Origin of the sequence: Pantoea sp. JGM49 (assembly GCF_018257655.1) — a bacterium.
Classification (GTDB): Bacteria; Pseudomonadota; Gammaproteobacteria; order Enterobacterales; family Enterobacteriaceae; genus Pantoea; species Pantoea communis.
On sequence record NZ_JAERJM010000012.1, the window covers coordinates 1 to 57671 of the forward strand.

General features: G+C 53.3%; 55 protein-coding genes, 5 tRNA genes, 1 pseudogene and 1 other annotated feature (1 of these 62 running past the window's edge). Of the genes and pseudogenes, 13 read left to right on the forward strand and 48 right to left on the reverse strand.

Annotated features, from left to right (window positions below; all coding sequences use genetic code 11):
- Positions 1–303: 303 nt before the first annotated feature.
- The 3 genes from clpB to rluD all read right to left on the reverse strand — a co-directional run bounded on the left by clpB (position 304) and on the right by rluD (position 4704).
- Positions 304–2877, reverse strand: coding sequence for an ATP-dependent chaperone ClpB (gene clpB, locus JK231_RS19005; protein WP_211729253.1), 2574 nt, complete (start codon positions 2875–2877; stop codon positions 304–306).
- Between the two features lie 124 nt (positions 2878–3001).
- Complete coding sequence (gene yfiH, locus JK231_RS19010; protein ID WP_034822250.1) at positions 3002–3727, reverse strand: purine nucleoside phosphorylase YfiH; 726 nt, start codon at positions 3725–3727, stop codon at positions 3002–3004.
- Complete coding sequence (gene rluD, locus JK231_RS19015) at positions 3724–4704, reverse strand: 23S rRNA pseudouridine(1911/1915/1917) synthase RluD (RefSeq protein ID WP_034822248.1); 981 nt, start codon at positions 4702–4704, stop codon at positions 3724–3726. Before rluD ends, yfiH begins: the two co-directional genes overlap by 4 nt.
- A gap of 130 nt (positions 4705–4834) precedes the next feature.
- On the opposite strand from rluD, the gene bamD reads away from it, so the two are divergent.
- The 4 genes from bamD to pheA all read left to right on the forward strand — a co-directional run bounded on the left by bamD (position 4835) and on the right by pheA (position 7576).
- Entirely contained in the window at positions 4835–5575 is a 741-nt protein-coding gene (gene bamD, locus JK231_RS19020; protein WP_034822246.1) for an outer membrane protein assembly factor BamD, read from the forward strand.
- Between the two features lie 266 nt (positions 5576–5841).
- Positions 5842–6168 (forward strand): ribosome-associated translation inhibitor RaiA, encoded by a 327-nt coding sequence (gene raiA, locus JK231_RS19025; RefSeq protein ID WP_034822244.1) that lies wholly within the window; start codon positions 5842–5844, stop codon positions 6166–6168.
- A gap of 97 nt (positions 6169–6265) precedes the next feature.
- Positions 6266–6390, forward strand: a sequence feature (Phe leader region).
- Positions 6267–6314 (forward strand): pheA operon leader peptide PheL, encoded by a 48-nt coding sequence (gene pheL / locus JK231_RS19030; protein ID WP_100703679.1) that lies wholly within the window; start codon positions 6267–6269, stop codon positions 6312–6314. (Overlaps the previous feature by 48 nt.)
- 22 nt (positions 6391–6412) lie before the next feature.
- Positions 6413–7576: a bifunctional chorismate mutase/prephenate dehydratase gene (gene pheA / locus JK231_RS19035; RefSeq protein ID WP_038645247.1), complete on the forward strand. Its 1164-nt coding sequence runs from the start codon at positions 6413–6415 to the stop codon at positions 7574–7576.
- A gap of 33 nt (positions 7577–7609) precedes the next feature.
- On the opposite strand, the gene tyrA is transcribed toward pheA, so the two are convergent.
- Both tyrA and JK231_RS19045 read right to left on the reverse strand, forming a co-directional pair.
- Positions 7610–8731, reverse strand: a complete 1122-nt coding sequence (gene tyrA / locus JK231_RS19040; protein WP_058962335.1) for a bifunctional chorismate mutase/prephenate dehydrogenase — start codon at positions 8729–8731, stop codon at positions 7610–7612.
- 6 nt (positions 8732–8737) lie between these two features.
- Entirely contained in the window at positions 8738–9817 is a 1080-nt protein-coding gene (locus tag JK231_RS19045; protein WP_034822238.1) for a 3-deoxy-7-phosphoheptulonate synthase, read from the reverse strand.
- A gap of 298 nt (positions 9818–10115) precedes the next feature.
- Here JK231_RS19045 and JK231_RS19050 point away from each other — a divergent pair.
- Positions 10116–10637 (forward strand): annotated as a pseudogene (locus JK231_RS19050) (GNAT family N-acetyltransferase).
- Positions 10638–10694: 57 nt separating this feature from the next.
- Here the strand turns inward: JK231_RS19050 and rplS are convergent.
- The 5 genes from rplS to ffh all read right to left on the reverse strand — a co-directional run bounded on the left by rplS (position 10695) and on the right by ffh (position 14208).
- A complete protein-coding gene (gene rplS / locus JK231_RS19055; RefSeq protein ID WP_007893316.1) occupies positions 10695–11045 on the reverse strand; it encodes a 50S ribosomal protein L19 in 351 nt (116 codons plus the stop codon).
- Between the two features lie 43 nt (positions 11046–11088).
- Positions 11089–11853: a tRNA (guanosine(37)-N1)-methyltransferase TrmD gene (trmD, locus tag JK231_RS19060; RefSeq protein WP_200578826.1), complete on the reverse strand. Its 765-nt coding sequence runs from the start codon at positions 11851–11853 to the stop codon at positions 11089–11091.
- A gap of 35 nt (positions 11854–11888) precedes the next feature.
- Entirely contained in the window at positions 11889–12437 is a 549-nt protein-coding gene (gene rimM, locus JK231_RS19065; protein WP_034822227.1) for a ribosome maturation factor RimM, read from the reverse strand.
- 18 nt (positions 12438–12455) lie between these two features.
- Positions 12456–12704 carry a 30S ribosomal protein S16 gene (rpsP, locus tag JK231_RS19070; protein ID WP_007893313.1) on the reverse strand — a complete coding sequence of 83 codons (249 nt, stop codon included), beginning with the start codon at positions 12702–12704 and terminating at the stop codon, positions 12456–12458.
- Between the two features lie 142 nt (positions 12705–12846).
- Complete coding sequence (gene ffh, locus JK231_RS19075; protein WP_034822223.1) at positions 12847–14208, reverse strand: signal recognition particle protein; 1362 nt, start codon at positions 14206–14208, stop codon at positions 12847–12849.
- Between the two features lie 166 nt (positions 14209–14374).
- On the opposite strand from ffh, the gene JK231_RS19080 reads away from it, so the two are divergent.
- Positions 14375–15169 (forward strand): inner membrane protein YpjD, encoded by a 795-nt coding sequence (locus JK231_RS19080; protein WP_038645240.1) that lies wholly within the window; start codon positions 14375–14377, stop codon positions 15167–15169.
- A gap of 13 nt (positions 15170–15182) precedes the next feature.
- On the forward strand, positions 15183–16469 hold the full coding sequence (locus JK231_RS19085; protein WP_045816444.1) for an HlyC/CorC family transporter: 1287 nt from the start codon (positions 15183–15185) through the stop codon (positions 16467–16469).
- A gap of 55 nt (positions 16470–16524) precedes the next feature.
- Here JK231_RS19085 and luxS read toward each other — a convergent pair whose 3' ends face one another.
- The 15 genes from luxS to tam all read right to left on the reverse strand — a co-directional run bounded on the left by luxS (position 16525) and on the right by tam (position 27327).
- Entirely contained in the window at positions 16525–17040 is a 516-nt protein-coding gene (gene luxS, locus JK231_RS19090) for an S-ribosylhomocysteine lyase (protein ID WP_034822217.1), read from the reverse strand.
- A gap of 150 nt (positions 17041–17190) precedes the next feature.
- The gene (gene gshA / locus JK231_RS19095) at positions 17191–18795 is read right to left on the reverse strand and encodes a glutamate--cysteine ligase (RefSeq protein ID WP_097117949.1); all 1605 of its coding nucleotides are present in this window, start codon (positions 18793–18795) and stop codon (positions 17191–17193) included.
- Positions 18796–18826: 31 nt separating this feature from the next.
- Positions 18827–19255, reverse strand: coding sequence for a YqaA family protein (locus tag JK231_RS19100; protein WP_058962330.1), 429 nt, complete (start codon positions 19253–19255; stop codon positions 18827–18829).
- The gene (yqaB, locus tag JK231_RS19105) at positions 19252–19818 is read right to left on the reverse strand and encodes a fructose-1-phosphate/6-phosphogluconate phosphatase (protein WP_097117950.1); all 567 of its coding nucleotides are present in this window, start codon (positions 19816–19818) and stop codon (positions 19252–19254) included. The genes JK231_RS19100 and yqaB overlap by 4 nt, the downstream gene beginning before the upstream one ends.
- 233 nt (positions 19819–20051) lie before the next feature.
- A tRNA-Arg gene (locus JK231_RS19110) sits at positions 20052–20128 on the reverse strand.
- A gap of 60 nt (positions 20129–20188) precedes the next feature.
- Positions 20189–20265: transfer RNA gene (locus JK231_RS19115), tRNA-Arg, on the reverse strand.
- Positions 20266–20323: 58 nt separating this feature from the next.
- Positions 20324–20400, reverse strand: a tRNA-Arg gene (locus JK231_RS19120).
- A gap of 85 nt (positions 20401–20485) precedes the next feature.
- Positions 20486–20562 (reverse strand) — tRNA-Arg (locus tag JK231_RS19125).
- 8 nt (positions 20563–20570) lie between these two features.
- Positions 20571–20663, reverse strand: a tRNA-Ser gene (locus JK231_RS19130).
- 303 nt (positions 20664–20966) lie between these two features.
- Positions 20967–21152: a carbon storage regulator CsrA gene (gene csrA / locus JK231_RS19135; protein ID WP_004155916.1), complete on the reverse strand. Its 186-nt coding sequence runs from the start codon at positions 21150–21152 to the stop codon at positions 20967–20969.
- 249 nt (positions 21153–21401) lie between these two features.
- Positions 21402–24029, reverse strand: a complete 2628-nt coding sequence (gene alaS, locus JK231_RS19140) for an alanine--tRNA ligase (RefSeq protein ID WP_211729254.1) — start codon at positions 24027–24029, stop codon at positions 21402–21404.
- Between the two features lie 134 nt (positions 24030–24163).
- The gene (locus JK231_RS19145; protein ID WP_211729255.1) at positions 24164–24679 is read right to left on the reverse strand and encodes a regulatory protein RecX; all 516 of its coding nucleotides are present in this window, start codon (positions 24677–24679) and stop codon (positions 24164–24166) included.
- A gap of 109 nt (positions 24680–24788) precedes the next feature.
- Positions 24789–25859, reverse strand: coding sequence for a recombinase RecA (gene recA, locus JK231_RS19150; protein ID WP_034822205.1), 1071 nt, complete (start codon positions 25857–25859; stop codon positions 24789–24791).
- Between the two features lie 94 nt (positions 25860–25953).
- The gene (gene pncC, locus JK231_RS19155) at positions 25954–26448 is read right to left on the reverse strand and encodes a nicotinamide-nucleotide amidase (protein ID WP_211729256.1); all 495 of its coding nucleotides are present in this window, start codon (positions 26446–26448) and stop codon (positions 25954–25956) included.
- 102 nt (positions 26449–26550) lie between these two features.
- The gene (gene tam / locus JK231_RS19160; protein ID WP_211729257.1) at positions 26551–27327 is read right to left on the reverse strand and encodes a trans-aconitate 2-methyltransferase; all 777 of its coding nucleotides are present in this window, start codon (positions 27325–27327) and stop codon (positions 26551–26553) included.
- Positions 27328–27494: 167 nt separating this feature from the next.
- On the opposite strand from tam, the gene JK231_RS19165 reads away from it, so the two are divergent.
- Positions 27495–28382: a dihydrodipicolinate synthase family protein gene (locus tag JK231_RS19165; RefSeq protein WP_211729258.1), complete on the forward strand. Its 888-nt coding sequence runs from the start codon at positions 27495–27497 to the stop codon at positions 28380–28382.
- A 35-nt stretch (positions 28383–28417) separates the two neighbouring features.
- On the opposite strand, the gene JK231_RS19170 is transcribed toward JK231_RS19165, so the two are convergent.
- Positions 28418–28753 (reverse strand): zinc ribbon domain-containing protein YjdM, encoded by a 336-nt coding sequence (locus tag JK231_RS19170; protein WP_034822198.1) that lies wholly within the window; start codon positions 28751–28753, stop codon positions 28418–28420.
- An 86-nt stretch (positions 28754–28839) separates the two neighbouring features.
- Complete coding sequence (gene mltB, locus JK231_RS19175; RefSeq protein WP_034822196.1) at positions 28840–29922, reverse strand: lytic murein transglycosylase B; 1083 nt, start codon at positions 29920–29922, stop codon at positions 28840–28842.
- A gap of 366 nt (positions 29923–30288) precedes the next feature.
- Between mltB and mutS the strand changes: the two genes are divergently transcribed.
- Entirely contained in the window at positions 30289–32832 is a 2544-nt protein-coding gene (mutS, locus tag JK231_RS19180) for a DNA mismatch repair protein MutS (RefSeq protein ID WP_211729259.1), read from the forward strand.
- 112 nt (positions 32833–32944) lie between these two features.
- Here the strand turns inward: mutS and rpoS are convergent, their stop codons facing one another.
- The 13 genes from rpoS to cysG form a co-directional block, all read right to left on the reverse strand.
- Entirely contained in the window at positions 32945–33937 is a 993-nt protein-coding gene (rpoS, locus tag JK231_RS19185) for an RNA polymerase sigma factor RpoS (protein ID WP_034822992.1), read from the reverse strand.
- A 51-nt stretch (positions 33938–33988) separates the two neighbouring features.
- Positions 33989–35128: a murein hydrolase activator NlpD gene (nlpD, locus tag JK231_RS19190; RefSeq protein WP_097117956.1), complete on the reverse strand. Its 1140-nt coding sequence runs from the start codon at positions 35126–35128 to the stop codon at positions 33989–33991.
- Between the two features lie 166 nt (positions 35129–35294).
- Complete coding sequence (locus tag JK231_RS19195; protein ID WP_097117957.1) at positions 35295–35921, reverse strand: protein-L-isoaspartate(D-aspartate) O-methyltransferase; 627 nt, start codon at positions 35919–35921, stop codon at positions 35295–35297.
- Positions 35915–36676 carry a 5'/3'-nucleotidase SurE gene (gene surE / locus JK231_RS19200; protein WP_160833128.1) on the reverse strand — a complete coding sequence of 254 codons (762 nt, stop codon included), beginning with the start codon at positions 36674–36676 and terminating at the stop codon, positions 35915–35917. The genes JK231_RS19195 and surE overlap by 7 nt, the downstream gene beginning before the upstream one ends.
- A 217-nt stretch (positions 36677–36893) precedes the next feature.
- Entirely contained in the window at positions 36894–37937 is a 1044-nt protein-coding gene (gene truD / locus JK231_RS19205) for a tRNA pseudouridine(13) synthase TruD (protein ID WP_211729260.1), read from the reverse strand.
- A gap of 2 nt (positions 37938–37939) precedes the next feature.
- On the reverse strand, positions 37940–38416 hold the full coding sequence (ispF, locus tag JK231_RS19210; RefSeq protein WP_045816453.1) for a 2-C-methyl-D-erythritol 2,4-cyclodiphosphate synthase: 477 nt from the start codon (positions 38414–38416) through the stop codon (positions 37940–37942).
- Entirely contained in the window at positions 38416–39132 is a 717-nt protein-coding gene (gene ispD, locus JK231_RS19215; RefSeq protein ID WP_211729261.1) for a 2-C-methyl-D-erythritol 4-phosphate cytidylyltransferase, read from the reverse strand. The genes ispF and ispD overlap by 1 nt, the downstream gene beginning before the upstream one ends.
- 3 nt (positions 39133–39135) lie before the next feature.
- Positions 39136–39453, reverse strand: a complete 318-nt coding sequence (gene ftsB, locus JK231_RS19220) for a cell division protein FtsB (protein ID WP_007893240.1) — start codon at positions 39451–39453, stop codon at positions 39136–39138.
- Positions 39454–39624: 171 nt separating this feature from the next.
- Positions 39625–39945 (reverse strand): DUF3561 family protein, encoded by a 321-nt coding sequence (locus JK231_RS19225; RefSeq protein WP_058961495.1) that lies wholly within the window; start codon positions 39943–39945, stop codon positions 39625–39627.
- Between the two features lie 56 nt (positions 39946–40001).
- Positions 40002–40607, reverse strand: coding sequence for an adenylyl-sulfate kinase (cysC, locus tag JK231_RS19230; protein ID WP_211729262.1), 606 nt, complete (start codon positions 40605–40607; stop codon positions 40002–40004).
- Entirely contained in the window at positions 40607–42034 is a 1428-nt protein-coding gene (cysN, locus tag JK231_RS19235) for a sulfate adenylyltransferase subunit CysN (protein WP_211729263.1), read from the reverse strand. Before cysN ends, cysC begins: the two co-directional genes overlap by 1 nt.
- A gap of 10 nt (positions 42035–42044) precedes the next feature.
- Positions 42045–42953, reverse strand: a complete 909-nt coding sequence (gene cysD, locus JK231_RS19240; RefSeq protein WP_034823008.1) for a sulfate adenylyltransferase subunit CysD — start codon at positions 42951–42953, stop codon at positions 42045–42047.
- A 9-nt stretch (positions 42954–42962) separates the two neighbouring features.
- On the reverse strand, positions 42963–44378 hold the full coding sequence (cysG, locus tag JK231_RS19245; RefSeq protein ID WP_097117961.1) for a siroheme synthase CysG: 1416 nt from the start codon (positions 44376–44378) through the stop codon (positions 42963–42965).
- Positions 44379–44626: 248 nt separating this feature from the next.
- Here cysG and JK231_RS19250 point away from each other — a divergent pair, with 248 nt between their 5' ends.
- Positions 44627–45646, forward strand: a complete 1020-nt coding sequence (locus tag JK231_RS19250; RefSeq protein ID WP_097117962.1) for an aminopeptidase — start codon at positions 44627–44629, stop codon at positions 45644–45646.
- 9 nt (positions 45647–45655) lie between these two features.
- Entirely contained in the window at positions 45656–45940 is a 285-nt protein-coding gene (locus JK231_RS19255) for a YciI family protein (protein ID WP_038645154.1), read from the forward strand.
- A gap of 100 nt (positions 45941–46040) precedes the next feature.
- Here JK231_RS19255 and JK231_RS19260 read toward each other — a convergent pair whose 3' ends face one another.
- The 3 genes from JK231_RS19260 to cysJ are packed head-to-tail and all read right to left on the reverse strand — an operon-like array spanning position 46041 to position 50301.
- Entirely contained in the window at positions 46041–46775 is a 735-nt protein-coding gene (locus JK231_RS19260; protein WP_097117963.1) for a phosphoadenylyl-sulfate reductase, read from the reverse strand.
- Positions 46772–48496, reverse strand: coding sequence for an assimilatory sulfite reductase (NADPH) hemoprotein subunit (cysI, locus tag JK231_RS19265; protein WP_034823019.1), 1725 nt, complete (start codon positions 48494–48496; stop codon positions 46772–46774). The genes JK231_RS19260 and cysI overlap by 4 nt, the downstream gene beginning before the upstream one ends.
- Positions 48496–50301 (reverse strand): NADPH-dependent assimilatory sulfite reductase flavoprotein subunit, encoded by a 1806-nt coding sequence (gene cysJ / locus JK231_RS19270; protein ID WP_211729264.1) that lies wholly within the window; start codon positions 50299–50301, stop codon positions 48496–48498. Before cysJ ends, cysI begins: the two co-directional genes overlap by 1 nt.
- A 294-nt stretch (positions 50302–50595) precedes the next feature.
- On the opposite strand from cysJ, the gene queD reads away from it, so the two are divergent.
- Positions 50596–50958, forward strand: coding sequence for a 6-carboxytetrahydropterin synthase QueD (queD, locus tag JK231_RS19275; protein WP_176505758.1), 363 nt, complete (start codon positions 50596–50598; stop codon positions 50956–50958).
- A 129-nt stretch (positions 50959–51087) separates the two neighbouring features.
- Complete coding sequence (locus JK231_RS19280; protein ID WP_211729265.1) at positions 51088–51687, forward strand: inorganic diphosphatase; 600 nt, start codon at positions 51088–51090, stop codon at positions 51685–51687.
- Positions 51688–51829: 142 nt separating this feature from the next.
- On the opposite strand, the gene queE is transcribed toward JK231_RS19280, so the two are convergent.
- The 5 genes from queE to relA all read right to left on the reverse strand — a co-directional run.
- A complete protein-coding gene (gene queE / locus JK231_RS19285; RefSeq protein ID WP_097117966.1) occupies positions 51830–52504 on the reverse strand; it encodes a 7-carboxy-7-deazaguanine synthase QueE in 675 nt (224 codons plus the stop codon).
- Between the two features lie 149 nt (positions 52505–52653).
- Positions 52654–53949 (reverse strand): phosphopyruvate hydratase, encoded by a 1296-nt coding sequence (gene eno / locus JK231_RS19290; protein WP_034823037.1) that lies wholly within the window; start codon positions 53947–53949, stop codon positions 52654–52656.
- Between the two features lie 77 nt (positions 53950–54026).
- The gene (pyrG, locus tag JK231_RS19295; RefSeq protein ID WP_034823046.1) at positions 54027–55664 is read right to left on the reverse strand and encodes a glutamine hydrolyzing CTP synthase; all 1638 of its coding nucleotides are present in this window, start codon (positions 55662–55664) and stop codon (positions 54027–54029) included.
- 249 nt (positions 55665–55913) lie between these two features.
- Entirely contained in the window at positions 55914–56705 is a 792-nt protein-coding gene (gene mazG / locus JK231_RS19300; RefSeq protein WP_160833107.1) for a nucleoside triphosphate pyrophosphohydrolase, read from the reverse strand.
- A gap of 151 nt (positions 56706–56856) precedes the next feature.
- Positions 56857–57671, reverse strand: the end of a protein-coding gene (relA, locus tag JK231_RS19305) for a GTP diphosphokinase (protein WP_034823050.1). 1420 nt of this gene lie beyond the right edge of the window; 815 of the gene's 2235 nt are visible here — the last part of the coding sequence; its start codon lies beyond the right edge, outside the window; it ends in the stop codon at positions 56857–56859.

Genomic DNA, 57671 nt, shown 5'->3' on the forward strand with positions numbered 1-57671 from the left:
ATCAGCGCCTTAAGCTGCTGTTGCGAGGTGGCGTATATTACGCTTTCCTCCTTCAGAGTCAAACACTTTTTTCAGCGTTTTTCTCCGGCGGGATGAATTTCTTCACTCCCTGCTGAGCCGTCTGCGTTGCCGCTTTGCCGTCTCAGTGGTGGCGCATTATAGGGATTTCTGATGGACTGACAAGCGTTAATTTAAAGTTTTTGCACGACCGCTCACTTTTCGGCCAATGCGCTGAAATTAGCAACGAATTGGCATCAATCGGGCAAAAAAACGGGCCCGAAGGCCCGTTTACGTCAAATCTCATCACTGATGTGCGACGATGACATCATCTTTAACATCCATTTCAATGGTTTTACCCGGAACAAAAGCACCAGAAAGAATCTTCTGCGCCAGTGGGTTTTCAATTTGCTGCTGAATAGCGCGTTTCAATGGACGTGCACCGTATACCGGATCATATCCATTTTCACCCAACAGCTTCAGCGCTGCATCCGTGATATGCAATTGGTAGCCACGTTCATCCAGACGTTTGTACAACCGCTGCAGCTGAATCTGCGCGATAGAAGCAATATGCTGCTCGCCAAGCGGATGGAACACCACCACCTCATCAATACGGTTAATGAACTCTGGGCGGAAATGCGAACCTACCACCGTCATCACCATATCTTTCATTTCCGGATAGTCCAACGCACCGAAACGTTCCTGGATCAGGTCAGACCCAAGGTTAGAGGTCATAATGACCACGGTATTACGGAAATCGACCGTACGTCCCTGCCCATCGGTCAAGCGCCCATCATCCAGTACCTGCAACAAGATGTTGAAGACATCCGGATGAGCCTTTTCGACTTCATCCAGCAGAATCACGGAATAAGGGCGACGACGTACTGCTTCTGTCAAATAACCGCCCTCTTCATAACCCACGTAGCCCGGAGGTGCACCGACTAAACGCGATACCGAGTGTTTTTCCATAAACTCTGACATATCAATACGCACTATGGCGTCATCGCTGTCGAACAAGAAGTTAGCCAGCGCTTTACTCAACTCGGTTTTACCCACACCGGTTGGCCCAAGAAACAGGAACGAGCCAATTGGACGATTAGGATCGGACAGACCCGCACGACTACGGCGAATCGCATTCGATACCGCATCAACCGCCTCGTTCTGGCCAATCACGCGCGCATGCAGCTCTTGCTCCATCCGCAACAGTTTCTCGCGCTCACCTTCCATCATTCGTGCTACTGGAATGCCGGTCCAGCGTGCCAGCACATCAGCAATTTCCACATCTGTTACGCGGTTACGTAACAATTTCATGGTTTTGCCTTCTGACTGCGTGGCAATAGTGAGCTGCTTTTCAAGCTCTGGAATTTTGCCGTATTGCAGTTCAGACATTTGCCCCAGGTCACCAGTGCGTCGCGCCTGCTCCATCGCCAGACGAGCTTGCTCCAGTTCCGCCTTAATGTTCTGCGTCCCCGTCAGAGAGGCTTTTTCCGCTTTCCACTCTTCTTCCAGCTCAGCGTATTCACGCTCTTTCTGATCGAGTTCCGTTTCCAGCATCTCCAGACGTTTGATACTGGCATCGTCCGACTCTTTCTTCAGTGCCTGTTGTTCCAGCTTTAACTGGATGATGCGGCGTTCCAGACGATCAAGCGACTCCGGTTTCGAGTCCATCTGCAAACGAATGCTCGATGCTGCCTCGTCAATCAGGTCAATTGCCTTATCTGGCAACTGGCGATCGGAGATATAGCGGTGCGACAACGTGGCCGCTGCCACAATCGCCGGGTCAGTAATCTGCACATGGTGGTGTAACTCATAGCGCTCTTTCAGGCCACGCAGAATAGCAATGGTGTCTTCCACGCTCGGTTCAGCCACAAAGACTTTCTGGAAACGACGCTCCAGCGCCGCATCTTTCTCAATGAACTGGCGATACTCATTCAGCGTGGTAGCACCCACGCAGTGCAACTCACCACGCGCTAATGCAGGTTTCAACATGTTACCGGCATCCATGGCGCCATCGGCTTTACCCGCGCCAACCATGGTATGCAACTCGTCGATAAACAGAATGACGTTGCCTTCCTGTTTTGCCAGATCGCTCAGCACACCTTTCAGGCGCTCTTCGAACTCACCACGATATTTAGCACCCGCCACCAGCGAACCCATGTCCAGGGCCAACACGCGGCGACCTTTCAATCCTTCTGGCACTTCACCATTGATAATGCGCTGCGCTAACCCTTCGGCAATCGCAGTTTTACCTACGCCGGGTTCCCCAATTAATACCGGGTTGTTTTTGGTACGGCGCTGCAATACCTGAATGGTACGACGAATCTCTTCATCACGACCAATCACCGGATCTAACTTGCCAAGCTCGGCGCGCTCGGTCAGATCGATGGTGTATTTTTTTAAAGCCTGGCGCTGATCTTCAGCCCCTTGATCGTTCACGTTCTCTCCTCCCCGCAATTGCTCGATGGCCTTAGTGAGTTTTTCGGTGGTTGCACCAGCGGACTTCAATAGGTCCGCCAGCGAACCACGAGAGTCGAGGGCCGCCAGAACAAATAATTCAGATGATATAAAGTTGTCGCCGCGCTTTTGCGCGAGTTTGTCGCACAGGTTCAGGACCCGAATGAGATCGGCTGAAGGCTGTACATCGCCATCCGTACCTTCTACCTGCGGCAGTCGGTTGATAGCTTGTTCGATGCTGGTACGCAGACCAGCCACATCGGCACCTGCTGCGCTAAGCAACGGACGCACCGATCCGCCTTCCTGATTGAGCAAAGCGCTCATCAAGTGAAGGGGTTCGATAAATTGATTGTCGTGTCCCAGAGCAAGGGACTGAGCATCGGCAAGGGCCAACTGGAATTTATTAGTAAGACGATCCAGACGCATGATTCCTCCAATACAGGTCAAAATGCTACTGGAGATTAAATGAGGTCATCCCTCAAATATTTCAAGGTTAATGACCTGTGTTGCGAACAAAAAATACGCTACTGGATCGTCTTGCGGCGTAAGATTATCTCAGCCAAATCAAAGTTGCCATACGCCCGGTGATTCCATCTCGTCGGTAGGAGAAAAAATCATTGGCTTCGGTGAAAGTGCAACGCTGTGAACCACTGATAGAATGCACTCCAGCGGCCTGAAGTCGCTGACGCGCTAGCTGCCAGATATTCGCAAAAAATTTGTCACCAACCGGGCGAAAAGCCGCATCGGCTTGTACATCGTGCGCCAAAAAGGCTTCACGCACCTCAGCACCGACTTCAAATGCCTGCGGGCCGATAGCGGGTCCAAGCCAGGCGTGGATCTCACGGGCTGGTGAGCGAAACTGTTGCAGCGTCTGTTCCAGCACGCCGTTACACAGACCACGCCAGCCAGCGTGAGCAGCGGCCACTTCACTGCCATCATCACTGCAAAACAACACCGGCAAGCAATCCGCCGTCATGATGGCGCAGACTACACCGGATTCGCGGGTGATGGCCGCATCTGCATTGGGTAATAACTCGTCCGCAGGCAAACGCACAACGTCCTGCCCATGCACCTGATTAAGCCACTGCGGCATGGCGGGCAGCAGTTTATCTTTCAAATGCTGACGATTTTGCAAGACATGCGTTTCAGCATCGCCAACGTGCGCCCCAAGATTCAGCGAATCCCAGGGCGCAGTGCTAACACCGCCATGTCGCAAGGTGGAACATGCCTGAACGCGCTGCGGTGCAGGCCAGTCAGGAATGATCCACTCACTCATAGCCAATCCATTTGATCGCGGAACTCATGGGTATCGGCTTTCAGCGCGTCAATCAGATCGACCATGTCTTGCGGCAACGGCGCATGCCATTCCATCTCAATGCCGGTGATGGGATGGTAGAGACGCAGCATGGTGGCATGCAGCGCCTGACGGTCAAAACCGCGCAGCGCGGCGATGAACGCATCTGATGCACCTTTAGGCGGACGCGGACGACCGCCGTACAGCGGATCACCCACTAATGGATGGTTGATATGCGCCATGTGCACACGAATCTGGTGAGTACGACCCGTTTCCAGACGCAGACGCAGACGCGTATGAGCACGGAAATGCTCCATGATGCGATAATGCGTGGTCGCGGGTTTACCCATAGGGTGTACCGCCATGTGGGTGCGTTTGGTGGAGTGGCGCGCCATCGGCTCATTAACCGTGCCGCCTGCCGTCATGGTGCCAATCGCAACCGCTTCATATTCACGGGTAATCTCGCGCAGCTGCAGCGTTTCCACCAGATGCGTCTGAGCGGGAACGGTCTTCGCCACCACCATCAAACCGGTTGTGTCTTTATCAAGACGATGGACGATCCCAGCACGCGGGACGTCGGCAATTGGTGGGTAATGATAAAGCAGCGCATTCAGGACCGTACCATCCGGATTACCTGCCCCAGGATGCACCACCAGGCCACGCGGTTTGTTGATGACCAGAATATCATCGTCTTCATAAACGATGTTCAGGGGAATGTTTTGCGCTTCCCAGCGCTGCGCTTCTTCGATTTCAGCATCGATAGACACCTGCTCACCGCCGAAAACTTTCTCTTTCGGTTTATCGATGATGGTGCCGTTGACGCTGACGCGACGCTCAAGGATCCATTCTTTTATGCGGGAACGTGAATAATCAGGGAACAATTCCGCCAAAGTCTGATCTAAGCGTTGTCCAAGCTGTGCTTCGGACACCGTTGCGGTGAGTTGAACTTGTTGTGCCATATACAGCTTCTTCGTTAACGTTGGGTTTTCACGGCGATGCCGTTTAATATAATGTGCTATCGTACCAGGTCATAACCGGGAGCTATACGGACAGCTTCCGCTACAACACTTTGAGGATAATCATTTCGTCATGACGCGTATGAAACATCTGGTGGCTGCTGCCACATTGAGCCTGAGCCTGGCTCTGGTGGGTTGTTCCGGCTCATCGGATCCCGTTCCGGACAGCCCGCCATCTGAAATTTACGCTACAGCCCAGCAAAAGCTGCAGGACGGTAACTTTAAAGCGGCGATTAAGCAACTGGAAGCACTGGATAACCGCTACCCGTTTGGCCCTTATTCGCAGCAAGTACAGCTGGATTTAATCTACGCGTATTACAAAAATGCCGATCTGCCACTGGCGCAAGCCGCTATCGCTCGCTTTATGCGCCTGAATCCGACTCATCCAAACATCGATTACGTCATCTACATGAAAGGCCTGACGGATATGGCGTTGGATGACTCTGCACTGCAGGGCTTCTTCGGTATCGATCGTTCAGATCGTGATCCGACGCACGCTCGTGATGCTTTCCGTGACTTCTCACAGTTGCTGCGCAGCTATCCGAACAGCCAGTATGCTGAGGATGCGCAGAAACGTTTAGCCTACCTGAAAGAGCGTCTGGCGAAGTATGAACTCTCGGTGGCGCAATTCTATACCAAGCGCGGGGCCTATGTCGCCGTTGTTAACCGTGTTGAAGGGATGATGAAAGATTTCCCGGATACCGAAGCGACGCACAAAGCGCTGCCGCTGATGGAAAATGCCTACCGCCAGCTGCAGTTAACCGCAGAAGCGGACAAGGTAGCGAAGATCATCGCGACAAATAATCAGTCCTGATTTTACTACCAATAAAAAAGCAGCCTTAATGGCTGCTTTTTTTGCCGAAAATTCAGCCAGATTGCTGATTATCCGCTGCGGTTAACTCATCAATCTTGCTCTTTTCATCCCTGCCCTTCAAGCATTTTCCGCGATTTTATGAGCCTTTATCACAATTCACTGGCATTGACAAAAAGTGACATTTCAATGTGATCTAGATCACACTTTTTCCTGATTTACGCGGTATGCTGGTTCTACCCAGACGGAAATGACAGAGAGGTTTAACTATGATTCTGAACATTACCAGCAAACAAATGGAAATCACTGCGGCTATCCGCAACCATGTCGAAGACCGTCTCGCCAAGCTGGAAAAGTGGCAAACTCACCTGATAAATCCGCACATCGTGTTATCGAAAGAGCCGAAAGAATTCGTGGCTGATGCCACCATTAACACACCGAACGGCACGCTGGTTGCCAGCGCGAAACACGAAGATATGTACACGGCTATCAACGATCTGATTGCCAAGCTGGAGCGACAACTGAATAAGGCGCAGCACAAACCTGAAGCGCGCCGCGCAACCAGCAGTATGAAAGATTTCACCCCTGCGGGATAAATAGACCTTTTCCAGTAACGCGCCTGCGGGCGCGTTTTTTATTGACAGCTTTAAATCACTGCGGTTACTCTCAATCCACTTTATTGCTGGAATCACACATGAAACATCTACCGTTCTTCTTCGCATTCTTTTTTACCTTCCCCTGATTGGGAGGTGATTCGTCGTGTGAAAATGAATGCGAAGACGAACAACAAAGCCTCCCAAACGGGAGGCTTTTTTATTGGACATTTTACAGGTGAGCCCTATGAATCCCGAAAATCCGCTGCTGGCATTACGCGATAAGATCAGCGCCGTTGATGAAAAGCTGTTAACGCTGTTATCTGAACGCCGTTCGCTGGCGGTTGAGGTGGCGCAAGCAAAGCTCGCGACCCATCGCCCGATTCGCGATGTTGAGCGTGAACGCGCACTGCTGGAAAACCTGATCTCACTCGGCAAAAAGCACCAGCTTGATGCGCACTACATTACTCGTCTGTTCCAACTGGTGATTGAAGATTCGGTACTGACTCAGCAAGCGCTGCTGCAGAAAAACTTAAACCATCCGCACGCACACGCGCCGCGCATCGCATTTCTGGGTCCTAAGGGTTCGTACTCTCACCTCGCGGCGCGTAAATACGCCACACGTCATTTTGATTCCATGGTTGAGATGGGCTGCCTAAAATTCCATGACATCATTCATCAGGTGGAGAGTGGCCAGGCCGATTACGCCGTGATGCCAATCGAAAATACCAGCTCAGGCTCGATTAACGACGTCTATGACCTGCTGCAGCAAACCACGCTCTCCATCGTTGGCGAGCTGACCATCCCAATCGAACACTGTGTGCTGGTCAACGGCAATACCGACTTACAGCAAATTGAAACGGTTTATAGCCATCCTCAGCCATTCCAGCAGTGCAGCCAGTTCATCAATCGTTTCCCACAATGGAAAATCGAATATACCGAGAGCACCGCAGCGGCAATGGAAAAGGTCGCGGCGATGAATTCACCAAAAGTGGCGGCTCTGGGCAGTGAAGCGGGCGGTGAGCTGTATGGTCTGCAGGTGTTAGAACGGAATTTAGCTAACCAGCAACAAAACCATACCCGCTTCATAGTGCTGGCACGTAAGCCAATTGAAGTTTCTGGCCAGGTACCAGCCAAAACCACATTGATTATGGCTACCGGTCAGCAAGCTGGTGCACTGGTTGAGGCTCTGCTGGTGCTGCGTAATCACAATCTGATCATGAGCAAACTAGAAAACCGCCCAATTAACGGCAACCCATGGGAAGAGATGTTTTACATTGATGTGCAGGGCAATCTGCAATCGGAGAACATGCAGCTGGCGTTGAAAGAGCTGCGTGATTTGACGCGATCTTTGAAAGTACTCGGCTGCTATCCGGGTGAAAATGTTGTTCCGGTGGAACCGCGACTGTAAATGAAAAAGGCATCCTTGCGGATGCCTTCTCTTTTATTGCCGGCTATCGTTAGCCGAACGCAACATGCTTCGGCTCTCTACCAGGAAGCGTTGAGCGTAATCGCCAAACCAGTGCGCCACACCTTCAAAGCTCTTGATGAACGCCTGTTTATCGCCCTGCTCCAGCAATTTAATCGCATCACCAAAGCGCTGGTAATAACGCTTAATCAGCGCCAGATTACTCTCCGAAGACATGATGATGTCTGCGTAAAGCTGCGGGTCCTGAGCAAACAGTCGACCAACCATCGCCAGTTCCAGGCGATAAATCGGTGAGGACAGCGCCAACAGTTGATCAAGATTGACGTTCTCTTCCGCTAAATGCAAACCATAGGCAAAAGTGGCAAAGTGACGCAGCGCCTGGATAAAGGCCATGTTCTGGTCATGCTCGACCGCGCTGATGCGATGTAAACGCGCGCCCCAAACCTGAATCTGCTCCAGGAACCACTGATAGGCTTCTGGCTGACGACCATCACACCACACCACCACCTGCTTCGCCAGGCTACCGCTATCCGGACCAAACATCGGATGCAAGCCCAGCACCGGGCCAGTATGCGCCGCCAGCATCGCCTGCAGTGGACGGTTCTTCACCGATGCCAAATCCACCAGGATGCAGTCTTCCGGCAGTGTTGGTAATTCGGCGATGATCTGCTCGGTCAGATGAATGGGCACACTAATGATGACCATGCCCGCATCTTTGAGCAGCTCTTCAGAACGATCCCAATCGCCCTTGTCCAGAATACGGACCTGGTAACCTGACAGATTGAGCATCTTTTCAAACAAGCGCCCCATCTGGCCACGCCCACCAACAATCACCACCGGGCGCAGCGTTGGGCAGAGCGTTTTGAAGCCTTTGTCGTTTTCATGCGCATAAGATTCACGCATCAGGCGACGTAAGACATCCTCAATCAGATCTGGCGAAACGCCGAGCGCCTCGGCTTCCTGACGGCGTGAAGCCAACATGCTGGCTTCACGTTCTGGCACATAAATCGGCAAACCATAACGGCTTTTGACCTCACCTACTTCAGCTACCAGCTCAAGGCGTTTGGCTAATAGCCCAAGCAGGGCTTTATCGACTTCATCAATTTGATCGCGTAGCGCGGTCAGTTCAGCCACCATGACTCTTTATTCCTCGTGTGACAGACGTGCCGACAGCACTCCCTGCAGATCCTGATGGATTTCACGCAGCAAGGTTTCCGTGGTTTCCCAGTTGATACAGGCATCCGTGACGGAAACACCGTATTTCATTTCGCTACGTGGCTGCTCAGAAGACTGATTGCCTTCGTGAATATTGCTTTCCAGCATCAGGCCAATAATGGAACGATTTCCATCTTTAATCTGCGCAATAGCCGACTCGGCTACGCCAGGCTGACGGCGATAGTCTTTATTAGAATTACCATGGCTGCAATCTATCATTAAGGCCGGACGCAGTCCCGCTTTCAGCATCTCTTTTTCACACTGCGCAACATCTTCAGGACCGTAGTTAGGCGCTTTACCACCACGCAGGATTACGTGGCCATCCGGGTTGCCCTGAGTCTGTAACAGGCAAACCTGCCCCGCCTGATTGATGCCGACAAAACGGTGTGGCATCGCTGCAGCGCGCATGGCGTTGATTGCGGTGCCCAGGCTGCCATCAGTGCCGTTTTTGAAGCCGACAGGCATTGATAAACCAGAAGCCATCTCGCGGTGTGTTTGTGACTCGGTAGTACGGGCACCAATCGCAGACCAGCTGAACAGATCGCCGAGGTATTGTGGACTATTAGGATCCAGCGCTTCAGTGGCCAGCGGCAGGCCCATTTCCACCAGGTTCACCAGCAGCTGACGCGCAATGTGCAGCCCGGCTTCCATATCAAATGAGTTGTTCATGTAAGGATCGTTGATCAGCCCCTTCCAGCCAACGGTGGTACGGGGTTTTTCAAAATAAACGCGCATAACGATATACAGCTGATCCTTCAACTGTGCAGAGAGAGTTTGCAGCTGACGAGCATATTCCAGTGCGGCTTCGGTATCGTGAATTGAACAAGGACCACAGACCACCAGCAGGCGCGGATCGCGGCCAGCAATAATATCGGCAATGGTCTGGCGAGAAGCAGCAATCTGCGCTTCCTGCGCCGCAGTGAGCGGGAACTTCGCTTTCAGCTCTTGCGGGGTGATTAAAATTTGTTCGTCGGCGATATGCACATTGTTCAGCGCGTCTTTCTGCATGATGGCGATCCTTTTTAACTCGTGTATGCGGTTTGGGATCCTCACTGAGGATGGCGCTTACTGTACCACAACATGTACATCTTGCAATCCGTGAATGTACACTTTTATTACCACCACTGATAACCATCACAAAAACAAAACTAAAAACACATTAAATACATAAATTTAACGCAATTCAGGCCACCCAACACAAAGTGATTTGTGTAAATTTTATTTTACACTCTACTTTTATTTAAAAGTGCCAACACCCTCTTTTTCCATTAACATTTTGTTATTCATCGTTTTCCAGGATCTTAGGATGTCAACCTCTGTCATCACCTTACGCCCTTTCGTTCTAAAGGATGCTGGCGCTTTTACTGCGGCGGTCAATCAGTCTATCAACAGCCTGCTGCCATGGATGGTATGGGCGCATCACGATTATCGGGTAGAGGAAGCCACTAACTGGATTAATTTCACCCATATGCAGCGGAGTAACGGTGAAGCGTAAGAGTTCGCTATTGTCGATAGCAATGATCGGTTACTCGGCGGCGCAGGCATCAGATTCGCACAGCGGCTTGGGGAATTTAGTGCATTAGGCTATTGGGTTCGCAGCGATGCACAAAGGCAAGGTGTCGCAACACGTGCAGTGGCTCAATCGGTGGACTTTGGCTTCAAGCACGCGCAGATCCCCTTACTGGAGATTATCGCTGCTGAGGAGAATCATGCCAGCCGTGCCGTAGCATTGCGCAGTGGTTTTGAGTTTATCGATTGCCGCTATGGTTTAATCATTCTTGATAGCGGCCCAGTGAATAGCGCGATTTACCATCTCAAGCGACCATAAAAAAAGGGGCTGGCCCTTAGGCCAACCCCTTGTTTGCTATTAACTTTGGGATGTCGCTTACGCGCCCAGACGCTCTTTGATACGAGCTGACTTACCGGTGCGCTCACGCAGGTAGTACAGTTTGGCTTTACGTACAGCACCACGACGTTTGACAGCAATGCTGTCAATTACCGGAGAGTGAGTCTGGAAGACACGCTCAACGCCTTCGCCGTTTGAAATCTTACGAACAGTGAATGCAGAGTGCAGACCGCGGTTACGAATAGCGATAACCACGCCCTCGAATGCCTGCAGACGTTTCTTAGAACCTTCAACGACCCATACTTTCACTTCCACGGAATCACCCGGACGGAATGAAGGTACGTCCTGCTTCATCTGCTCTTGTTCAAGTTGCTTGATAATGTTGCTCATAATTAAATCTCTATATCCTGGGTAAACTGATAGTCAGGGAAGATTACTCTTCCACCTGATGGTTTTGTTGCTGCTGATGTTCCCGTTGGAACTCATTTAGCAACCGTGCTTGCTCTTCAGTCAGAGCCAGGTTTTCCAGAAGTTCAGGTCTTCTTAGCCAGGTACGGCCTAGCGACTGTTTCAGGCGCCAGCGGCGAATATCGGCATGGTTGCCCGACAGTAAGACTGGCGGAACCTCCATCCCTTCTAACACTTCAGGTCGGGTGTAGTGCGGGCAATCCAGTAAACCATCCGAGAACGAATCCTCATCGGCTGACGCCTGCTTGCCCAATACGCCGGGGATAAACCGGGCGACTGAATCAATCAACGTCATGGCTGGTAGCTCACCACCACTGAGTACGTAATCACCGATTGACCATTCTTCATCAATCTCAGTATGAATCACGCGCTCATCAATCCCTTCATAACGACCACACACCAGAATCAACTTCTGGTTGGTCGCCAGTTCGCAAACGCCCTGTTGGTCCAGTTTGCGACCCTGAGGTGAAAGATAAATCACCTTAGCACCTTCTCCCGCCGCCGCTTTCGCTGCGTGGATTGCATCCCGTAAGGGTTGCACCATCATCAACATTCCCGGTCCGCCGCCGTAAGGACGTTCATCCACGGTACGGTGCCGGTCGTGCGCAAAGTCACGAGGACTCCAGCTTTGAATGTTGAGCAGGCCATTTTTTACTGCCCGGCCAGTTACCCCGTACTCGGTAATAGCGCGAAACATCTCTGGAAACAGGCTAATAACACCAATCCACATCGCGTTCGCCGTTACGTTACCGGATTGTCCGGAGATCAAAAACCAGGATCCCAATCTACTTCAATCGTGCCAGTAGAGAGATCGACTTTCTTGATAACCTGTTCATCAAGAAACGGGATTAACCGCTCTTGCGCACCGAATGCATCTTTCAGGTTTGCCTTAACAACGAGAACGTCGTTCGAACCGGTTTCCATCAAATCAATGACTTTGCCCATTTCGTAACCGTCGAGGTTTACCACTTTGCAACCCATAAGGTCTTTCCAGTAGTAATCACCCTCTTCCAGCGCTGGCAGCTGAGCAGAATCAACCGTAATTTCGCAATTGGTTAACTGTGCCGCAGCGTCCCGATCGTCAATGCCTTTGACTTTGATGATCAGGTCCTGATTGTGGTGCTTCCAACCTTCCAGTTCGACCTGCTGCCATTTACCGGCACGCTGGATGAACCAGGGTTGGTAGTCGAAGATGCTTTCAGCGTCTTCAGTGGAGGAAAACACTTTGAGCCAACCTCGAATGCCGTAAGCGGCCCCCATTTTCCCCAATACAATTGGGTTAACGAGAGGCTGTGCGGCAGGTTTAATGCTCATGCTAACCACCGTGACAGATTAAGCTGCTTTTTTTGCTTCTTTGATCAGCGCGTTAACGCGATCAGAAAGCGTTGCGCCCTGGCCAACCCAGTGCTCAATACGGTCCAGATCCAGACGCAGACCTTCAGCCTGACCAGAAGCGATCGGGTTGAAGAAACCTACGCGCTCGATGAAACGACCATTACGCGCATTGCGGCTGTCAGTAACGACGACCTGATAGAACGGACGCTTTTTCGCGCCGTGACGTGCCAAACGAATTGTAACCATAACATCCTCATTAGTTAATAAAGCGCTCGGGTTCCATCGAGGGATGGAACCCGAGCGCAATATAAAAAGCCCGAAAATTTTACTCATTTTGGCGAAAAAAGCAACCTGAGCGTGTTAATTTTCTGGCTGTGTGCCGCTCGCCTTAGCGACCGGGGAATCCGGGCGGCATCATACCTTTCATGCCACGCATCATTTTGGCCATGCCACCCTTCTTCATTTTCTTCATCATGCGCTGCATGTCGTCGAACTGTTTCAATAAACGGTTAACGTCCTGCACCTGCATACCTGAACCGGTGGCAATACGGCGCTTGCGTGAGCCCTTGATGATTTCCGGTTTCTGACGCTCTTTGGTGGTCATCGAATTGATGATCGCCTCCATACGCACCAGCACTTTGTCATCCATCTGCGATTTCACGTTGTCTGGCAACTGCCCCATGCCCGGCAGCTTACCCATCAGGCTGGCCATGCCGCCCATGTTGCGCATCTGCTTCAGCTGATCGAGGAAGTCGTTGAGATCGAAGCCATCACCGGTTTTGAGTTTCTTCGCCAGCTTCTCCGCCTGTTCGCGGTCAACTTTGCTCTCGATATCTTCGATCAGCGACAGTACGTCGCCCATGCCGAGGATGCGTGAGGCGATACGGTCTGGATAGAACGCTTCCAGTGCTTCCGTCTTCTCACCCATACCCATGAATTTAATCGGCTTGCCGGTAATATGACGAATAGACAGCGCTGCACCACCGCGCGCATCACCATCCACTTTCGTCAGAATCACGCCCGTCAGTGGCAGCGCTTCATTGAAGGCTTTTGCCGTGTTTGCCGCATCCTGACCGGTCATGGCATCGACCACAAACAAGGTTTCCACCGGATTGATCGCGGCGTGTACCTGTTTGATCTCGTCCATCATCGCTTCATCAACGTGCAGACGACCGGCGGTATCCACCAGCAGCACGTCGTAGAATTGCAGCTTCGCTTCTTTCAGGGCGTTCTTAACGATGTCGACAGGCTTTTGGCTCAGATCGGAAGGACAGAAGTCCACGCCAACCTGCTGCGCCAGTGTTTCCAGCTGTTTAATCGCCGCCGGGCGATAAACGTCGGCAGAAACCACCAGCACTTTCTTCTTATGCTTCTCGCGCAGGAACTTACCCAGCTTCGCCACGCTCGTGGTTTTACCCGCACCCTGCAGGCCCGCCATCAACACCACAGCCGGCGGCTGTGCGTTCAGATTGAGCGCATTATTTTCTGCACCCATTGCCGCAACCAGCTCGTTGCGAACAATTTTGATAAATTCCTGGCCAGGCGTCAGGCTTTTGTTTACATCCTGACCTACCGCCGCTTCTTTCACGCGGTTGATGAACTCACGCACGACCGGCAGCGCAACGTCCGCTTCCAGCAATGCCATGCGCACTTCACGCAAGGTGTCTTTAATGTTGTCTTCGGTCAGCCTTCCGCGGCCGCTGATGTTGCGCAGGGATTGCGACAAACGATCGGTTAAATTATCAAACATGCTCTCTCACTTAGGACCGTAGCGAGGCCGCCCGGGCGGCACAATGCGGCGGATTATAGCACGAAGCCACAGCGATCTCTGCAATTGACCTTCAGATCGTTTGGAGCCTGATGCAGCTGGCGCTATACTGGCTTTTTCCTTATCTGACCGACACCTGAAAGGATCTATGTTCGTTTTCGCGATCGTGGCGCTGTTCGCCTACTCCCTCAGTCTTGCATTGATCATCCCCAGCCTACTGAAACGCAACGGTGGCTGGCGTCGTTTTGCCGTACTTTCTGCTTGCGTCGCGTTGATCGCCCATGCGGTTGCACTGCAACAACGCATTTTTGCCGTCGATAACGGACAAAACCTCAGCCTGCTAAATATCGGTTCGCTGGTGAGTTTGCTGATCTGCGCGATCATGACCATCGTTGCATCGCGCAATCGCGGTTGGTTACTGTTGCCGATTGTCTACGGCTTTGCCTTGATTAACCTCGCCTTCGCCACCTTTGTGCCGAATGCCTTTATTACCCATCTCGAAACCACGCCGGGCATGATGATCCATATCGGCCTGTCGCTGTTTGCCTACGCTACGCTGATTATCGCGGCACTGTATGCGCTGCAGCTGGCATGGATTGATTACCAGTTGAAAAATAAGAAACTGGCTTTCACCCAGGATATGCCGCCGCTGCTGAGTATTGAGCGTAAGATGTTTCATATCACGCAAATTGGTGTAGTGCTGTTGACGCTGGTGCTGTGTACCGGTCTGTTCTTCATGCATAACCTGTTTAGCGCGGAGAATGTCGATAAAGCGGTGCTGTCCATTCTTGCCTGGTTTGTTTATATCGTTCTGCTCTGGGGACACTATCATGAGGGCTGGCGCGGACGCCGCGTCGTCTGGTTTAACTGCGGTGGTGCACTGCTGCTGACCATGGCCTACTTCGGCAGTCGCGTGCTTCAGCACCTGCTCACTTCTCACTAAAGGAATTTTTTCGTTGGAACATGTTTCAACCACCACGCTGATCGTTACGCTGGTCATCATGGTGCTGGTCTCTGCGTACTTCTCCGGTTCAGAGACCGGCATGATGACGCTCAATCGTTATAAATTGCGCCACAAAGCCAAAAGCGGTAATCGCGCGGCTCGTCGTGTCGAAAAACTTTTACGCCGTCCTGATCGCTTAATCAGCCTGGTGCTGATAGGCAACAACCTCGTGAATATCCTGGCCTCCGCATTGGGTACCATTGTCGGTATGCGTCTTTACGGCGATGCGGGTGTGGCAATTGCCACCGGGATCCTGACTTTTGTGGTGCTGGTGTTTGCTGAAGTGCTGCCGAAAACCATTGCAGCGCTTTACCCCGAAAAAGTCGCCTATCCCAGCAGTGTGCTGCTGGCACCGCTGCAGTATGTGATGCTGCCTTTGGTCTGGCTGCTCAACACCATTACCCGCATTCTGATGCGCATGGTTGGTATCAAAACGGAAGGCTCCATCAGTTCAGCCCTAAGTAAGGAAGAGTTGCGTACCATTGTCTATGAGTCCCGCTCACTGATGTCTCGTCGTAATCAGGACATGCTGCTGTCGGTGCTGGACCTGGAAAAGGTCAGCGTTGATGACATCATGGTGCCACGCAATGAAATTGTCGGCATTAACGTCAACGACGACTGGAAATCGATTGTTCGCCAACTGAGTAATTCCCCGCATGGCCGGATCGTGCTGTTCCGCGATTCGCTGGATGATTCGGTTGGCATGCTGCGCGTGCGTGAAGCCTGGCGCATGATGACCGAGAAGAAAGAGTTCAACAAAGATCGCCTGCTGCGTGCCGCTGATGAAATTTACTATGTGCCGGAAGGTACACCGCTGAATGTCCAGCTGGTGAAATTCCAGCGTAATAAGAAGAAAGTCGGCTTAGTGGTTGATGAATATGGTGACATCAAAGGGCTGGTGACCATTGAAGACATTCTGGAAGAGATTGTTGGCGATTTTACGACGTCCATGTCTCCTTCGCTGGCGGAAGAAGTGATGCCGCAGAATGATGGCTCAGTGCTGATTGAAGGCAGCGCCAACGTGCGTGAAATCAATAAAGCCTTTAACTGGACGTTACCCGAAGACGAAGCACGCACCATCAATGGCATGCTGCTGGAAGCGCTGGAAGAGATTCCGCTGGTCGATACACGCGTGAAAATCGGGAAGTACGATGTGGATATCCTCGACGTGCAAGACAACATGGTGAAGCAGGTGCGCATTACCCCGCATCATCCGCTGAAATCCTCCATCGGTTCCTGAAGCCAAAAAAAACGCCGCGAACATCGCGGCGTTTTCATTTCTGCTCAGACAGGCACTAGATGTGCAGCTCTTTCAGCTTCTCAGCCGGCAGTTTCAGATCTTCGTTACGGTTCACGCCAATCTCATGCGCCAACACGTTACGCGCAATCTGCTGCGCTTCGTCGAGTGAGTGTAGCTTGTAGCTACCACACTGGTATTCATTCAGTTCCGGGATCTGGCTCTGTTCTTTCACTTTCAGAACATCTTCCATCGCCCCTTTCCACGCTTTCGCTACACGCTGCTCGTCTGGTTCACCAATCAAGCTCATGTAGAAGCCGGTGCGGCAGCCCATTGGCGAGATATCAACGATTTCCACGCCATCACCATTGAGGTGATTACGCATAAAGCCAGCGAACAGGTGCTCCAGCGTATGGATGCCTCGCTCAGTCAGAATATCGATATTCGGACGGCAGAAACGCAGGTCAAAAACGGTGATGGTATCGCCATGCGGAGTATTCATGGTTTTTGCAACGCGCACAGCGGGTGCGCCCATGATGGTGTGATCAACAGTAAAACTATCCAGTAGTGGCATACGTCACCTCCTGTTTTGAGATTTTTTTTAAAACGATGAAACTTTTCCGTTCGCCCAACGTCTGAATATATGAAAGACGCGCATTTGTTATCATCATCCCTGACAACAGAGATGTTAATTTTGGCCACAATGATGTGGCCATTTTCTTTTTTAGCCTTCGCGACCTGCCAGATAACTTTCGAAATCCAGCGTATCACTCTGTTCCAGCTTTTCCTGCGCCTGTACCGATTCCAACGCCTGACGACTGAAGTCATCTTCGGTCAAAATCTCTAACGGCTCTTCACACAGCAGATGGCGATACTGTTCAGCCAGTGCCACACCTGCGCCGGTTAAGCCATTTTCTTTGATGGCATGCAGAATACGCGCTGAATAGGTTAGCTCAGGATCATCAAACGATGCCACCAGTTGATCGCAAACCTGTTGATATTGCGTGCTGCCATAATTGCTGTCGAGCACCTCGGCAACACGACGCAGATCGGCAAACAGGGCTTTACCTACATCTACCAGCGGATGTTCTGTATCGCTACAACCTACACCAATCACCTGGCCCGGCTTACGTCCTTCCATGACCACGCGGTTCCAGTTTTTACGGCTGCATAACAGCTCGTCAGAACTCATCTCAGGCGCATCCGCCAGGGTACACCAGATCAGGAACAGGTCGAGGAAACGCGCCTGGTTAGCATCCACGCCAATGGCAGAGAACGGGTTGATATCCAGAGAACGCACTTCAATGTACTCGATACCGCCGCGTAACAACGCATCCGAAGGCGCTTCACCCGAACGTGTCACACGTTTTGGACGAATAGGTGCGTACAGTTCGTTCTCAATCTGTAACACGTTGGTGTTCAGCTGCAGCCAGTTGCCGTCGGCATCTTTGGTGCCCATGGCCGCATACTCTTCTGACGGCGTTTTAATCGCTGCTTTCAGCGCAGCAACGTAACCGTCGAGCGAGTTGAAGGTGATGCCCAAACCGCTCTGCGACTTATTGGTGTAGCCCAAATCACTGAGGCGCAGCGAGGTGGCATACGGCAGCCACAACGTCCCCTTGCCGTCCGTTTCAAAGGGTAATTTGCTTTCACGTCCCTGCAGGAACGATGAAGAGATCGCTGGAGATGCACCGAACAGATAAGGGATCACCCAACCAAAACGATAATAGTTGCGGATCAGACGCAGATATCCAGCAGAAATGGTCTCTTTTCCGCTTTCCGCATCTTTTACATCTGCCCACTCCTGCCAGAACGACAGTGGCAGCGAGAAGTTATAATGCACACCTGAGATAATCTGCATCAGTGCGCTGTAGCGATTTTTCAGTCCCTGCCGATAGAGGGTTTTCATCTTGCCGATATTAGAGCTGCCATATTGCGCCAGCTCAATGCTATCAACATCTTCAACATAACCCGGCATACTGAACGGCCACATGCGTTCCTGACCTAACTCTCGCGCAGTGTGGCGATGTATATCACGCAGGAAGGCCAGTGACCGATCAATGCTTTGATCGACAGGTGTAATGAACTCCAGCAGCGTTTCGGCAAAATCGGTGGTAATCCAACTGTGCTTGAGCGCCGAACCCAGGGATTCAGGATGTCCGGTCGTTGCCAGGTGACCATTCGGATTGACGCGCAAAGTCTCGCGTTCAATGCCACGGCCGATACCCTTTAACGCGTCGGGATGCGCTTCCAACCAGGAAAGCGCTTTTGATACGTCCGGGATCACATTAACCTCCCGCTGTGCGAATAATTTATTTTTGTTCAGCATAATGTTAACCGTAGCCTCGAATCTGTGCGAATCAATGCCACCATTGCATTGTTTGTAATGTGGCGGTCGCGATAACGATATAACGCAGCGTTTTACCGATGGCGAGGAACAGCACCGAGGGCAGCCAGGCAAAGCGCAACCAGCCTGCAAGCACGCAAAGCAGGTCGCCCACTACCGGCAGCCAGCTTAAAAGCAGCGCTGCAGGACCCAATCGATGTAACCACGTCATTGCTGTGTCATGCCATCGCCCCTGCCCTTTTGGCGGCATGAGGCGACCGAGAATAATGTTGGTCAGGCCACCCAGCGTGTTTCCCACTGATGCGGCCAATAACAATCCATAGATCGAACCCTGTTGGGCGATCAGCAAAGCAATCAGCACAGCCTCTGAACTTCCTGGAAGCAGGGTGGCACTCAGAAAGCTACTGCCGAATAACGATCCATAGGTCAGAATTTCATTCACAGTAAACGGACATCAACCACATCCATGCCCGCGGCTCGCGCCGCCTGAACACCAAAGTCAGCATCTTCAAATACCACACAGCGTTCAGGTGCCACGCCCATTAACTCGGCGCAGCGTAAAAAGGTATCGGGTTGGGGTTTATGGCGCTGCACATCATCCGCGCCGACAACGGCATCAAACAGATGATAGACACCCAAGGCTTCAAGCAGGGCCTTTGCCAGGCTGTGTTCACTGCCAGTACCCACCGCCATGGGACGACGACCGTGATACGCTTTTACCACGTCCATTAACGGTAAAGGGCGTACATCATCCAGCAACATCGCCCTGAGCGCTTCGGTTTTCTCTGCGGCCAGCAAATGAGGGTCATGCTCAGCGTTGTTCTGCTCAAGAATGTACTGCGCCAGCTGCCAGGTGGGCGCGCCATTAAAACTCACCATTTTTTTCTCATCCATGGTGAAACCGTAACGGCTCAGCACCTGCTGCCAGGCTTTTCGATGTGTCGGCTCAGTATCCAGGATTGTGCCGTCCATATCGAAAATCAGGGCGTCATATTGGTCGTACATTGTCACTCCATCGAGCACCACAAAATGAGCCATTACTTTAGCGTAATGCGCTTAGGTTGTCGCCAGGTGTGCTTAACAGCAAATGCTTTGAAAGCATTAGCTATTTTTGTTTTCGGAAAAAGGTCAGGTAGCGATACCCGGGATAAATGGCGGTTATATAAGTGATTTTTGCGTGATGAAGAAAAATGAGAAGTAAATTCAGAAAGCGGGCGTTGATTGTTTCGAACAGGAGATGGTGCATCCAGGAGGATTCGAACCTCCGACCGCTCGGTTCGTAGCCGAGTACTCTATCCAGCTGAGCTATGGATGCATTGGGGTCTAACTGATGTTACGGATGAAACAGTTTGAGAATAGCATGAAGAAAACAGAATGGTGCATCCAGGAGGATTCGAACCTCCGACCGCTCGGTTCGTAGCCGAGTACTCTATCCAGCTGAGCTATGGATGCATTGAGAGATTTTCTTACGATGGACTTACTGCAATCAACCTGGGAATGATACGAAGAATGGTGCATCCAGGAGGATTCGAACCTCCGACCGCTCGGTTCGTAGCCGAGTACTCTATCCAGCTGAGCTATGGATGCATCGAGTTAATTCTTGTACAACGCAGGGTGCTGACAACTCACCATGAAAGGAACTGCTCGTTCACTCTTACTTCAATTTTCCGAATGGTGCATCCAGGAGGATTCGAACCTCCGACCGCTCGGTTCGTAGCCGAGTACTCTATCCAGCTGAGCTATGGATGCATCGGAAATGGCGGTGAGGCGGGGATTCGAACCCCGGATGCAGCTTTTGACCGCATACTCCCTTAGCAGGGGAGCGCCTTCAGCCTCTCGGCCACCTCACCTTACGCGTTCTTCCGAACCGTGCTTCTGAACTTGTTTCTGCTCATCGGCACTGCGTGGCGCACATATTACTTTCCCGCACTTATAAGTCAAACAATTTTTCCCGACTTTTTCTGGATATCGTTCTGTTTGCACAAATGACGCGCAATTAGGATGTTTTGCCGACAAAAAGAGTGATTAATCAACAGCGAAAGCACGTTGCAGTTAACAAAATGGGAAGAAAGAAAATGAGGTTCAGGGCGGAAAAAATGAAGATGGGAGGATAAAAGCGGTAGCGCCTCGCAGGATGCGAGGCGCTGAATCCGTTAGTAACTCGTTTGCTGAGTTTTTTCGGCCTGGATACGCTGATAGATTTCTTCGCGATGCACCGAAACTTCTTTAGGCGCATTGACGCCAATACGGACCTGGTTACCTTTAACACCCAGCACCGTTACAGTCACCTCATCGCCAATCATGAGGGTTTCACCAACTCGACGAGTTAGAATAAGCATTCTTTGCTCCTTGAAAGATTAAAAGAGTCGGGCCTGTTCGGTCTCCCGGCCATATCCATCATATAACGCTGAACAATGTCTATGACAAATACACCATTGTGCATCGCCACGCCAATACATTCTGCTGATAGTTAGTTTAGCCGAAATACACTACATCAACCGGACTTTGTCATTATCGGGTGCACACCGCGTTAAAAAGCGCCAGAACACGGGGTTCTGGCGCTATTCACGATGCTGAATTTTAATTCGTTACAGTCGGTTACTCACCCACTCCGACACGCCAGCCAGTGCGCCAGCCAGTGCCTCAGGGTTTGTACCACCCGCCTGAGCCATATCAGGACGACCGCCACCTTTTCCGCCAACCTGAGCGGCCAGTTCGCCGACCAGCTCACCCGCTTTGACGCGGTCAGTCAGGTCTTTAGTCACCCCAGCAATCAGTGAAACCTTACCTTCAGCGACCGTTGCCAGCACAATGATGGCCGAGCCGAGCTGATTCTTCAGGTCATCCATCATGGTGCGAAGCATCTTCGGCTCAACGTTGTTAAGCTCGCTGACCAGCAGTTTGGTCCCCTTCACGTCCATCGCTTTACTGCTCAGCGAGGCACTCTCTTGCGCCGCTTGCTGATCGCGTAGCTGCTGCAGTTCTTTTTCCAGCGCGCGGACATGATCAACCAGGCCGCGCACTTTCTCATTCAGATTACTGCTGTTGGCTTTAACCACCTGAGCAATCTCAGATATCTGATCGCTCTGCGCATGCAGCTGAGCAATCGCGCCTTCACCCGTCAGCGCTTCAATACGACGCACACCTGCCGCCGTGCCGGATTCAGAATGAATGCGGAACAGGCCAATGTCGCCAGTGCGCGCTGCGTGCGTACCACCGCACAGCTCAACGGAATATTCACCCATGCTAACCACGCGCACACGCTGTTCATACTTCTCACCGAACAACGCCGTTGCGCCGCGCGCTTTCGCTTCATCCAGATCCATTACTTCAGTCTGGATGAGTAAATTGCGACGAATCTGGGTATTAACGATATCTTCAACGGTGCGAATCTGCTCTGGCTTCATCGCTTCGGTATGAGAGAAGTCGAAGCGCAGGTATTTATCGTTGTTGAGTGAGCCTTTCTGACCGACATGATCGCCCAATACTTCACGTAACGCTTCATGCATCAGATGCGTTGCGGAGTGGTTGAGAATAATACGAGCACGGCGCTCTTCATCCACTTGTGCATTGAGGCGGTCACCCACACGTAGCTCACCGCTGTTGAGCTTACCGATATGACCAAAGGCTTTGCCATACTTCTGTGTATCCTGGACACTGAATTCAGCATTCTGCCCAGTTAGCACACCGGTATCGCCCACCTGGCCACCTGACTCGCCATAGAATGGTGTTTGATCCAGAATCACTACCGCTTCCTGGCCAGCCGCGATCTGCTCAACCTGCTGACCGCCAACGAACAGCGCCAGCACGGTGCCTTCAGCCTGCAGTTGGTCATAGCCTTTGAAGTCAGTGGCGGCATCAAAGCGAATCACACTGTTGTAGTCCGCGCCAAAACCACTGGCCTCACGCGCACGCTGGCGCTGCTGTTCCATGGCTGTTTCGAAGCCCGCTTCATCAATCTTCAGATTGCGCTCGCGGCAGACGTCAGCGGTCAAATCCGCCGGGAAACCGAAGGTGTCATACAGGCGGAAGACCGTTTCGCCATCCAGCGTATCACCTTGCAGATTGGCTAACTCTTCATCCAGTAAAGCCAGGCCGCGTTCCAGCGTTTTAGCGAACTGCTCTTCTTCATTTTTCAGGGCATTTTCAACATGCTTCTGCTGACGTTTCAGGTCTTCACCGGCATCACCCATGACATCGATCAATGGCGCAACCAGTTTGTAGAAGAAGGCTTCTTTAGCTCCCAACATATTGCCATGACGCACTGCACGACGAATGATACGGCGCAGCACGTAGCCACGGTTTTCATTCGACGGGATGACGCCATCAGCGATCAGGAATGCACAGGAACGGATGTGGTCAGCGATGACGCGCAACGATTTATTGTTGAGGTCGGTCGCACCGGTTACCTGAGCAACAGCCTTGATCAGCTTGGCAAACAGATCGATTTCATAGTTGGAGTTAACGTGCTGCAGTACCGCAGCGATGCGCTCCAGGCCCATACCGGTATCAACAGAAGGCTTCGGCAGAGGTTCCATGGTGCCGTCGGCCTGACGGTTGAACTGCATGAAGACGATGTTCCAGATCTCAATATAGCGATCGCCATCTTCTTCCGGGCTGCCCGGTGGGCCCCCCCAGATATGGTCGCCGTGATCGTAGAAAATTTCGGTGCACGGACCACAAGGACCGGTATCACCCATCTGCCAGAAGTTATCAGACGCGTAGGCGCTGCCTTTGTTATCGCCGATGCGAATGATGCGTTCGCGCGGCACACCGACATCGTTAGCCCAGATTTCGAAGGCTTCATCATCGGTTTCATAAACGGTGACCCACAGACGTTCTTTCGGCAGCTTGAACCACTGTTCACCCGTCAGCAGTTCCCAGGCATAAGCAATCGCTTCTTTCTTGAAGTAGTCGCCAAAGCTGAAGTTACCCAGCATTTCAAAGAAGGTGTGGTGACGAGCGGTGTAACCAACGTTCTCAAGATCGTTGTGCTTACCACCGGCGCGTACACAACGTTGAGACGTGGTTGCGCGTGCATAATCGCGTTTATCCTGACCGAGGAAAACGTCTTTAAACTGCACCATTCCCGCATTGGTAAACAGCAACGTTGGGTCGTTGTTCGGTACGAGGGAGCTGCTGGCTACAACCTGATGTCCCTTGCTATGAAAAAAGTCGAGAAACGCTTGACGGATCTCAGCAGTGCTCTTGCTCATATAATTCCTGGAATCACGCTAACGAACGTTCCCTTTCGCGGGCAAACCACATCTGCAGGTTTACCGCTGATTGAGGAACAAAAAGTGGGAATAAGATAAATTTTCTTCAGTGGGAAGTAAAATCCCATCGCCTTTCAGTCGTCAATATTTCTGAAAACTGCCTGAATATCTTCCATCATAAAGCCTTTAGACATTAAAAAGCGCTGTACTTTGCTTTTCTCAGCCCAGGTTTGCGGCAGAGGATCACCAAACTTACGCTTAGCCAAATCGGCCGCACATTGACCCCAGTCCACTTCAGTATCCATCATCGCCTGATTGATCTCATCGCGGCTGATGCCCTTCTGTTGCAATTCCATACGCACGCGCTGTGAGCCGTAACCTTTCCGTGCGCGACTTTGGATAAAGCGTTCGGTGAAGCGCTGGTCGTTGAGCCAGCCACTCTCCTGGCACCAGTCGAGGACCTTTTCCAGCAGCTCATCCGGTATCGGCACATTTTCTTCTTGCTTCAGATAAGCCGCACGCTGAGAAGAGAGTTGCAGCTTACGCTTCAATTCGTCACGGCTGTGGTCACGCTGCGATAGCACACGCATGGCACGATCCAGCAAACGGGAAAATGTCGGCACCGAAGCCGTTGAAGGTGATGATGACATGAATTTGACCTTGTTCTGACTGTTGCGCAGGGTAAAGCAAGAAGACGATCAGGGGAAGTGTTGACGGGGAAAAGCAAACGGGAGCATCGCTGCTCCCGTGGTGGGTATCTTAGAAATCTTCGTTGGTTTCGCTAGCTTCTTCGTAGTCATCAGCAGAGATTTCTGCTGCACCCGCTCCAGCCGTTGCACCCGTCAGCAGCAGATCGCGTAACTTCTTATCGATCTCGTTAGCAATCGCTGGGTTCTCTTTCAGGAAGTTGGTCGAGTTCGCTTTACCTTGACCAATCTTTTCGCCGTTGTAGCTGTACCACGCACCGGCTTTCTCAACCAGTTTGTGTTTCACGCCGAGATCCACCAACTCGCCAAAGGTGTTGATGCCTTCACCGTACATAATCTGGAATTCAGCCTGCTTAAATGGCGCAGCGATTTTGTTCTTCACCACTTTTACGCGGGTTTCGCTACCAACCACTTCATCGCCCTCTTTAATCGCACCGATACGGCGGATATCAAGACGAACAGAAGCATAGAATTTCAGCGCGTTACCACCGGTGGTGGTTTCTGGGTTACCAAACATCACACCAATTTTCATACGAATCTGGTTGATAAAGATCAGCAGCGTGTTGGACTGCTTCAGGTTACCCGCTAACTTACGCATCGCCTGGCTCATCATACGTGCGGCCAGACCCATGTGCGAATCACCGATTTCACCTTCGATTTCCGCTTTCGGCGTCAGTGCCGCAACGGAGTCCACGATGATCACATCAACGGCACCGGAGCGAGCTAACGCATCACAAATCTCCAGCGCTTGTTCACCGGTGTCCGGCTGCGAACACAGCAGATTGTCGATATCAACGCCGAGTTTTTTGGCATACACCGGATCAAGCGCATGTTCAGCATCGATAAAGGCACAGGTTTTACCTTTACGCTGTGCAGCGGCAATCACCTGCAGCGTCAGCGTGGTTTTACCGGAAGATTCTGGTCCGTAGATCTCAACGATACGCCCCATCGGCAAGCCACCAGCACCCAACGCGATATCCAGTGACAGTGAACCGGTTGAGATGGTTTCTACGTCCATTGAGCGGTCTTCACCCAGGCGCATGATCGAGCCTTTGCCAAATTGTTTCTCAATCTGGCCCAGCGCGGCAGCTAAAGCTTTCTGTTTGTTCTCGTCAATCGCCATTTCCACTCCTAATCATGCTGGGTAAGCCGACATCATTGTGTGCCTGCTCGTTCTGTTGCCGGTAATTATACTGTATGACCATACAGTATCAAGTTTAATTTGTCAGAAATTCATCAAGCAGTGTTTGCAGCGCCCAGCTGACGGATTGCCGACGCACCGCGTCACGGTCTCCGGCAAAGATCTGCCGCTGCGCCAGAACACGATCGCCAGGTCCGGCAATGGCAAACCACACTGTACCCACTGGCTTTTCTGCCGAACCACCATCTGGCCCCGCAATCCCGCTCACAGCAATGCCAAACTCGGCGGCGGCGGCATTGCAGGCACCTTGAGCCATCTCACGCACAGTTTGCTCACTGACCGCGCCATACTGCGCCAGAGTCGCTGCCTGCACGCCCACCATCTGCTGTTTGGCTTCGTTGCTGTAGGTCACGAAACCCCGCTCAAACCAGGCAGAGCTGCCACTGATATCGGTAAACACTTTGGCGATCCAGCCACCGGTGCAAGATTCCGCCGCGGTCACCGTTGCCTCGCGTTTCTTCAGCTGTTCGCCAATACGCTGGCTGAGCTGCTGCAACTGTTGGTCGTTCATCGCCTTCTCCTGTTTTGGCGCTGCGCGTTAGCCATAAATGGTGCAACAGAGCACCCTTTTCAACCTCTGCCGCACCAATTTGCGCAACCGCTTCCAGCAATTTTAACGCGTTCTCACTGCCACCATGAATAAGCGTGGGAAAGCTAACAAAACCTGGCCGTTGGTGCGTGGGGGATAAGCCGGCATTAATGCCTGATGATAGTCATGCAGAAAATCCGCTTGTTGCTGTTCGGTCAATCCAGCGAGGAAAGGACGCAAGCCCGTGGCACGGAGCCAGGTAATGATGGCCTGCGCATCGGCCATCGGGTGATAGTACGTGGTACGCCAGATGTCCACCTGACAGCCAGCATCACTCAGCAAATCATAATATTGTTCCGTGCTCAGCAGGCGTTTGCGATCCGCGGCCTGTGGCGAGATATGTGCCTGCCAGCGTTCACTAGACGCAACCTTACGCATCAAGCTGTGAGAGGCTTCTTCAAGATTGTCCGGCATCTGTATCGCCAGAGCGCCACCGATATCCAGCTGTTCAACCAAATGCGGCAGCAGCGTGTAGTGATCGGTTAACCACTGCAGCGAAGCATTCGCATAGATGACCTGCTGTGGCTGGCTCGCCTGCCAGGTACGAATATCCGCCTGCAGAAAAGTGCAGGCAGGTAACCGCTCTTGCGCTTGTTCCAGCATGGCTGCAGAGCTATCGATGCCTGTAATCACCGCGCCTGGCCACGCTTGCGCCAGCAGCTCAGTGCTGTTGCCGGGACCGCATCCGAGGTCAGTCGCGAAATGCACGTCGGTAAGAGGAATACGTTCTAACAGTTCACGCGCAGGGCGCGTGCGTTCCGATTCAAATTGACGATACAGCTGTGGATTCCAGTCTTGCATGGCAACGCTCCTGTCTGGCTGAAGAGCATCACACTACCTGTTTTCTCAATCGCTAAGCGAAGAGAAAAGTGCGATGTCTCACCTTTTTACCCTTTGTCACTGGTTAATGTCAGTCACGAGCACTAAGTTAAAACAATGTTTCATTTTTAAAAAACGAGGATCGCGTTATGGTTTCACAACCTGAATTAACCGGTGTCTGGTGTCCTTCAGTTACCCCTTTCGATCAAGATAATAAGCTCGACATTGATGCGCTGGGCCGCCACTTTGCGCGCCTGAACGCCTCGGGGATTGATACGCTGTTGCTGATGGGCAGTATCGGGGAGTTTGTTTCGCTGACCCAACAGGAACGGCTGATGCTGATTCGCGAAGCTCGTCAGCTTTCGCCACTGACCATGGTCGCGAATATCTCAAGTACCTGCGTTCCCGACATGTTGCAGCTCGCTGAAGCCGCCTGGCAAAACGGTTATGACGCCGTGATGGTTTTGCCGCCCTACTACTATGGGCAAACGCAGAAACAGCTGTTGAGCTACTTTAAAGCACTGGATAAACAGTTAGGCGGCAAGTGGTTTGCCTACAACTTTCCGGCGCGTACCGGTTGCGATTTAACGCCGGCATTGGTAGCAGAATTAGCCGCTGAACTGCCGCAGTTTATCGGCATTAAAGACACCATGGATTGTCTTTCACACAATCGGGCCCTGATTGAAGAAACCAAAAAGGTTCGCCCTGATTTCACCGTGCTTTCAGGGTATGACGAATATCTTCTGCCTAATTTGCTGGCCGGCGGTGCCGGGGTGATTTCCGGCTTAAACAACATAGTGCCGGAGTTGTTTGCCGAGGCGATGCACGCATGGCGAGCGGGAGAGTTAGCGCAGTTGGCACAAATTCAACAGCGTATTGGTAAGCTAATGGCGATTTACACCATCGGCGATGACTTTGTCACGACCATCAAAACCGCAGTGGCGCGCAAATATGATTCTATGAGCAGCCATTCACGTAATTATGGCGGTGAACTCACGGTTGAGCAGTGCGCAGAGCTGGATCGTTTGCTGATGTGATCACATTAAGGGACGGCCGGGCAGCCGTCCCGTTCTCAGTTCTTTTTAACAAACTCAGATTTGAGTTTCATCGGGCCAAAACCATCGATTTTGCAATCAATGTTGTGGTCGCCTTCAACCAGACGAATGCTTTTCACTTTGGTGCCAATCTTCAGGGTTGAAGAACTGCCTTTCACCTTGAGATCTTTGACTACGGTAACGCTGTCCCCATCAGCCAGCAGATTGCCATTGGCATCCCGCACCACCAAACCATCCGATGCTGCATCAGCACTCGGTGACCAGATATGGCCACAAGATGGGCAGTTCAGGTTCTCACCATCCTGCCAGGTATAATCAGCCTGGCACACAGGGCAAGCAGGTAATGTTGTCATGAGCATTCCTCAGAAGTCGAAAGGCGGTGAAGATGGCACCGCAAAAGGGGCGCCATCTTATACCCTCACTCTTTATAAGGACAGCATTAAAGCATGTTGCCCTGACGCGCTTTCGCCACTGCCTGACCCAATTGCCATACCGCCATGGCATAGTGTGTGCTGTGGTTATAACGCGTGATGACATAGAAGTTAGGCAGGCCATACCAATATTGATAACTGGTGCCAAGATCAAGGCGCAGCAGACTCGCCTGGTTATTACCATCCAGCGATCCTTGCGGCGTCAGGCCACTCGCCATCAGCGTATTCACCGGATAAAGCGTTTTAAACCCATTTTCCAGTGCAGGAGCCTGCCCGCTTGCCGGTACGGCAACATTCTGCCCTGCCCGCCAGCCGTGCTCTTTAAAGTAATTTGCTACGCTACCAATCGCATCCACAGGATCCCACAGGTTAATGTGGCCATCACCATTGAAGTCGACCGCATACTCTTTATAGGAAGACGGCATAAACTGGCCGTACCCCATTGCACCCGCAAAGGAACCGCGCAGATCCAGCGGATCATCCTGTTCAGTGCGCGCCATCAGCAGGAAGGTTTCCAGTTCGCCGCTGAAGTAGGCCGCGCGACGAGGATAGCTAAAGGATAAGGTGGCCAGCGCATCCAGCAGACGCGTTTTGCCCATCACCCGACCCCAGCGTGTTTCCACACCAATGATTCCGACAATGATCTCCGGCGGCACACCATAAACCTGCTGAGCGCGTTGCAGCGCGTCCTGATATTGATCCCAGAACGCCACACCATTTTGCACATTATCTGGCGTGATGAATTTATTACGGTAGCGGATCCAGGCGCCGTTTGGCCCCGTCGGAGGCGTGTAGCTTGGTGCTTGTTGATCCATCAGGCGCAGCACGTAATCAAGACGCTTCGCCTGGCCAATCACGGCGTGCAGTTGATCACGGTTAAAACCGTGTTTTGCCACCATTTGATCAATAAACTGCTCAGCCGCTGGATTCCCTGCGAAATCACCAAACATCGGCTGAACGGCGTGTGAAGGTTCCAGTAAAAAACCACCTTTTGGTGCAGGCACAACGGCGGTTTGCTGCTGGGTTGCAGGCTTACTGCTGCAGGCAGCAAGCAAGGCGATAAGTGGAAGAAAAGCAACCTTAAAACGCATTAGATATCCATAAGCCAGATGAAACCGGAAGCCAACATGGTAATCGTTCATCAAAGCGGGATACAGAGCAATATCTTAAATTTACGCCGCTATTCCCTGGTTTCAGTGGGTTGCAGCGAAAATTTGCGGAACAGCTCCACACTTTATCTTTATCGCCCAATTTTACTTTTTACTGCTTATCGCAATTTGTTAAGGTCGGCAGCCAGAATCCATTGCAGCCGGATGATGCGCGCAGGGCAAAATGTTAATATCTGCGCCTTGGTTATCCGTCTGTGAGATAACGCACCACACTGGCCTGCTCATATCGGGCAGCCATGATTGAACGAGTGAATTTTGAGCGAAAACGAGATGAAAGGAGCAGCGCAAATGGACTTTACTGGCCACACGCCCATGATGCAGCAATACTTGCGCCTGAAGGCTGACCATCCCGAAATCCTGCTGTTTTATCGCATGGGCGATTTTTACGAGCTGTTCTACGACGACGCCAGGCGAGCCTCACAACTGCTGGAGATTTCACTCACGAAACGCGGCGCGTCAGCGGGTGAACCCATCCCGATGGCGGGCGTGCCCTATCATGCTGTTGAAGGTTATCTGGCAAAACTGGTCCAGCTCGGTGAATCCGTGGCGATCTGCGAACAGATTGGCGACCCGGCACTGAGCAAAGGACCGGTTGAGCGTAAAGTCGTGCGCATTGTGACACCAGGCACCATCAGTGATGAAGCGCTGCTGCAGGAGCGTCAGGACAACTTACTGGCGGCCATCTTCCAGAGCCAGCGCGGGTTTGGTTATGCCACCCTCGATATCAGCTCGGGGCGTTTTCGCCTGAGCGAACCTGTCGACCAGGAGACCATGGCGGCAGAACTCCAACGCACTAATCCTGCTGAACTGCTCTATCCCGAAGATTTCCAGGCCATGGCGCTGATCGATCAGCGTCGTGGTCTGCGCCGTCGTCCGCTATGGGAATATGAAATCGACACCGCACGCCAGCAGTTAAACCTGCAATTCGGCACGCGTGATCTTAGCGGCTTTGGTGTTGAACAGGCTCATCTGGCGCTACGCGCTGCGGGTTGTCTGCTTCAATATGTTAAGGATACCCAACGCACCTCCCTGCCACATATTCGCTCGTTAAGTATGGAGCGCCAGCAGGACAGCGTCATCATGGATGCAGCCACTCGCCGCAACCTGGAAATCACGCAAAACCTGGCCGGGGGCACCGAAAATACCCTGGCGGCGGTGCTGGATAAAACCGTCACCCCGATGGGAAGCCGTATGCTGAAGCGCTGGCTGCATATGCCGCTGCGCGATGTCACCACCATTGGTCGGCGCCAGGAATCGATTGCTGAACTGCAATCTTTAAGTGAAACATTGCAGCCGGTGCTGCGCCAGGTGGGCGATCTAGAACGCATCCTGGCGCGCCTGGCACTGCGCACTGCGCGCCCGCGTGATTTGGCTCGCATGCGACATGCCTTCCAGCAACTGCCGGAGTTGAACCAGCAGCTGGAAGGTGTTGAGGCAACTCAACTGGTCAATTTACGTTCGCAGATGGGTGAGTTTGCTGAACTGCGAGAGCTGCTGGAACAAGCTGTCATTGAATCCCCTCCCGTGCTGGTACGTGACGGCGGTGTGATTGCGCCTGGCTATAACGCCGAATTAGATGAATGGCGTGCGCTGGCCGACGGTGCCACTGATTATCTCGACCGCCTGGAAATTCGCGAACGAGAGAAGCTAGGGCTGGATACTTTAAAGGTGGGTTTTAACGCAATTCATGGTTACTACATTCAGGTCAGCCGCGGCCAAAGCCACCTGGTGCCGATTCACTATGTACGCCGTCAGACGCTGAAGAACGCCGAGCGCTACATCATTCCTGAATTGAAAGAGTATGAAGACAAAGTACTGACCTCAAAAGGCAAAGCGCTGGCGCTGGAAAAAGGCCTGTACGAAGCGTTACTCGATCAGTTGCTGCCACATCTTGAAGCACTGCAGATCAGTGCCGCGGCGCTGGCTGAACTGGATGTGTTGGCTAACCTGGCAGAACGTGCCTGGACGCTGAATTACTGCCGCCCGGTACTGCAGGAAAAAGCCGGTATCCGCATCACTGCGGGTCGCCACCCTGTCGTGGAGCAGGTTCTGAAAGAACCGTTTATTGCTAACCCGCTATCGCTGTCAAATCAGCGCCGCATGTTGATCATCACCGGTCCGAATATGGGCGGTAAAAGTACCTACATGCGTCAGACTGCGTTGATTGCGCTAATGGCGTGGATTGGCAGCTATGTGCCAGCCGAAGAAACCGTGATTGGTCCTATCGATCGCATTTTCACTCGTGTCGGTGCGGCTGATGACCTGGCTTCAGGGCGCTCAACCTTTATGGTTGAAATGACCGAAACGGCCAATATCTTGCACAACGCCACGGAGAACAGCCTGGTGTTGATGGATGAAATCGGTCGCGGCACATCGACCTACGATGGGCTGTCGCTGGCATGGGCTTGTGCGGAGAGTCTGGCAAACCGCATCAAAGCGATGACACTGTTTGCCACCCACTACTTCGAACTTACGACCCTGCCGGAAAAAATGGAAGGCGTAGTGAATGTGCATCTTGATGCCATGGAGCATGGCGATACCATTGCATTTATGCACAGCGTACAAGATGGTGCAGCCAGCAAAAGCTATGGTTTAGCAGTTGCTGCATTAGCGGGTGTGCCGAAGGACGTGATCAAACGTGCGCGCAACAAGCTGAAAGAGCTGGAAGCGCTCTCCGGCAGTTCTGCGGCATCCACTGTAGAAGGATCGCAAATGCAGCTGCTGGTGGCAGAAACATCGCCAGCCGTAGACGCACTGGAAGCGTTGGACCCTGATAGTCTCACGCCAAAACAGGCGCTGGAGTGGATTTACCGCCTTAAAACATTGGTTTAGTTCAATTTTAATGAGCGGCGGGTAATGACGTCGCTCATTAGCGTAACGGCCTGATAACGCACATAAAAAAACGGTGACCCAAGGGTCACCGTTTTTTATTGCCGATTACGGCTTATTCGCGAAACAGTGCTTCAATGTTGAGGCCCTGAGTCTGCAGGATTTCACGCAGACGGCGCAGACCTTCAACCTGAATCTGACGGACGCGCTCACGGGTCAACCCGATCTCACGGCCCACATCTTCCAGCGTTGCCGCTTCATAGCCTAACAGGCCGAAACGACGCGCCAGCACTTCACGCTGCTTGGCATTCAATTCAAACAACCACTTAACGATGCTTTGTTTCATATCATCGTCCTGCGTGGTGTCTTCCGGGCCGTTGTCTTTTTCATCGGCCAGGATATCCAGCAGCGCTTTTTCGGAATCTCCACCCAGCGGTGTGTCAACCGAGGTAATACGCTCGTTGAGACGCAGCATACGGCTTACATCATCAACCGGCTTGTCTAACTGCTCGGCAATCTCTTCAGCACTCGGCTCATGGTCAAGCTTATGCGAAAGTTCGCGCGCGGTACGCAGATAAACATTCAACTCTTTAACGATGTGGATCGGCAGACGAATAGTACGGGTTTGATTCATGATCGCCCGTTCAATAGTCTGACGAATCCACCAGGTGGCATAGGTTGAGAAACGGAACCCACGTTCTGGGTCAAACTTCTCCACGGCACGAATCAGGCCGAGATTACCCTCTTCAATCAGATCCAGCAGTGCCAGACCACGATTGCTATAACGACGGGCAATTTTCACCACCAGGCGTAAATTACTTTCAATCATGCGGCGGCGAGAAGGAATGTCACCACGTAGTGCACGACGAGCGAAGAACACTTCTTCTTCAGCCGTCAGTAGTGGAGAGTAACCGATCTCACCAAGGTAAAGCTGCGTCGCATCCAAAACGCGTTGCGTCGCACCCTGTGACAACAGCTCTTCTTCAGCTACTTCGTTATCACCAGGTTCGTTCTCAACGAGAGCCTTCTCATCAAAAACCTCAGCTCCGTTCTCCTCGAATTCCGCATCTTCATGTAACTCGTTAACTTTCAGCGTATTCTGGTTCATAAGCGGCTCCTACCCGTGATCCAAGGGCAGAACACCTAAGGTTCTGCCGGATTATCGCTGCGGTAAATAACGCAACGGGTTTACGGATTTCCCCTTGTAACGAATTTCAAAATGTAATCTAACCGAACTGGTTCCGGTACTACCCATGGTAGCGATTTTTTGCCCCGCCTTAACTTCCTGTTGTTCCCGGACCAGCATGGAATCGTTATGGGCGTAAGCACTCAGATAATCATCATTGTGTTTGATGATGATTAAATTACCGTACCCACGGAGCGCGTTGCCTGCGTATACCACCCTTCCTGAAGCAGTGGCGACAACAGGTTGTCCACGCGAACCGGCGATATCGATCCCTTTGTTTCCGCCTTCCGCAGCGGAGAAGTTATCGATGATCTTCCCATCAGTCGGCCAACGCCAGCTTCCCACTGGGGTTGTGCTGTTAGTCGTGCTGCTGACTGTAGGCGGTACGGTAACCGGAGCTGTGGTCGTTGCCACATTATTTGCCCCTTTCGACGGCAGCATTTTACCGCCTGTCGAACCCGAATCATCAGAATACGTAATAACAGGTTGCTGTGCAACAGGGGCCGATTTAATTTGCGTTTGGTTGGATGCCACCGGCACGCCGCCCTGTGTCGCATCCGCTGCGGTTATCGCATTGCCACCGGTGATGGTCTGGCCATTACCGTTGCCAACCTGCAGGACTTGCCCCGCTTCCAGGCCATACGGGGCCGGGACGTTATTGCGTTGCGCCAGATCGCGGAAGTCATTGCCGGTAATCCAGGCAATGTAGAACAGGGTATCTCCACGTTTAACGGTGTAAGTCTCACCACCGTAACTACCTTTAGGAATATTCCCATAATTACGGTTGTACACGATACGACCATTTTGCGTGACAACATTATTATTGCCACTAACCATTCCCCCGGAGGGTGCAGCTGATGGTGTACCGCCGCTTAACATTCCGCCGTGTGGCATGGCTGGTACGGTACTGTTCTGCGATGAGAGCATGCCACCGCTGCTCGGTGAGGAGGTCATGCCGCCGCCAGAGGACATCATACCGCTGTCGCCACCGCCGCCAATCTGGCTAATCGGAGCTTGCGTGTTGTCGCCTGAGCTACAGCCCGCCAGCCAAAAACCTACCAGTGAGAGTGCCGCCAAACGGCGTAATTGAAATACTGTGCTTCCCGTGCTCATTGATCCCCCGTTATGGCAATCCTGGATGTAACTGTGTCGTGGTTGTGACCGCATGATTCACTGCGCAACAGGCGGAATACGGTCTTTCACATTGATTAACAAGGATAGTAACAATATCAACTGCGCCATGCCATGTAACAGTTGTGAAGATTTACGTAGCAATGGCTCAGGCCAGATCGCCCTGAACTAACGGCACAAAGCGGACGGGTTCGATGATTTCTTCAATTAATTCACCACCCTGACGACGTAAACGCTTTAAAACCTGCTGATCTTCGCCGACTGGCAGCACCATTTTGCCACCCTCACCTAATTGCGCTATCAGCGCAGTCGGAATTTCAGGGGGTGCAGCGGTGACAATGATGGCATCAAACGGGCCACGTGCTGCCCAGCCTTGCCAACCGTCACCATGGCGAGTCGAAATATTGTGCAGGTCGAGTTGTTTCAGGCGGCGCTTAGCCTGCCATTGCAACCCTTTTATGCGTTCAACGGAATAAACGTGATTGACCAGATGGGCCAGAATAGCGGTCTGATAGCCTGAACCGGTGCCGATTTCCAGCACGCGCGATTCCGGGCTCAGTTCAAGTAACGCGGTCATCCGCGCTACCATGTAGGGCTGTGAAATCGTCTGCCCACTGCCAATCGGCAGCGCAACGTTTTCCCAGGCTTTATGCTCAAACGCCTCATCGATAAAGCGTTCACGCGGGACATCAGCGATGGCTTTTAACAGGTGCTCATCGTGAATACCCTGCGCACGCAGTTGCTCTAACAGCGTTTCGATGCGCCGGTTCACCATGCGAGATTTACCTCAGCCTCGATCAACCAGTCGCTTAATACTTCCTGCGCCGCATGTGCCGTAAGATCGACATGCAATGCCGTCAACGACACGTAACCTGCATCTACCGCAGCGAAATCGGTGTCGGGGCCCGCATCCAGTTTGTCCCCCGGCGGGCCAATCCAGTACAGGGTATGGCCGCGCGGATCTTCCGTGCAAATCACCTGATCGGCCGGATGGCGGCTGCCACAACGCGTCACACGGAAACCTTTGATTTCCGCTAGCGGTAGATCAGGCACATTGATGTTCAGGATACGCCCGGTGCGCAGCGGTGCGCGGGACAACGCACGCAACAGCGCGCAGGTCACCGCAGCAGCGGTGGCATAGTGTTGATGACCGTTGAGTGAAACCGCCAGCGCGGGCAGTCCAAGATGGCGCCCTTCCATCGCGGCAGCCACGGTGCCAGAGTAAATCACGTCATCACCCAGATTGGGGCCAGCGTTGATGCCTGAAACCACAATGTCCGGACGCGGCTGCATCAGTTTGTTAACCCCAAGAAACACGCAATCCGTCGGCGTGCCCATCTGTACAGCGATGTCACCATTCTCATGGGTAAAAGTACGCAGCGGGGTTTCTAACGTCAGAGAATTTGATGCGCCACTTCGATTGCGATCGGGCGCGACAACCTGCACCTCCGCAAACTCACGCAGTGCGCGAGCCAGCGTCTGAATGCCGGGGGCATGAATTCCATCGTCGTTGCTGAGCAATATCCGCATCTGTTCCTGACCTTTGTTCATTCAACGGGCCCTCAACTCGCCGGGCATCCGCTGTTGGGGTGCCGCACAAACAAGATTTGGCGAGACGAAGATGTTTGCATTCTAGCGGTGAGGCGCGGGAAGTGGTAGGCGTAAATCACGGAACTTCCGGCGTTTGCCGCAACATTATGCAGCCGGAGCAGATATTTACCCGGCGTTGAGGCCGGGTAAAGTGGGGTTATTCATCGCTGATTGGCGCAGCGGCACCGTTACTCAGTAGTTCGCGCACCACGCTGGTGGCGAAACTCCCGGCTGGTAGCCAGAACTGCATCTCCAGCGTGACGTCATCCCACCAGTTCCAGCGCAGATCTTTCGGCACCACCAGCATGGCGCGGCGGGCTGCATCAACGCGCTCACGTTCCAGCAGCGCCAGCAAATCCGCAGCCGGTGCCAGATTAGCCTGCTCAAAGGCCAGCGCGTCACCCTGGGGGCCCAGATCACCTCGCCCGGCGAGCGGCGCGGTGATGCGCAGTTCATGATGATTCACACGCTGCTGCAATTCCGCCAGCTCTTCCGCCTGCGCCACAAACCAACTGCCGCGACCGGCCAGCTGCAGTGCATCACCCGCTTGTACCTGATCCAACACGCCATCACGCTGCAAACGCGCACTGGTGACCTGATTAAACAGTTGGCTGCGCGCAGCAGACAGCAAAATACCTTTCATGCTGCGATCGCGCGGGCGGAATTTCTCTTCAGCCCACAGTTTTGCCTGCGTCAGGTTATTACCGCCGCGGCCAAAGCGTTGTTCACCAAAGTAGTTAGGCACGCCGTTTTGCTGGATTTGCTGCAAGCGCGCATCCACTTCTGCGCGATCCGAAATCTGACGCACAACCAAACGGAACGCATTACCTGCCAGCCCGCCAGTGCGCAATTTGCGCTTATGGCGGATCACCTGCAGAATTTCCACGCCTTCCAGCTGGAAACCGGCCAAATTCGGCATCGCGTTACCCGGCACGCGGAAACACAGCGTCTGCTCAGTCACCGCATGGCGGTCTTTCATCCCAGCATAGCTCATATCACGTTGATGCACGCCGAGGAATTTCGCGATAGCTTCGGCGACAAAGCGTGTATTGCAGCCTATCTTGCGGATGCGCACCAGCACCTGCTCGCCTTCGCCATCATAGGGATAGCCGAGGTCTTCAATCACCACGAAATCTTCGGGATTGGCCTTGATCACGCCGGTGGCGCTCGGAACGCCGTGCAGGTAAAGCAGTTCACTCATACTTAATCGGCCTTCACCAGCAGCGCCACGGCTTCACAGGCAATGCCTTCGCCACGGCCGGTAAAGCCAAGCTTCTCAGTCGTGGTCGCTTTGACGTTGACATCATCCATATGGCAACCGAGATCTTCAGCGATGTTGACGCGCATCTGCGGCACATGCGGCAGCATTTTCGGCGCTTGCGCGATGATGGTCACGTCGACATTACCAATGCGATAACCTTTCTGCTGAATACGACGCCAGGCTTCACGCAGCAAGCCACGGCTGTCCGCCCCTTTGAAGGCGGGATCGGTGTCCGGGAATAGCTTGCCGATATCGCCCATCGCCACCGCGCCCAGCAGCGCATCCGTTAATGCATGCAGTGCCACATCGCCATCTGAATGGGCAATAAAACCGTGTTCGAAGGGAATACGCACCCCGCCAATCACTAACGGACCTTCGCCGCCAAAAGCGTGAACGTCAAAACCGTGACCGATACGCATCATGCGCTCTCCTTTAACTGAATCTGGGTGAGATAGAAGGCCGCCAGCGCCAGATCTTCTGGCCGCGTCACCTTAATATTGTCGCTGCGTCCGCTGACGAGCTCTGGATGATAGCCGCAGTATTCCAACGCCGACGCTTCATCGGTAATGGTAGCGCCTTCATGGAGTGCACGCGTTAAACACGCCGTCAGCAGTTGATGCGGGAAAAATTGTGGCGTGAGTGCGTGCCAGAGATCTTCGCGTTCAACGGTATGCGCAATCGCCGTTTTGCGAGGTTCAGCACGCTTCATGGTGTCACGCACCGGTGCCGCCAGAATCGCACCCACTTTACTGTGCTCACGAACTGCCAGCAGGCGTGCCAGATCATCCGGGTGCAAGCATGGCCGCGCGGCATCGTGCACCAGTACCCATTCGCTATGCTTAATCGCCTGCAAACCTGCCAGCACCGACTCAGCACGCGTATCGCCACCTGTCACGCGCAGTACGCGTGAATCCTGCGCCAATGGCAGCGAATCAAACCAGCCGTCATCAGGACTGATGGGCACGATCACTTGTTTAACGGCTGGATGAGCCAGCAAGCGCGCAACGCTGTGTTCAAGAAGGGTTAATTGACCAATGGTCAGATACTGTTTTGGGCAGGCAGCCTGCATACGGCTGCCCACGCCTGCGGCAGGCACCACGGCAATCACATCCGCAAGGGAAGAGAGGTTGTTCATGGTTTATCGTTGTTGATTTTGCGCAGCTTGTTGCGCGTTACGTTTATTCTGGTCTGGCACCAGACGATAGAAAGTCTCACCGGGCTTAATCATACCCAGTTCATTACGTGCACGTTCCTCAATTGCTTCTGAACCGCCATTGAGGTCATCAATTTCGGCAAACAACTGATCGTTACGTGCTTTGAGTTTGGCGTTATTCGCCTGTTGCGACGCGACGTCTTCATTGACGCGCGTATAGTCATGAATACCGTTCTTACCCAGCCACAAGGAATATTGGAGCCATCCCAGCAGCACGAGCAACAGTAACGTCAGTTTTCCCATCCCCGCCCCCTGAAAAACGGCCTAATCATCCCATAACTTCGCACAGGACTCCACAGCGACAGCGAAAATGCCAGCAGCAGACGATTGTCTGTACAAAAAACGGCAAGGCTAAAAGCGGGACGGCAGGTAAAGTTTTGTAACCTGCCGATGCGTTTGCACATCAGGATCGGACTACCAACCCGAGAGAAATGAGAACAGCAGCCAGAACAGGCACACCACCACGATAGCGGTGATCACCCCACTCCAGAACAGGCGTCCGCGAATCATTAAGCTCAGTACGATACCAATCAGCACCGATACCGGTAGCAGCGCCAAAAAGAACGGCCAGGTGTAGAGGAAGAAGAATAGCGTGTTGGAACCGTAGAGCATGAACGGAATCGCCAGCGCGCACCAGTACGAGAGAAAGCCAATCACGCCGCCCGGCAGTGATGAGCGGGACTCATCCGGGGTGCGTTCATCTTTGCGTGCCAGCATGGGGGTAACGTTCTGCATAGAGATCCTGTTGACGCTAAAAAGCGGCAAACCAATCGAGATTTGCCGCTGTCGGTTCAGGATCTGATGATATCGCGGTGACGCAGGAGGTCTAACAATTGGGCGGTCAAGTTTGTAACTAATTGTTCGCCATCTAAGTGAATTTCCGGCGCGTCTGGCGCCTCATAAACACTGTCGATACCGGTAAAATTACGCAGCTCACCGGCACGCGCTTTTTTATACAAATCTTTGGGGTCACGCGCTTCACACACGGCCAGCGGCGTATCGACAAACACTTCGACAAATTGCCCGGTGCCGAGCAAATCACGCACCATCTGACGCTCCGTGCGATGCGGCGAAATAAAGGCAGTTAATACCACTAAACCGGCATCCACCATCAGTTTCGCCACTTCTCCCACGCGCCGGATGTTCTCTTTGCGATCGTCATCGCTGAAGCCGAGGTCACGGCACAGGCCGTGACGCACGTTATCGCCATCCAGCAGATAGGTGCTGACGCCTGCGCGATGCAGCGCTTGCTCCAGTGCACCCGCTACGGTGGATTTACCCGAGCCTGATAGCCCGGTAAACCACAGCACCACGCCCTGATGGCCGTGCTGCAGTTCCCGCTCTTCACGGGTGACCGGATGGTCATGCCACACCACGTTTTCATCGTGTTGGGCCATTACTTGCCACCCAGCAGATCGCGTGCATTCCAGTGTGGGAAGTGACGACGCACCAGCGCATTCAACTCCAGTTCGAATTCACTGAACTGGCCAGCCTGCCCACGCACATCACTCAGCGGCTGATTGATCATCCCCGCACCGACCGTGACATTGCTCAGGCGATCGATAAAGATCATGCCACCGGTCACCGGGTTCTGCTGATAGGCATCCAGTACCATCGTCTCATCAAACGTGATCTCGACCAAGCCGATACCGTTCAGTGGCAGACTTTCCACCGCACGTTTCTCCAGCGTGTTGATCTCCACCTGATGGATGATCTTTTCGATACGACCACGCGCTTTCTTGCCGGCGATCTTCACTTCATAGCTCTGACCCGGCTGCAGTGGCTGTTCTGCCATCCACACCACATCCACGGTGGCAGATTGCACTGCCTGCAATTCTGCAGCCGCATCGACCAGTAGGTCGCCACGGCTGATGTCGATCTCATCTTTCAGCACCAGCGTAATCGCTTCACCCGCTGCTGCTTCCTGCAGATCGCCATCGAAAGTGACGATACGTGAAACCGAAGACTCGACGCCTGAAGGCAATACTTTCACGCGCTGTCCGACCTGCACCGTACCAGAGGCCAGCGTACCGGCATAACCACGGAAATCGAGGTTTGGACGGTTCACATACTGCACCGGGAAGCGCATCGGCTGATGATCCACCACGCGGTTCAGTTCCACGGTTTCCAGCACGTCGAGCAGCGTAGGGCCGCTGTACCATGGCATGGTCACACTTGGCGTCGCCACGTTATCGCCTTCCAGCGCCGACATCGGCACAAAGCGAATATCCAGATCTTCAGGGAGCTGGCCAGCAAAATCGAGGTAAGACTGTTTGATCTGTTCAAACGTCTCCTGTTTATACTCCACCAGATCCATCTTGTTGATGGCGACCACCAGGTGTTTGATACCCAGCAGCGTAGAGATAAAGCTGTGACGACGCGTCTGATCCAGCACGCCTTTACGCGCATCGATCAGCAGAATCGCCAGATCACAAGTGGATGCGCCGGTCGCCATGTTGCGGGTGTACTGCTCGTGTCCCGGCGTGTCGGCGATGATAAATTTGCGCTTCTCGGTGGAGAAGTAGCGATATGCCACGTCGATGGTGATGCCCTGCTCACGCTCGGCCTGCAAGCCATCCACCAGCAGCGCCAGATCGAGTTTCTCGCCCTGGGTGCCATGACGCTTGCTGTCGTTGTGCAGCGAAGAGAGCTGATCTTCATAAATCTGACGGGTATCGTGCAGCAGGCGACCAATCAGCGTACTTTTGCCGTCGTCGACGCTACCGCAGGTCAGGAAACGCAGCAGGCTTTTGTGTTGTTGCGCGGTCAGCCAGGCTTCTACACCGCCCTGATCGGCAATCTGTTGTGCAATTACGGTGTTCATCTGCGTCTCCTTAGAAATAACCCTGACGTTTCTTCATTTCCATCGAACCGGCCTGGTCGCGGTCAATCACACGGCCCTGGCGTTCACTGGTGGTGGAGACCAGCATCTCTTCAATAATTTCCGGCAGCGTTTGCGCTTCGGATTCCACCGCACCGGTCAGCGGCCAGCAGCCGAGGGTACGGAAACGCACCATACGCTGTTTGATCACTTCGCCAGGCTGCAGATCAATGCGATCGTCATCAATCATCATCAGCATGCCATCACGCTCCAGCACCGGACGCGGTGCCGCAAGGTACAGCGGAACGATCTCGATGTTTTCCAGGAAGATGTACTGCCAGATATCCAGCTCGGTCCAGTTGGAGAGCGGGAACACGCGGATGCTTTCGCCTTTGTTGATCTGGCCGTTGTAGTTGTGCCACAGCTCTGGACGCTGATTTTTCGGATCCCAACGATGGAAACGGTCACGGAACGAGTAAATACGCTCTTTGGCGCGTGACTTCTCTTCGTCACGACGCGCACCACCGAAAGCGGCATCAAACCCGTACTTATTCAGCGCCTGCTTCAGGCCCTCGGTTTTCATGATGTCGGTGTGTTTGGCGCTACCGTGGACAAACGGATTGATGCCCATCGCCACGCCTTCCGGGTTGCGGTGAACCAGCAGTTCCGCGCCCATGTTTTTCACGGTGCGATCGCGAAACTCGTACATTTCACGGAATTTCCAGCCGGTATCAACGTGCAGCAGCGGAAATGGCAGCGTGCCAGGATAGAAGGCTTTACGCGCCAGATGCAGCATTACCGAGGAGTCTTTACCGATGGAGTACATCATCACCGGATTGCTGAACTCGGCCGCCACCTCGCGGATGATATGGATACTCTCTGCCTCCAGCTGGCGCAGATGAGTAAGACGATTTTGGTCCATAATTTTTCCTCAAGCCAAATTGACAACGGCGGACTCACGAGCCCCCTGCTGTGCCGAATGTTGGAACCAGGCTAATTGCCCGTGCAAATTCACCACTTCACCCACCACAATCAGGGCCGGTGTGGGCGCGGCAACCGCCAGCGCCTCAAGCTGATCTAAGGTACCGGTCAGCACTTGTTGATTCTGACGCGTGCCGCAGCCAATGACGGCTACCGGCGTTGATGCCGCGCGTCCATGTTTGATAAGGCCCGCCGCAATTTCTGCCGCTTTCAACGTGCCCATATAAATCGCTAAGGTCTGACGCGCACGCGCCAGCGTCGGCCAGTCAATGCCCTCGCTATCACTGCGTAAGTGGCCGGTAACAAACAGCACGCTCTGCGCGTGATCGCGATGGGTTAACGGAATCCCGGCATAAGCAGTGGCTCCCGCTGCCGCAGTAATGCCCGGCACCACCTGGAAAGGAATGCCCGCCGCTTTAGCCGCCTGCAGCTCTTCGCCGCCGCGACCGAAGATGAACGGATCGCCGCCTTTCAGACGCACCACGCGTTTACCCTGCTGCGCCAGCTCAACCAGCATCGCATTGGTCTCTTCCTGGGATACGGAGTGTGCTCCAGCACGTTTACCGACGCAGATGCGGTCAGCATCACGGCGCACCAGCTCCAGCACTTCGTCACTCACCAGATGGTCATACAGCACCACATCCGCCAGCTGCATCACCTGCAGGCCACGTAACGTCAGTAAACCGCTGTCACCTGGACCCGCACCCACCAGGGTGATTTCACCCTGATTGTCGCTGCTGTTCTCTAACTCGCGATCCAGCGTGCGGCGGGCCTCATTGACGTTACCGGCTGACATCTGGCTGGCGAACAAACCGTTAAATGCCCGCTCCCAAAAACGACGACGTTCCGACATGCTGTGATAGCGCTGTTTAACTTTGTCACGCCACTGTCCTGCCACTTCAGCCATCTGACCGAGGTTGGCAGGTAACAGCGACTCAATTTTTTCACGTAATAAGCGGGCCAGCACTGGCGCCGTACCACTAGAGGAGATCGCCACCACCAAGGGGGAGCGGTCGACAATAGAGGGGAAGATAAAACTGCACTTGGGCTGATCGTCGACAACGTTGACCAGCTTGTGGCGGGCATTGGCGGCGTCAAAGACTTGCGCATTGAGCGCGTTATCGTCAGTGGCAGCGATGACTAAAAAGACGCCATCCAGCTGAACCGGATCGAAGTGATGTGCAATCCACTCGATGGCGTCGATTTCCAGCAGCGCCTGCAACTCATGGCCAAGGTCGCGCGCAGCTACCCGCACGCGCGCACCGGCACGTCGCAGCAGTTCGATTTTACGCGCCGCGATTTCACCACCGCCGACAACTAGCACCGGACGGTTTTTGAGATCGGCAAAGAGAGGCAGATAATCCACGTTAACCTTGCTAGTTTTACAATAAGTTAACGCGACTATACGTCCCTGCCTTCTGGCAGATGAAATTACGAATTGGCATTAGTAGTTACCGAATGGAATAACGCCCCAGGATTGCTGATAACAATTTGTGCTTAACAAATGATATTGCTGGTGTTTCGGAGCAATTCAAATTGTGCAATCGCGGTCACAGTTTCATACTAATCCAGAATTTTTTTAGCCTGACGGGATGTCACAAAAGGACCTTAACTATGTTTGCCACCCTCCGCCGCACCGTGCTGGCTGCACTGATCGCGGGCGGTTTGCCTTTCTTTGCCCAAGCCGCAACCTATGCGCCGGGGCATTTTGCCGAACAGCAGCTGCGCCACATCGCCACCTATTTTCCTGGCCGTATGAGCGGCAGCCCTGCTGAGCTGATGACGGCCGATTATCTGCAACAGCAATTCACCGAGCTGGGTTACAAGAGTAATACCCGCCAGTTCAATACCAGCTACAACTGGTTAGAGCGCAAGGGTGAGACGCGCCCGCGCAAGGTATCCGCCACCTCGGTCATTGCCGCGCGGGCCGGCGCGGTGCCGCAAGAGATCCTGATCGTCACGCATCTCGACACCTGGACGCCACTCAGCCGTCATGAAGCGGATAACAATCTGGGCGGCCTGCGTTTACAAGGCGTCGATGACAATGCTTCTGGCCTTGGCGTAATGCTGGAGCTGGCTCAGCAGTTGAGTAAAACCCCGCTGCACTACGGTGTGCGTTTTGTCGCGCTTAGCGCTGGTGAAGCCGGGCTGCAAGGGATGGATGACTACCTGTCGCGGATGAGTGCGCAGGAGAAAAAGAACACGCTGCTGGTGATTGATCTCAACAGTCTGATCGTCGGCGATCACCTCTATTTTAACAGTGGTGCCAATACGCCCTCAGCGGTACGCAAGCAGACCAGCGCGCGCGCCGTGCAGCTCGCGCATCGCTACGGTATTTCCGCCGCCAGCCACACGCTGACGGCACGCGACTATCCGGGCGTGAATCCGTTTGATAAAGCCGGCATGCCGCTGCTGGATGTCACCGCCGCCAACTGGGCGCTGGGTAATAAAGATGGACAGCAGCAGCGGGCGCACAGCAGCCACTTCCCGGAGGGCAACGTACGCCACCAGACGGACCGCGATAACCTCAATTATCTGGATCGCTGGCTACCGGGCCGGATTACGCAACGCACGCGTGATAGCGTAAAGATCTTACTGCCGCTGGTCACTGAGCTGGCTAACCCAACAACTTGAGGATTTGCGATGTACGTGGTGTATCTGAACTATTTCCGTCCGGCAGAAGAAGCCGATGCGCTGCTGGCGCCGCACATTGAGTGGCTGGATCGTTACTTTGACAGCGGTGACTTCATTGCCGCAGGCCGTAAAGATCCGCGCACTGGCGGTATGGTGCTGGTGAAGGAGATGGATCGCGCCCGTTTGGATACTATCCTCGCGGAAGATCCCTTTGTCGCGGTGGCGCATTATGACGTGACCAAAGTGAACGTGACGCGTGCAGCGGAGGCGTTTGAAGGGTTAAAAGGGATTTAAAGGACAATTGGGAAGCGGCACGATTTATCGTGCACCTGCCAGCGTTAGAGGCGCTGCAGGGAGGCACGATAAATCACGCCGCAACCCTTTTAATGATGCATCAACCTTCGTGCAATCCACACTCGCGCTTCAGGCCAAAGAAGCGTGTCTCTTCTTCTGCCATGCCCGGTTCCCACTTTTTGGTGGTGTGCGTATCGCCCACTGACAAATAGCCCTCATCCCACAGCGGATGATACTTAAGGCCATGTTGTTTCAGGTACTGGTGCACCTGACGGTTATCCCAGTCAATGATCGGCAGAATCTTGAACACACCGCGCTGTACCGCCAGCACAGGCAAACTGGCGCGGCTGCCTGACTGGTCACGGCGTAGACCCGCAAACCAGGTCTGCGCACCCAGGGTTTGCAGCGCGCGATTCATCGGTTCGACCTTGTTGATTTGGTTGTACTGCTCAATCCCCTCGACGCCCTGCTCCCACAGCTTGCCGTAGCGCGCTTCCTGCCATGCTGGAGAGGTCTCAGCACGGAAGATTTGCAGATTGAGATTGAGCTTCTCGGTCAGCTCATCAATAAAGCGATAAGTTTCCGGGAACAGATAGCCGGTATCGGTCAGGATCACCGGCGTATCCGGTTTCTGCTGCGTCACCATATGCAGCAGAACCGCCGCCTGAATACCAAAGCTGGATGACAGCACAAACGCGCCTGGCATGTTTTCCAGCGCCCAGCTCACGCGTTGCTCAGCGGAGAGTTTCTCCAGCTGCACGTTGCTTTCGGCCAGTGCCATGATGCGATCGACTTTGCTGCCACTATTCAGTGCTGCGAGATCAAGTACCGTCATACTGCCTCCGAGTCCCAAAAATCACGGGCGGGATCCACCACGGCTTTGATGATGCCAGCGCGAATCACGAAGTCACCGAAGCCTTCATCGGCCTGGCGCTCGGTTGCCCAGCGCGCCACCAGCTCATCGATGCTGGCCAGAATTTCGCCTTCGTTGATGTTCTCGCGGTACATACGCGGAATGCGCGTACCCATGCGGTTGCCGCCAATGTGTAAGTTGTAGCGGCCTGGTGCTTTACCCACCAGACCTAACTCCGCCAGCAAAGCACGGCCACAGCCGTTTGGGCAACCGGTAACGCGTAGCACGATGTGCTCTTCACCGACGCCGTGCTTATGCATGATCTCTTCAACCTTGGTGACAAACGAAGGCAGGAAGCGCTCGGCTTCGGCCATCGCTAATGGGCAGGTGGGGAAGGCCACGCAGGCCATGGAGTTTTCACGCTGTGGCGTCACCGCTTCCATCAAACCGTGTTCACGGGCGATAGCTTCGATCTGCGCTTTTTGCTTCTCCGGCACGCCCGCCACGATCAGATTCTGGTTTGCGGTGAGACGGAAATCGCCTTGGTGGATTTTGGCAATTTCAGCGATGCCGCGTTTCAACGGACGGCCTGGATAATCCAGCAGACGGCCGTTTTCAATAAACAGCGTCAGGTGCCATTTCTTATCAATGCCTTTCACCCAGCCCACGCGATCGCCACGGGTCGTGAACGCATAAGGACGAATCGGTTCAAACGTCAGGCCTGCACGCTTTTCCACTTCCGCTTTAAAGGTTTCAACGCCAACACGCTCCAGCGTGTATTTGGTTTTGGCGTTTTTACGATCGGTACGGTTACCCCAGTCGCGCTGGGTGGTCACTACCGCAGCCGCCACATCAAGGATCTTCTCTACCGGCAGGAAGCCAAACTCACTCGCAGTACGCGCATAAGTCGCTTTATTACCGTGGTCGATCGACAACCCACCGCCAACCAACAGGTTAAAGCCAATCAGCTTGCCGTTCTCCGCAATGGCGATAAAGTTCAGGTCATTCGCATGCAGGTCGACATCGTTATGCGGTGGCACCACCACGGTAGTTTTGAACTTACGCGGCAGATAGGTTTCGCCCAGAATTGGTTCTTTATCCGTTGTGGCAACCTTCTCTTTATCCCACCAAATCTCAGCGTATGCGCGGGTTTGCGGCAGCAGGTGCTCGGAGAGCTTTTTCGCCCACTCGTAGGCTTCCTGATGCAGTTCCGACTCGACTGGATTCGAAGTGCACAACACGTTACGGTTCACGTCGTTGGCGGTGGCCAGCGCGTCGAGACCCACTTCATGCAGCATCTGGTGCGTCGGCTTCACGTTCTTTTTCAGAATGCCGTGGAACTGGAAGGTCTGACGGTTAGTCAGACGGATGCTGCCGTAAATGGTTTTATCGGTGGCGAACTTATCAATCGCCAGCCATTGCGTTGGCGTGATAATCCCGCCCGGCAGACGGCAACGCAGCATCATCGCGTGGCGCGGTTCCAGTTTCTGCGCCGCCCGCTCCGCACGAATATCGCGGTCGTCCTGCTGGTACATGCCGTGGAAACGGATCAGCAGGAAATTATCGCCACTGAAGCCGCCGGTCAGGCCATCATCGAGATCCTCGAGAATGGTGCCGCGCAGGTAGTTACTCTGTTTTTTCAGACGCTCGGCGTCGGTCAGCTTGCCTTCAACGACCAGCGGTCCAGGATGTTTTTCGCTCATTAGTAAACGTCTCGCTGATAACGGCGCTCAATGCGCAGCTCACTTAAAAATTCGTCAGCCGTTTCACGATCCATGCCGCCGTGTTCGACCACCACATCCAGTAATGCCTGCTCAACGTCTTTCGCCATGCGATTAGCGTCGCCGCAGACGTAAAGGTGCGCGCCTTCTTCAATCCAGCGCCACACTTCCGCCCCTTTGGCGCGGATTTTATCTTGTACGTATATTTTCTCAGCCTGGTCACGTGACCACGCTAAATCAATGTTGGTCAGCAAGCCGTCTTTGACGTATTTCTGCCATTCCACCTGATAGAGGAAATCATCGGTGAAGTGCGGATTACCAAAGAACAGCCAGTTTTTACCGCCTGCTCCGTCGTTATCACGCTGCTGCATAAAGGAGCGGAACGGCGCGATACCGGTGCCTGGGCCGACCATGATCACTGGCGTTTCCGGGTTAGCCGGCAAGCGGAAGTTGTCGTTGTGTTCGATGAACACGCGGATGTCGCCGTCTTCTTCGATGCGATCCGCCAGCCAGGTTGACGCACCGCCGCCGCGCTGACGACCATCAATCTCATAACGCACCGCACCGACAGTAATATGTACTTCGGTATCCGTTTCCGCTTGCGATGAAGCAATCGAATAAAGGCGCGGTGTTAAAGGACGCAACAGGCCAGTGAGCTGTTCTGCATTGAGTTCAGTCGGTGCCTGACGCACCATATCGACAATCGGGAAGCTCTGCGCATAGCTCTGTAATTTCGGCTTATCACCCGACAGCGCCAGCAGCGCATCATTGCGTGACAGCGCAGCATACTGTTCAACGATTTGCGGCGTGTTCACCGTCAACTCATAATGCTTTTGCAAGGCTTCTGCGAGCGGCAGGTTTTCACCGTTAACATCAACCGGCTCATCGCCCTTCAGCCACACCAGTTGCAGCAGTTCCTGTACCAGTTCCGCGTCGTTTTCAAACCACACGCCCAGCGCATCGCCGGGCTGATAGCGCAGACCAGAATCGCCCAGATCGATTTCGATATGGCGAACATCTTTATCCGAATCGCGACCGGTGATTTTTTGATTAGCGGCAAAGCTGGCGGTCAGTGGCGCTTCTTTGGTGTATGGGCTGCTGTGGATGTCGTTCACCACGCCAGAAGCCGTCACAGCCGCGACCACTGAGGATTCACTCGGCACGCGTGCTTTTAGAATCTCGGTCAGCTGTTGACGCCAGGCCGTAGCCTGCTCTTTGTACTCCACGTCGGCATCAACACGATCCAGCAGACGTTCTGCGCCCAGTTCCGCCAGACGCTCATCAAAGTCTTTACCGGCTTTGCTGAAAAATTCGTAAGAGGTATCGCCGAGGCCGAACACCGCAAACGCGGAGCCAGTCGCAAATTTCGGCGCCTTCTTCGACAGCAGGAATTTGTGCAGCGCCACGGCTTCTTCCGGTGGCTCACCTTCACCTTGCGTCGAAGTGACAACAACCAGTAATTTCTCCTGACCGATTTGCTTAAACTTGTAGTCACCGGCGTTCACCAGATTGACGCTCAGTTTGGCGGCCAGCAGATCATCGCGCAGCTGTTCCGCCAGACGACGAGCATTACCGGTTTGTGACGCGGAAATCAGCGTGATGGTTGGCACTTCGGCCTGCACCGGTGCAGGTGCAGCAACGGCGCCCGGCGTCTGATTGACCATGCCCCAGAAGTAGCCGGAAAGCCAGGCCATCTGCGTGGTGTTGAAATCCGTGGTCGCTGCCTGTAAGCGCGCGAGTTGCTCCGGATTAAGCGGGAGCATTGAACCTGGTGCCTGAGTCGTCATCGCGTTAAAAATTCCAGTGTCTGAAGTCCGGACCGATAAATGGCGGAAGAGTGGGTAGGTTACCGGGCTGTATATTAACGATTAAATACGCCTTCGACATAATTAATAACCAAAATGACTAAGTGGTTTTTCGGGTAATGTTAATCGGCAAAAGTGGTAAATAAAGTCGCCTTTATTCAATACGTTAATCAACATGTTGCGGTATAGGCGTGCGCAAAATGCCCTTTTCATCGTAAGCGGGTGCGAAAAATCTGTGATTCAGGTAGAATTCGGCGGTTTTTAAGTCTGAGAGCCATTATGTCTACCACGCTGTTTAAAGAGTTCCAGTTCGAATCTGCCCACCGTCTGCCGCATGTGCCTGAAGGGCATAAATGTGGTCGTCTGCATGGCCATTCGTTCCTGGTGCGATTAGAAATTACCGGTGAAGTGGATGCGCATACCGGTTGGGTCATGGATTTTGCCGAACTGAAGGCGGCGTTTATGCCGATTTATGATCGTCTCGATCATCACTATCTGAATGATATTCCAGGCCTGGAAAATCCAACCAGCGAAGTGCTGGCAAAATGGATTTGGGATCAGATGAAACCGATCCTGCCAGAACTGAGTGCAGTGATGATCAAGGAAACCTGTACCGCAGGTTGTACTTATAAAGGTTAATCACTGTTGACGGGCTGCCGCTGTGCAGCCTGACTTTCAGCTATACGCTTCTTTACGTTCACTTCATCTCCCTGTCATCCGCCCCCTCTACGTTGTTGTCTCCTTCATTAAAGATCAAGAGAATCAACAATGAACTTCGTTAAACGCCTTTCTGTTATTGCTTTGCTGGTTTCCGCCTCTGCCGCCGTTCAGGCGCAAAACGTACTGGATTTTCCGCAGCCTGAAAAAGTACCGGATGAGTTCTATGCCGTGACTGAAATTCCGGCGGGCAGCATGATCAAATATGAAACCGATGCAAAAACCGGTTTTATCGTGGCTGACCGTTTCCAGTCGATGCCGGTTGCCTATCCCGCAAACTACGGCTCACTGACCCAGTCACTGGGCGGTGATGGCGATCCGCTGGATGTGATCTTCTACACCCGCGCGCCACTGCAACCGGGCACACTGATCAAACTGCGCCCGATTGGCGTGCTGAAAATGATTGATGGTGGCGAAGTGGACGACAAGATTGTTGCGGTACCAACCAGCAAAATCGACCCAACCTATGACGACATCAAAGAGATGAAAGACTTGCCGAAAATGGAGCAGGAACGTCTGGAAGCCTTCTTCCGCGTGTATAAGCAGTTGCCAGATGGCCGTAAGAAAGTTGAGCTGAATGGTTTTGAAGATGCGGCGAAAGCTAAGGCTGAGATCAAACAGGCCTTCGACGCGTATAAAGCAAAGCAATAAAACCTAAGCATGCGTCGGCGGGGTAATGGAAAAAGTCGCTATCCATATCGTTTAGCCGGTGCGGTAATGAACAGGGTCGCCATCAATGGCGACCCTTCAAACAGGTTTGAGTCAGGTGCCGCAGGGATGCACACCTGATGAATCAGGCGATATTCAGATACTTATGTGTCTGCATCGAAAGGCGCCAGTTACGCGCAATGCAGGTCTCAATGCACAGTTTGGTGGCGGCATCGCCACGACTGATCGGTTGCAGCGCCACAATGCGCTTCTTATCATCATCATGCAGACCCGCCAGCAGCACATCTAACGCTTCGACATCACGCTCACGCGCCACCGGATGTTTAATCTCATCCGCACGCTGCAACGCCTGCGGCAGCACATCGTAACCGCCGCGCATATTGACCTTCGGTGAAACCGTCACCCAGGTGCTGTCAGAACAGTGCACTTCATGTGTACCGCTGGTCTCAATCTGGCACTCAAATCCGGCCGCTTCCAACGCCTCGGTCAACGGGCGCAAATCAAAAATAGCCGGTTCACCGCCGGTGATCACCACATGGCGCGCGGTCCAGCCCTGACGTTGAATGGTCTCGATCAGCATTGCTGCATCGGCACTGCCCCAGGCGTCACTCTCCACGGTTTTCACCAGAATGTCGCCCAGCGAGGTCTCCCGATCGGCCAGTTTTTCCCACGTATGCTTGGTATCACACCAGCTACAGCCCACCGGACATCCTTGTAAGCGGATGAACAGCGCCGGAACACCGGTGTAAAATCCTTCGCCCTGCAGGGTCTGGAACATTTCGTTAATCGGGTAGAACATTTTTTACTCACGTCTTAAATTCGAGGCGCAGATTATGGCAGATTTTCACCATCGGTTCACAGCTGCTTCGTGCCAAAAAAACAAAAGCCCCGCACGAGGCGGGGCTTTATCAGCGATGATGCGGCCCATCGGGACACATCAACAGAGCCTTACTGGCCTTTAACTTCTTTCAGACCGTTGAACGGAGCTTTGTCGCCCAGCGCTTCTTCGATACGAATCAGCTGGTTGTACTTAGCAACACGGTCAGAACGGCTCATAGAACCGGTTTTGATCTGGCCAGCAGCAGTACCGACCGCCAGGTCAGCGATGGTCGCATCTTCAGTTTCACCTGAACGGTGTGAAATCACCGCGGTGTAACCTGCATCTTTTGCCATCTTGATTGCAGCCAGAGTTTCGGTCAGAGAACCGATCTGGTTGAATTTGATCAGGATGGAGTTAGCGATACCTTTATCGATACCTTCTTTCAGGATCTTGGTGTTGGTCACGAACAGGTCGTCACCTACCAGCTGAATTTTGTCGCCCAGTACTTTGGTCTGGTAAGCGAAGCCCGCCCAGTCAGACTCGTCCAGACCGTCTTCGATAGAGACGATTGGGTACTGTTTGGTCAGGTCTTCCAGGAAGTGCGTGAACTCTTCAGAGGTGAAAGCTTTGTTGCCTTCGCCAGCCAGCACATATTTGCCGTCTTTGTAGAATTCAGACGCTGCACAGTCCATCGCCAGGGTGATGTCTTTGCCCAGCTCGTAGCCTGCTGCTTTCACCGCTTCAGCGATAACAGCCAGCGCTTCGGCGTTAGAACCCAGGTTAGGCGCATAGCCACCTTCGTCACCGACCGCAGTGCTCATGCCTTTGGCTTTCAGCACTTTTGCCAGGTTGTGGAAAACTTCAGAACCCATACGAATGGCTTCTTTCACGTTTTTCGCGCCAACAGGCTGGATCATGAATTCCTGGATATCAACGTTGTTATCCGCGTGCTCACCACCGTTGATGATGTTCATCATCGGCAGTGGCATAGAGAATTTGCCTGGGGTGCCGTTCAGTTCAGCGATGTGCGCGTACAGTGGCAGGCCTTTAGAAGCCGCAGCCGCTTTAGCCGCAGCCAGCGAAACCGCCAGAATGGCGTTAGCGCCGAAGTTGGATTTGTTCTCAGTACCGTCCAGCTCGATCATGATCTTATCGATGTTCGCCTGGTCTTTGGCATCTTTACCGGTTACCGCTGCAGCGATAGGACCGTTAACAGCGGCAACCGCTTTGGTCACGCCTTTGCCCAGGAAACGAGATTTGTCACCGTCACGCAGCTCCAGTGCTTCGCGAGAACCGGTTGAAGCACCTGATGGCGCTGCAGCCAGACCAACGAAACCGCCTTCCAGATGCACTTCTGCTTCTACAGTCGGGTTGCCACGGGAGTCGATGATTTCGCGACCGATGACTTTTACGATTTTGGACATTCGATTTTCCTCAGTACAAGTTAGTCAATCCTAAGACAAACAACGCGCGAAAAGTTCGCGCGCTGTTCGTTAAACTCTTACTTCGCTAACCGCTTCTGGTGCTCCTGCGCGGCTTTAACAAAGCCAGCGAACAGCGGATGACCATCACGCGGGGTCGACGTGAATTCCGGGTGGAACTGACAAGCTACAAACCACGGATGGTTCGGGAGTTCGATGATCTCCACCAGCTGGTCGTCGCCGGAACGGCCCGCAATATGCAGACCCGCCGCTTCAATCGGCTTCAACAGCAGATTGTTCACTTCATAACGATGACGGTGACGTTCAGTAATCACGTCAGAACCGTATAGCTGGCGCACTTTACTTTCCGGCGTCAGCTGGCACTGCTGGCTACCCAGACGCATGGTGCCGCCCAGATCGCTCTGCTCAGTGCGTTGCTCAACGTTGCCTTCTTCATCACGCCATTCAGTGATCAGCGCGACCACTGGGTACTTACAGTCTGGCACAAATTCCGTTGAGTTGGCGTCTGCCATCCCGGCCACGTTGCGTGCGAATTCCATCAACGCAACCTGCATACCCAGGCAGATACCGAGGTAAGGGATGTTGTTCTCACGCGCGTATTGCGCCGTGAGCATTTTGCCTTCCACACCACGGTAGCCGAAGCCGCCCGGGATCAGGATAGCATCCAGATCTTTCAGAATTTCGACACCGCGAGATTCCACATCCTGCGAATCGATCAGCTTGATGTTCACGGTTACACGATTTTTCAGGCCACCGTGCTTCAGTGCTTCAATCACTGACTTGTACGCATCTGGCAGTTCGACATATTTGCCGACCATACCGATGGTCACTTCGCCACCCGGATTGGCTTCTTCATAGATAACCTGTTCCCATTCGGCCAGGTTCGCTTCCGGTGCGCTCAGATTGAAACGCTTACAGATATAGTCATCCAGACCCTGTGATTTCAACAGGCCAGGAATCTTGTAGATGGAATCCACATCTTTCAGGGAAATAACCGCTTTCTCTGGCACGTTACAGAACAGGGCGATCTTCGCACGTTCATTGGCCGGCACAGCGCGGTCAGAACGGCAGATCAGCACATCAGGCTGGATACCGATCGACAGCAGCTCTTTCACTGAATGCTGGGTTGGCTTGGTTTTCACTTCGCCTGCAGCCGCCATATACGGCACCAAAGTCAGGTGCATATACATGGTGTGTTCACGGCCCACATCAACCGCCATCTGGCGAATCGCTTCGAGGAACGGCAGGGATTCAATATCACCTACGGTACCGCCGATTTCCACCAGTACGACATCATGACCTTCGCCGCCTTCGATAATACGTTCTTTAATGGCGTTGGTGATGTGTGGGATAACCTGAATCGTGGCACCCAGATAGTCACCGCGACGTTCTTTGCGCAGCACTTCTGAGTAGATACGACCGGTCGTAAAGTTGTTGCGGCGCGACATTTTGGTACGGATGAAGCGCTCGTAGTGACCCAAGTCCAGATCGGTTTCGGCCCCATCATCGGTAACAAACACTTCACCGTGCTGCGTTGGGCTCATGGTACCCGGATCGACGTTAATGTACGGATCGAGTTTCATGATGGTCACATTCAGACCACGTGCTTCAAGGATGGCTGCGAGGGAGGCTGCGGCAATGCCTTTGCCCAGAGAGGATACGACCCCGCCGGTCACAAAAATATAATTCGTTGTCATGCTGAACCTGAGAGTTTAGGTTTAAAGACGGTGGAATAACCAAGACGGGAAAATAGTATACCCGAAGTCGTCCTCAGCCACAATTGATGAATCACATCACCCCCCCGCATTGCAGCCGATAACATAGCGAATAGACGAGGGTGAAATGTTGACGTGCGTCACAAAGTTGCCGCTTGGCTGAATCGAGTAAGCTCAAGCGGACAATTTATGCGCAATGCAGGAATAATCGACAATTTGAAGAATAACCGCTTAGTCTTTGTTCTCACTGCATTTCACCTGCTGCCAGGCGGCTTCCATTTGATCCAGGGTCGCATCCTGCATCGCCAGTCCCTGCACGCTGATGATGGATTCAACCTGACGGAAGCGACGCTCAAATTTATCATTGGCTTTTTGTAAGGCGATTTCGGCTTTGCTGCCCAGATGGCGCGAAAGGTTGACGGTGGCAAACAGCAAATCGCCAATCTCCTCTTCCAGCTTGTCATTGTCGACCACCGCCTGCTGCGCTTCGTGCATCACTTCATCGATCTCTTCATGCACTTTATCCAGCACTGGCCCCAGGTTGTTCCAGTCGAATCCCACCGTGCTACAGCGCTTCTGGATTTTGTAAGCACGCATCAGTGCAGGCAAGGCTTTAGGAATGTCATCCAGCACCGAATGCTGTGACTTCTCTGCGCGCTCGCTGTGTTTGATCGCTTCCCAGTTTTTCAGTACTTCCTGCGTGGTGTCGGCCTGCACATCACCAAAGATGTGCGGATGACGGCGCTCCAGCTTGTCGCTAATCGCATTGCAGATGTCATCGAAGTTGAAACGCTGTTGCTCATCGGCCATTTGCGCGTAAAACACCACCTGAAACAGCAGATCGCCGAGTTCACCGCGCAGGTCATCAAAGTCCTCGCGCTGAATCGCGTCGATCACTTCGTAGGTCTCTTCCAGCGTGTAAGGGGCGATGGAGGCGAAGGTCTGCTGACGATCCCACGGGCAGCCACGTTTCGGGTCGCGCAAGGTTTGCATGATGGTGAGCAGACGATTCAGGGCTGTCATGGGGAAATCCTTAGGGGTTAAAATGGAAAAGGTCGCCAAAATGGCGACCCTGAGGCGCACCGAAATCTGGTCGACGCGCAGAGCAACCTGGACGTGCCATTTCGGGCGTACAGTAAATGCCAGGCTGCCCTTTCATGGCGGCCTGGCCACATCAGTTCAGACGGCGTGCGTCGATGATATCCGGCACCTGATTAAGACGCGCCAGCACGCGACCCAGCACCTGCTGGTTGTAGATTTCGATATCCATATCAATGGTTGCCAACTGCTTTTTGGTGTCGCTGCGGCTGGAAACGCCCAGCACGTTAACCTTCTCATTCGCCAGAATGGTAGTGATATCGCGCAGTAACCCGCTGCGATCGTTGGCGGTGACGCGTACCACCAGCGAATAGCCGCTCGAATAATCTTCGCCCCACACCGCATCGACAATACGTTCCGGCGCATGGGAGATCAGTTCGCTTAACTGGTCACAGTCGGCTCGGTGAATGGAAATACCGCGCCCCTGGGTGATAAAGCCCACGATATCGTCACCCGGGATCGGCTGGCAGCAGCGCGCAATGTGGTGCAGCAGATTGCCCACGCCTTCCACCACCACGCGTCCACTTTCTCTGCGCGCAGATGAAGGCTGATGTGATTTTTGCGTCAGCTGGCGCAGCGCTTCACGATCTTCCTCTTCCGCACTCGGCTTATTGAGTTTGGCCTGCAGGAAGTTGACCATCTGATTGAGGCGAATATCGCCGCCGCCAATCATCGCCAACAGCTCATCCTGCGAGCTGACGTTATAACGCGGCAGCAGAATTTTTTCTGCATCGCGGAAACTGATATCCAGCTGGCTCAACTCGCTTTCAAGAATCTGGCGGCCAGCCAGAATGTTCTTGTCGCGATCTTGTTTGCGGAACCAGGCGTGAATTTTTGAACGGCCACGGCTGGTGGTGATATAGCCAAGGTTCGGGTTCAGCCAGTCGCGGC

What these genes read in the sequence shown, in the direction of transcription:
- clpB (WP_211729253.1), bottom strand. Translation starts at nt 2,877, where the DNA reads ATGCGTCTGGATCGTCTTACTAATAAATTCCAGTTGGCCCTTGCCGAT.
- yfiH (WP_034822250.1), bottom strand. Translation starts at nt 3,727, where the DNA reads ATGAGTGAGTGGATCATTCCTGACTGGCCTGCACCGCAGCGCGTTCAG.
- rluD (WP_034822248.1), bottom strand. Translation starts at nt 4,704, where the DNA reads ATGGCACAACAAGTTCAACTCACCGCAACGGTGTCCGAAGCACAGCTT.
- bamD (WP_034822246.1), top strand. Translation starts at nt 4,835, where the DNA reads ATGACGCGTATGAAACATCTGGTGGCTGCTGCCACATTGAGCCTGAGC.
- raiA (WP_034822244.1), top strand. Translation starts at nt 5,842, where the DNA reads ATGATTCTGAACATTACCAGCAAACAAATGGAAATCACTGCGGCTATC.
- pheA (WP_038645247.1), top strand. Translation starts at nt 6,413, where the DNA reads ATGAATCCCGAAAATCCGCTGCTGGCATTACGCGATAAGATCAGCGCC.
- tyrA (WP_058962335.1), bottom strand. Translation starts at nt 8,731, where the DNA reads ATGGTGGCTGAACTGACCGCGCTACGCGATCAAATTGATGAAGTCGAT.
- JK231_RS19045 (WP_034822238.1), bottom strand. Translation starts at nt 9,817, where the DNA reads ATGCAGAAAGACGCGCTGAACAATGTGCATATCGCCGACGAACAAATT.
- rplS (WP_007893316.1), bottom strand. Translation starts at nt 11,045, where the DNA reads ATGAGCAACATTATCAAGCAACTTGAACAAGAGCAGATGAAGCAGGAC.
- trmD (WP_200578826.1), bottom strand. Translation starts at nt 11,853, where the DNA reads ATGTGGATTGGTGTTATTAGCCTGTTTCCAGAGATGTTTCGCGCTATT.
- rimM (WP_034822227.1), bottom strand. Translation starts at nt 12,437, where the DNA reads ATGAGCATTAAACCTGCCGCACAGCCTCTCGTTAACCCAATTGTATTG.
- rpsP (WP_007893313.1), bottom strand. Translation starts at nt 12,704, where the DNA reads ATGGTTACAATTCGTTTGGCACGTCACGGCGCGAAAAAGCGTCCGTTC.
- ffh (WP_034822223.1), bottom strand. Translation starts at nt 14,208, where the DNA reads ATGTTTGATAATTTAACCGATCGTTTGTCGCAATCCCTGCGCAACATC.
- JK231_RS19080 (WP_038645240.1), top strand. Translation starts at nt 14,375, where the DNA reads ATGTTCGTTTTCGCGATCGTGGCGCTGTTCGCCTACTCCCTCAGTCTT.
- luxS (WP_034822217.1), bottom strand. Translation starts at nt 17,040, where the DNA reads ATGCCACTACTGGATAGTTTTACTGTTGATCACACCATCATGGGCGCA.
- gshA (WP_097117949.1), bottom strand. Translation starts at nt 18,795, where the DNA reads ATGCTGAACAAAAATAAATTATTCGCACAGCGGGAGGTTAATGTGATC.
- yqaB (WP_097117950.1), bottom strand. Translation starts at nt 19,818, where the DNA reads ATGTACGACCAATATGACGCCCTGATTTTCGATATGGACGGCACAATC.
- csrA (WP_004155916.1), bottom strand. Translation starts at nt 21,152, where the DNA reads ATGCTTATTCTAACTCGTCGAGTTGGTGAAACCCTCATGATTGGCGAT.
- alaS (WP_211729254.1), bottom strand. Translation starts at nt 24,029, where the DNA reads ATGAGCAAGAGCACTGCTGAGATCCGTCAAGCGTTTCTCGACTTTTTT.
- JK231_RS19145 (WP_211729255.1), bottom strand. Translation starts at nt 24,679, where the DNA reads ATGTCATCATCACCTTCAACGGCTTCGGTGCCGACATTTTCCCGTTTG.
- recA (WP_034822205.1), bottom strand. Translation starts at nt 25,859, where the DNA reads ATGGCGATTGACGAGAACAAACAGAAAGCTTTAGCTGCCGCGCTGGGC.
- pncC (WP_211729256.1), bottom strand. Translation starts at nt 26,448, where the DNA reads ATGAACGACCAACAGTTGCAGCAGCTCAGCCAGCGTATTGGCGAACAG.
- tam (WP_211729257.1), bottom strand. Translation starts at nt 27,327, where the DNA reads ATGCAAGACTGGAATCCACAGCTGTATCGTCAATTTGAATCGGAACGC.
- JK231_RS19165 (WP_211729258.1), top strand. Translation starts at nt 27,495, where the DNA reads ATGGTTTCACAACCTGAATTAACCGGTGTCTGGTGTCCTTCAGTTACC.
- JK231_RS19170 (WP_034822198.1), bottom strand. Translation starts at nt 28,753, where the DNA reads ATGACAACATTACCTGCTTGCCCTGTGTGCCAGGCTGATTATACCTGG.
- mltB (WP_034822196.1), bottom strand. Translation starts at nt 29,922, where the DNA reads ATGCGTTTTAAGGTTGCTTTTCTTCCACTTATCGCCTTGCTTGCTGCC.
- mutS (WP_211729259.1), top strand. Translation starts at nt 30,289, where the DNA reads ATGGACTTTACTGGCCACACGCCCATGATGCAGCAATACTTGCGCCTG.
- rpoS (WP_034822992.1), bottom strand. Translation starts at nt 33,937, where the DNA reads ATGAACCAGAATACGCTGAAAGTTAACGAGTTACATGAAGATGCGGAA.
- nlpD (WP_097117956.1), bottom strand. Translation starts at nt 35,128, where the DNA reads ATGAGCACGGGAAGCACAGTATTTCAATTACGCCGTTTGGCGGCACTC.
- JK231_RS19195 (WP_097117957.1), bottom strand. Translation starts at nt 35,921, where the DNA reads ATGGTGAACCGGCGCATCGAAACGCTGTTAGAGCAACTGCGTGCGCAG.
- surE (WP_160833128.1), bottom strand. Translation starts at nt 36,676, where the DNA reads ATGCGGATATTGCTCAGCAACGACGATGGAATTCATGCCCCCGGCATT.
- truD (WP_211729260.1), bottom strand. Translation starts at nt 37,937, where the DNA reads ATGAGTGAACTGCTTTACCTGCACGGCGTTCCGAGCGCCACCGGCGTG.
- ispF (WP_045816453.1), bottom strand. Translation starts at nt 38,416, where the DNA reads ATGCGTATCGGTCACGGTTTTGACGTTCACGCTTTTGGCGGCGAAGGT.
- ispD (WP_211729261.1), bottom strand. Translation starts at nt 39,132, where the DNA reads ATGAACAACCTCTCTTCCCTTGCGGATGTGATTGCCGTGGTGCCTGCC.
- ftsB (WP_007893240.1), bottom strand. Translation starts at nt 39,453, where the DNA reads ATGGGAAAACTGACGTTACTGTTGCTCGTGCTGCTGGGATGGCTCCAA.
- JK231_RS19225 (WP_058961495.1), bottom strand. Translation starts at nt 39,945, where the DNA reads ATGCAGAACGTTACCCCCATGCTGGCACGCAAAGATGAACGCACCCCG.
- cysC (WP_211729262.1), bottom strand. Translation starts at nt 40,607, where the DNA reads ATGGCCCAACACGATGAAAACGTGGTGTGGCATGACCATCCGGTCACC.
- cysN (WP_211729263.1), bottom strand. Translation starts at nt 42,034, where the DNA reads ATGAACACCGTAATTGCACAACAGATTGCCGATCAGGGCGGTGTAGAA.
- cysD (WP_034823008.1), bottom strand. Translation starts at nt 42,953, where the DNA reads ATGGACCAAAATCGTCTTACTCATCTGCGCCAGCTGGAGGCAGAGAGT.
- JK231_RS19250 (WP_097117962.1), top strand. Translation starts at nt 44,627, where the DNA reads ATGTTTGCCACCCTCCGCCGCACCGTGCTGGCTGCACTGATCGCGGGC.
- JK231_RS19255 (WP_038645154.1), top strand. Translation starts at nt 45,656, where the DNA reads ATGTACGTGGTGTATCTGAACTATTTCCGTCCGGCAGAAGAAGCCGAT.
- JK231_RS19260 (WP_097117963.1), bottom strand. Translation starts at nt 46,775, where the DNA reads ATGACGGTACTTGATCTCGCAGCACTGAATAGTGGCAGCAAAGTCGAT.
- cysI (WP_034823019.1), bottom strand. Translation starts at nt 48,496, where the DNA reads ATGAGCGAAAAACATCCTGGACCGCTGGTCGTTGAAGGCAAGCTGACC.
- cysJ (WP_211729264.1), bottom strand. Translation starts at nt 50,301, where the DNA reads ATGACGACTCAGGCACCAGGTTCAATGCTCCCGCTTAATCCGGAGCAA.
- JK231_RS19280 (WP_211729265.1), top strand. Translation starts at nt 51,088, where the DNA reads ATGAACTTCGTTAAACGCCTTTCTGTTATTGCTTTGCTGGTTTCCGCC.
- queE (WP_097117966.1), bottom strand. Translation starts at nt 52,504, where the DNA reads ATGTTCTACCCGATTAACGAAATGTTCCAGACCCTGCAGGGCGAAGGA.
- eno (WP_034823037.1), bottom strand. Translation starts at nt 53,949, where the DNA reads ATGTCCAAAATCGTAAAAGTCATCGGTCGCGAAATCATCGACTCCCGT.
- pyrG (WP_034823046.1), bottom strand. Translation starts at nt 55,664, where the DNA reads ATGACAACGAATTATATTTTTGTGACCGGCGGGGTCGTATCCTCTCTG.
- mazG (WP_160833107.1), bottom strand. Translation starts at nt 56,705, where the DNA reads ATGACAGCCCTGAATCGTCTGCTCACCATCATGCAAACCTTGCGCGAC.